This is a genomic window from Rhizobium sp. O111 (assembly GCF_055616315.1).
In genome coordinates this window covers 736,910-792,751 of the sequence record NZ_JBSHXL010000003.1, presented here as the reverse complement: position 1 = coordinate 792,751, position 55,842 = coordinate 736,910, and the positions used below count along the sequence as shown (strand labels likewise).

General features: G+C 58.8%; 58 protein-coding genes and 5 pseudogenes (2 of these 63 only partly in view). 19 read left to right on the top strand and 44 right to left on the bottom strand.

Annotated elements, in window-relative coordinates; genetic code table 11:
* A protein-coding gene (locus ACVTFQ_RS29590; protein WP_470424390.1) for an alpha/beta fold hydrolase crosses the window boundary here: on the bottom strand, window positions 1-49 show its beginning. 1,103 nt of this gene lie to the left of the window's left edge; the window shows 49 of its 1,152 coding nt (coding positions 1-49); the start codon lies at window positions 47-49; its stop codon lies beyond the left edge, outside the window.
* Window positions 50-157: 108 nt separating this feature from the next.
* Here ACVTFQ_RS29590 and ACVTFQ_RS29585 point away from each other — a divergent pair, with 108 nt between their 5' ends.
* Window positions 158-1,054, top strand: coding sequence for a LysR family transcriptional regulator (locus ACVTFQ_RS29585; RefSeq protein ID WP_112436318.1), 897 nt, complete (start codon window positions 158-160; stop codon window positions 1,052-1,054).
* 508 nt (window positions 1,055-1,562) lie between these two features.
* Here the strand turns inward: ACVTFQ_RS29585 and ACVTFQ_RS29580 are convergent.
* Together ACVTFQ_RS29580 and ACVTFQ_RS29575 are read right to left on the bottom strand one after the other, a co-directional pair.
* Window positions 1,563-1,925, bottom strand: a complete 363-nt coding sequence (locus ACVTFQ_RS29580) for a GGDEF domain-containing protein (protein ID WP_470424389.1) — start codon at window positions 1,923-1,925, stop codon at window positions 1,563-1,565.
* Window position 1,926: 1 nt separating this feature from the next.
* Complete coding sequence (locus ACVTFQ_RS29575; RefSeq protein WP_470424388.1) at window positions 1,927-2,442, bottom strand: GGDEF domain-containing protein; 516 nt, start codon at window positions 2,440-2,442, stop codon at window positions 1,927-1,929.
* A gap of 900 nt (window positions 2,443-3,342) precedes the next feature.
* On the opposite strand from ACVTFQ_RS29575, the pseudogene ACVTFQ_RS29570 reads away from it, so the two are divergent.
* Window positions 3,343-3,725, top strand: a pseudogene (locus ACVTFQ_RS29570) (response regulator).
* Window positions 3,726-3,998: 273 nt separating this feature from the next.
* Here ACVTFQ_RS29570 and ACVTFQ_RS29565 read toward each other — a convergent pair.
* The 11 genes and pseudogenes from ACVTFQ_RS29565 to ACVTFQ_RS29515 form a co-directional block, all read right to left on the bottom strand.
* Window positions 3,999-5,075: a sensor histidine kinase gene (locus tag ACVTFQ_RS29565; RefSeq protein ID WP_470424387.1), complete on the bottom strand. Its 1,077-nt coding sequence runs from the start codon at window positions 5,073-5,075 to the stop codon at window positions 3,999-4,001.
* A gap of 464 nt (window positions 5,076-5,539) precedes the next feature.
* Window positions 5,540-5,803 (bottom strand): HWE histidine kinase domain-containing protein, encoded by a 264-nt coding sequence (locus ACVTFQ_RS29560; protein ID WP_470424386.1) that lies wholly within the window; start codon window positions 5,801-5,803, stop codon window positions 5,540-5,542.
* Window positions 5,700-6,104 carry a PAS domain-containing protein gene (locus tag ACVTFQ_RS29555; protein ID WP_470424630.1) on the bottom strand — a complete coding sequence of 135 codons (405 nt, stop codon included), beginning with the start codon at window positions 6,102-6,104 and terminating at the stop codon, window positions 5,700-5,702. The genes ACVTFQ_RS29560 and ACVTFQ_RS29555 overlap by 104 nt, the downstream gene beginning before the upstream one ends.
* Before the next feature lie 199 nt (window positions 6,105-6,303).
* Window positions 6,304-6,579, bottom strand: coding sequence for a hypothetical protein (locus ACVTFQ_RS29550; protein WP_111565398.1), 276 nt, complete (start codon window positions 6,577-6,579; stop codon window positions 6,304-6,306).
* Between the two features lie 98 nt (window positions 6,580-6,677).
* Window positions 6,678-7,058: a DUF6481 family protein gene (locus tag ACVTFQ_RS29545; protein WP_111565399.1), complete on the bottom strand. Its 381-nt coding sequence runs from the start codon at window positions 7,056-7,058 to the stop codon at window positions 6,678-6,680.
* Between the two features lie 31 nt (window positions 7,059-7,089).
* The gene (locus ACVTFQ_RS29540) at window positions 7,090-7,314 is read right to left on the bottom strand and encodes a hypothetical protein (RefSeq protein WP_112436315.1); all 225 of its coding nucleotides are present in this window, start codon (window positions 7,312-7,314) and stop codon (window positions 7,090-7,092) included.
* A 122-nt stretch (window positions 7,315-7,436) separates the two neighbouring features.
* Window positions 7,437-7,646, bottom strand: a complete 210-nt coding sequence (locus ACVTFQ_RS29535) for a cold-shock protein (protein ID WP_470424385.1) — start codon at window positions 7,644-7,646, stop codon at window positions 7,437-7,439.
* A 208-nt stretch (window positions 7,647-7,854) separates the two neighbouring features.
* Window positions 7,855-8,013, bottom strand: a complete 159-nt coding sequence (locus tag ACVTFQ_RS29530; protein ID WP_162718129.1) for a hypothetical protein — start codon at window positions 8,011-8,013, stop codon at window positions 7,855-7,857.
* Window positions 8,014-8,022: 9 nt separating this feature from the next.
* Window positions 8,023-8,288: pseudogene (locus ACVTFQ_RS29525) on the bottom strand (DUF982 domain-containing protein).
* A 51-nt stretch (window positions 8,289-8,339) separates the two neighbouring features.
* On the bottom strand, window positions 8,340-8,705 hold the full coding sequence (locus ACVTFQ_RS29520; RefSeq protein WP_470424384.1) for an aldo/keto reductase: 366 nt from the start codon (window positions 8,703-8,705) through the stop codon (window positions 8,340-8,342).
* Window positions 8,671-9,423 (bottom strand): aldo/keto reductase, encoded by a 753-nt coding sequence (locus ACVTFQ_RS29515; RefSeq protein ID WP_470424383.1) that lies wholly within the window; start codon window positions 9,421-9,423, stop codon window positions 8,671-8,673. The genes ACVTFQ_RS29520 and ACVTFQ_RS29515 overlap by 35 nt, the downstream gene beginning before the upstream one ends.
* Before the next feature lie 136 nt (window positions 9,424-9,559).
* Here ACVTFQ_RS29515 and ACVTFQ_RS29510 point away from each other — a divergent pair, with 136 nt between their 5' ends.
* A complete protein-coding gene (locus ACVTFQ_RS29510; RefSeq protein ID WP_470424382.1) occupies window positions 9,560-10,450 on the top strand; it encodes an AraC family transcriptional regulator in 891 nt (296 codons plus the stop codon).
* Window positions 10,451-10,676: 226 nt separating this feature from the next.
* Here the strand turns inward: ACVTFQ_RS29510 and ACVTFQ_RS29505 are convergent, their stop codons facing one another.
* From ACVTFQ_RS29505 to ACVTFQ_RS29450, 12 genes and pseudogenes are all read right to left on the bottom strand, one after another.
* Window positions 10,677-12,110, bottom strand: a complete 1,434-nt coding sequence (locus ACVTFQ_RS29505) for an aldehyde dehydrogenase family protein (protein ID WP_470424381.1) — start codon at window positions 12,108-12,110, stop codon at window positions 10,677-10,679.
* 98 nt (window positions 12,111-12,208) lie between these two features.
* A complete protein-coding gene (locus ACVTFQ_RS29500) occupies window positions 12,209-13,837 on the bottom strand; it encodes an ABC transporter ATP-binding protein (protein WP_112436312.1) in 1,629 nt (542 codons plus the stop codon).
* A complete protein-coding gene (locus tag ACVTFQ_RS29495) occupies window positions 13,834-14,751 on the bottom strand; it encodes an ABC transporter permease (RefSeq protein WP_111565405.1) in 918 nt (305 codons plus the stop codon). Before ACVTFQ_RS29495 ends, ACVTFQ_RS29500 begins: the two co-directional genes overlap by 4 nt.
* Before the next feature lie 12 nt (window positions 14,752-14,763).
* On the bottom strand, window positions 14,764-15,678 hold the full coding sequence (locus ACVTFQ_RS29490; RefSeq protein WP_413397052.1) for an ABC transporter permease: 915 nt from the start codon (window positions 15,676-15,678) through the stop codon (window positions 14,764-14,766).
* Between the two features lie 78 nt (window positions 15,679-15,756).
* Window positions 15,757-17,265, bottom strand: coding sequence for an ABC transporter substrate-binding protein (locus ACVTFQ_RS29485; RefSeq protein WP_111565407.1), 1,509 nt, complete (start codon window positions 17,263-17,265; stop codon window positions 15,757-15,759).
* An 88-nt stretch (window positions 17,266-17,353) separates the two neighbouring features.
* Complete coding sequence (gene kdgD, locus ACVTFQ_RS29480; RefSeq protein WP_111565408.1) at window positions 17,354-18,259, bottom strand: 5-dehydro-4-deoxyglucarate dehydratase; 906 nt, start codon at window positions 18,257-18,259, stop codon at window positions 17,354-17,356.
* A 65-nt stretch (window positions 18,260-18,324) separates the two neighbouring features.
* On the bottom strand, window positions 18,325-19,077 hold the full coding sequence (locus tag ACVTFQ_RS29475) for a FadR/GntR family transcriptional regulator (RefSeq protein WP_111565409.1): 753 nt from the start codon (window positions 19,075-19,077) through the stop codon (window positions 18,325-18,327).
* Window positions 19,078-19,453: 376 nt separating this feature from the next.
* Window positions 19,454-20,680: an IS701 family transposase gene (locus ACVTFQ_RS29470; protein ID WP_113201027.1), complete on the bottom strand. Its 1,227-nt coding sequence runs from the start codon at window positions 20,678-20,680 to the stop codon at window positions 19,454-19,456.
* Between the two features lie 81 nt (window positions 20,681-20,761).
* A pseudogene (locus tag ACVTFQ_RS29465) lies at window positions 20,762-21,525 on the bottom strand (IS5 family transposase).
* A 191-nt stretch (window positions 21,526-21,716) separates the two neighbouring features.
* Complete coding sequence (gene mprF / locus ACVTFQ_RS29460; protein ID WP_470424380.1) at window positions 21,717-24,320, bottom strand: bifunctional lysylphosphatidylglycerol flippase/synthetase MprF; 2,604 nt, start codon at window positions 24,318-24,320, stop codon at window positions 21,717-21,719.
* Window positions 24,321-24,395: 75 nt separating this feature from the next.
* Window positions 24,396-24,686, bottom strand: coding sequence for a hypothetical protein (locus ACVTFQ_RS29455; RefSeq protein ID WP_111565411.1), 291 nt, complete (start codon window positions 24,684-24,686; stop codon window positions 24,396-24,398).
* Window positions 24,687-24,777: 91 nt separating this feature from the next.
* Entirely contained in the window at window positions 24,778-25,050 is a 273-nt protein-coding gene (locus tag ACVTFQ_RS29450; protein ID WP_111565412.1) for an usg protein, read from the bottom strand.
* Between the two features lie 275 nt (window positions 25,051-25,325).
* Here ACVTFQ_RS29450 and groES point away from each other — a divergent pair, with 275 nt between their 5' ends.
* The 3 genes and pseudogenes from groES to ACVTFQ_RS29435 all read left to right on the top strand — a co-directional run.
* Window positions 25,326-25,640 carry a co-chaperone GroES gene (groES, locus tag ACVTFQ_RS29445; RefSeq protein WP_112437467.1) on the top strand — a complete coding sequence of 105 codons (315 nt, stop codon included), beginning with the start codon at window positions 25,326-25,328 and terminating at the stop codon, window positions 25,638-25,640.
* A 60-nt stretch (window positions 25,641-25,700) separates the two neighbouring features.
* Window positions 25,701-27,329: a chaperonin GroEL gene (gene groL, locus ACVTFQ_RS29440; protein WP_112949882.1), complete on the top strand. Its 1,629-nt coding sequence runs from the start codon at window positions 25,701-25,703 to the stop codon at window positions 27,327-27,329.
* Window positions 27,330-28,144: 815 nt separating this feature from the next.
* Window positions 28,145-28,321 (top strand): annotated as a pseudogene (locus tag ACVTFQ_RS29435) (IS21 family transposase); the annotation flags it as partial.
* A gap of 14 nt (window positions 28,322-28,335) precedes the next feature.
* Here the strand turns inward: ACVTFQ_RS29435 and ACVTFQ_RS29430 are convergent.
* The 11 genes from ACVTFQ_RS29430 to ACVTFQ_RS29380 all read right to left on the bottom strand — a co-directional run bounded on the left by ACVTFQ_RS29430 (window position 28,336) and on the right by ACVTFQ_RS29380 (window position 36,616).
* A complete protein-coding gene (locus ACVTFQ_RS29430; protein ID WP_112437290.1) occupies window positions 28,336-29,379 on the bottom strand; it encodes an L-idonate 5-dehydrogenase in 1,044 nt (347 codons plus the stop codon).
* 10 nt (window positions 29,380-29,389) lie between these two features.
* A complete protein-coding gene (locus tag ACVTFQ_RS29425) occupies window positions 29,390-30,337 on the bottom strand; it encodes a 2-hydroxyacid dehydrogenase (protein ID WP_111565255.1) in 948 nt (315 codons plus the stop codon).
* Between the two features lie 29 nt (window positions 30,338-30,366).
* Window positions 30,367-30,912 carry a gluconokinase gene (locus ACVTFQ_RS29420; protein ID WP_181459372.1) on the bottom strand — a complete coding sequence of 182 codons (546 nt, stop codon included), beginning with the start codon at window positions 30,910-30,912 and terminating at the stop codon, window positions 30,367-30,369.
* On the bottom strand, window positions 30,881-31,648 hold the full coding sequence (locus ACVTFQ_RS29415; RefSeq protein ID WP_470424379.1) for an SDR family oxidoreductase: 768 nt from the start codon (window positions 31,646-31,648) through the stop codon (window positions 30,881-30,883). Before ACVTFQ_RS29415 ends, ACVTFQ_RS29420 begins: the two co-directional genes overlap by 32 nt.
* Before the next feature lie 5 nt (window positions 31,649-31,653).
* Entirely contained in the window at window positions 31,654-31,995 is a 342-nt protein-coding gene (locus ACVTFQ_RS29410; RefSeq protein WP_111565229.1) for a hypothetical protein, read from the bottom strand.
* A gap of 14 nt (window positions 31,996-32,009) precedes the next feature.
* Window positions 32,010-32,891 (bottom strand): NAD(P)-dependent oxidoreductase, encoded by an 882-nt coding sequence (locus ACVTFQ_RS29405; protein ID WP_112437289.1) that lies wholly within the window; start codon window positions 32,889-32,891, stop codon window positions 32,010-32,012.
* 61 nt (window positions 32,892-32,952) lie between these two features.
* Complete coding sequence (locus ACVTFQ_RS29400) at window positions 32,953-33,684, bottom strand: amino acid ABC transporter ATP-binding protein (protein ID WP_112437288.1); 732 nt, start codon at window positions 33,682-33,684, stop codon at window positions 32,953-32,955.
* A gap of 61 nt (window positions 33,685-33,745) precedes the next feature.
* Window positions 33,746-34,531 carry a transporter substrate-binding domain-containing protein gene (locus ACVTFQ_RS29395; RefSeq protein ID WP_470424378.1) on the bottom strand — a complete coding sequence of 262 codons (786 nt, stop codon included), beginning with the start codon at window positions 34,529-34,531 and terminating at the stop codon, window positions 33,746-33,748.
* Window positions 34,532-34,602: 71 nt separating this feature from the next.
* Window positions 34,603-35,259, bottom strand: coding sequence for an amino acid ABC transporter permease (locus ACVTFQ_RS29390; RefSeq protein ID WP_111565233.1), 657 nt, complete (start codon window positions 35,257-35,259; stop codon window positions 34,603-34,605).
* A 1-nt stretch (window position 35,260) separates the two neighbouring features.
* Entirely contained in the window at window positions 35,261-35,947 is a 687-nt protein-coding gene (locus ACVTFQ_RS29385; RefSeq protein ID WP_111565234.1) for an amino acid ABC transporter permease, read from the bottom strand.
* 36 nt (window positions 35,948-35,983) lie between these two features.
* Window positions 35,984-36,616, bottom strand: coding sequence for an HD domain-containing protein (locus tag ACVTFQ_RS29380; RefSeq protein WP_052821381.1), 633 nt, complete (start codon window positions 36,614-36,616; stop codon window positions 35,984-35,986).
* 108 nt (window positions 36,617-36,724) lie between these two features.
* On the opposite strand from ACVTFQ_RS29380, the gene ACVTFQ_RS29375 reads away from it, so the two are divergent.
* Window positions 36,725-37,624 carry a LysR family transcriptional regulator gene (locus ACVTFQ_RS29375; protein WP_111565235.1) on the top strand — a complete coding sequence of 300 codons (900 nt, stop codon included), beginning with the start codon at window positions 36,725-36,727 and terminating at the stop codon, window positions 37,622-37,624.
* Between the two features lie 17 nt (window positions 37,625-37,641).
* Here the strand turns inward: ACVTFQ_RS29375 and cynR are convergent, their stop codons facing one another.
* Window positions 37,642-38,544 (bottom strand): transcriptional regulator CynR, encoded by a 903-nt coding sequence (cynR, locus tag ACVTFQ_RS29370; protein WP_470424629.1) that lies wholly within the window; start codon window positions 38,542-38,544, stop codon window positions 37,642-37,644.
* Between the two features lie 108 nt (window positions 38,545-38,652).
* On the opposite strand from cynR, the gene ACVTFQ_RS29365 reads away from it, so the two are divergent.
* The 3 genes and pseudogenes from ACVTFQ_RS29365 to ACVTFQ_RS29355 all read left to right on the top strand — a co-directional run bounded on the left by ACVTFQ_RS29365 (window position 38,653) and on the right by ACVTFQ_RS29355 (window position 40,638).
* Complete coding sequence (locus ACVTFQ_RS29365) at window positions 38,653-39,312, top strand: carbonic anhydrase (protein ID WP_111565236.1); 660 nt, start codon at window positions 38,653-38,655, stop codon at window positions 39,310-39,312.
* A 45-nt stretch (window positions 39,313-39,357) separates the two neighbouring features.
* On the top strand, window positions 39,358-39,828 hold the full coding sequence (gene cynS / locus ACVTFQ_RS29360; RefSeq protein WP_111565237.1) for a cyanase: 471 nt from the start codon (window positions 39,358-39,360) through the stop codon (window positions 39,826-39,828).
* A gap of 346 nt (window positions 39,829-40,174) precedes the next feature.
* Window positions 40,175-40,638, top strand: a pseudogene (locus ACVTFQ_RS29355) (nuclear transport factor 2 family protein).
* A 276-nt stretch (window positions 40,639-40,914) separates the two neighbouring features.
* Here the strand turns inward: ACVTFQ_RS29355 and ACVTFQ_RS29350 are convergent.
* A complete protein-coding gene (locus ACVTFQ_RS29350) occupies window positions 40,915-41,913 on the bottom strand; it encodes a GlxA family transcriptional regulator (RefSeq protein ID WP_111565238.1) in 999 nt (332 codons plus the stop codon).
* Between the two features lie 229 nt (window positions 41,914-42,142).
* Between ACVTFQ_RS29350 and ACVTFQ_RS29345 the strand changes: the two genes are divergently transcribed.
* The 8 genes from ACVTFQ_RS29345 (at window position 42,143) to ACVTFQ_RS29310 (ending at window position 49,692) form a co-directional block, all read left to right on the top strand.
* Window positions 42,143-42,979 (top strand): alpha/beta fold hydrolase, encoded by an 837-nt coding sequence (locus tag ACVTFQ_RS29345; RefSeq protein WP_111565257.1) that lies wholly within the window; start codon window positions 42,143-42,145, stop codon window positions 42,977-42,979.
* A gap of 178 nt (window positions 42,980-43,157) precedes the next feature.
* On the top strand, window positions 43,158-43,676 hold the full coding sequence (locus ACVTFQ_RS29340; protein ID WP_111565239.1) for a Dps family protein: 519 nt from the start codon (window positions 43,158-43,160) through the stop codon (window positions 43,674-43,676).
* A 635-nt stretch (window positions 43,677-44,311) separates the two neighbouring features.
* Window positions 44,312-44,776 carry a nuclear transport factor 2 family protein gene (locus tag ACVTFQ_RS29335; protein WP_112437041.1) on the top strand — a complete coding sequence of 155 codons (465 nt, stop codon included), beginning with the start codon at window positions 44,312-44,314 and terminating at the stop codon, window positions 44,774-44,776.
* A 2-nt stretch (window positions 44,777-44,778) separates the two neighbouring features.
* Window positions 44,779-45,375, top strand: coding sequence for a TetR/AcrR family transcriptional regulator (locus ACVTFQ_RS29330; RefSeq protein WP_111565240.1), 597 nt, complete (start codon window positions 44,779-44,781; stop codon window positions 45,373-45,375).
* Between the two features lie 824 nt (window positions 45,376-46,199).
* Window positions 46,200-47,711 carry an ATP-binding protein gene (locus ACVTFQ_RS29325; protein ID WP_111565241.1) on the top strand — a complete coding sequence of 504 codons (1,512 nt, stop codon included), beginning with the start codon at window positions 46,200-46,202 and terminating at the stop codon, window positions 47,709-47,711.
* Entirely contained in the window at window positions 47,708-48,289 is a 582-nt protein-coding gene (locus ACVTFQ_RS29320; RefSeq protein ID WP_111565242.1) for a response regulator transcription factor, read from the top strand. Before ACVTFQ_RS29325 ends, ACVTFQ_RS29320 begins: the two co-directional genes overlap by 4 nt.
* Window positions 48,290-48,382: 93 nt before the next feature.
* Window positions 48,383-48,871, top strand: coding sequence for a GlcG/HbpS family heme-binding protein (locus ACVTFQ_RS29315; protein WP_111565243.1), 489 nt, complete (start codon window positions 48,383-48,385; stop codon window positions 48,869-48,871).
* A gap of 263 nt (window positions 48,872-49,134) precedes the next feature.
* On the top strand, window positions 49,135-49,692 hold the full coding sequence (locus tag ACVTFQ_RS29310) for a pyridoxamine 5'-phosphate oxidase family protein (protein WP_111565244.1): 558 nt from the start codon (window positions 49,135-49,137) through the stop codon (window positions 49,690-49,692).
* A 129-nt stretch (window positions 49,693-49,821) separates the two neighbouring features.
* Here the strand turns inward: ACVTFQ_RS29310 and moaA are convergent, their stop codons facing one another.
* Both moaA and ACVTFQ_RS29300 read right to left on the bottom strand, forming a co-directional pair.
* Window positions 49,822-50,808 carry a GTP 3',8-cyclase MoaA gene (gene moaA, locus ACVTFQ_RS29305; protein WP_413396738.1) on the bottom strand — a complete coding sequence of 329 codons (987 nt, stop codon included), beginning with the start codon at window positions 50,806-50,808 and terminating at the stop codon, window positions 49,822-49,824.
* Between the two features lie 743 nt (window positions 50,809-51,551).
* The gene (locus ACVTFQ_RS29300; protein WP_111565246.1) at window positions 51,552-51,974 is read right to left on the bottom strand and encodes a winged helix-turn-helix transcriptional regulator; all 423 of its coding nucleotides are present in this window, start codon (window positions 51,972-51,974) and stop codon (window positions 51,552-51,554) included.
* 96 nt (window positions 51,975-52,070) lie between these two features.
* Here ACVTFQ_RS29300 and ACVTFQ_RS29295 point away from each other — a divergent pair, with 96 nt between their 5' ends.
* On the top strand, window positions 52,071-52,799 hold the full coding sequence (locus ACVTFQ_RS29295) for an SDR family NAD(P)-dependent oxidoreductase (RefSeq protein WP_470424377.1): 729 nt from the start codon (window positions 52,071-52,073) through the stop codon (window positions 52,797-52,799).
* Window positions 52,800-53,122: 323 nt separating this feature from the next.
* Here the strand turns inward: ACVTFQ_RS29295 and ACVTFQ_RS29290 are convergent, their stop codons facing one another.
* The 3 genes from ACVTFQ_RS29290 to ACVTFQ_RS29280 form a co-directional block, all read right to left on the bottom strand.
* Window positions 53,123-53,536 (bottom strand): OsmC family protein, encoded by a 414-nt coding sequence (locus tag ACVTFQ_RS29290; RefSeq protein ID WP_112950255.1) that lies wholly within the window; start codon window positions 53,534-53,536, stop codon window positions 53,123-53,125.
* 1,096 nt (window positions 53,537-54,632) lie between these two features.
* Entirely contained in the window at window positions 54,633-55,145 is a 513-nt protein-coding gene (locus ACVTFQ_RS29285; RefSeq protein WP_470424628.1) for a fasciclin domain-containing protein, read from the bottom strand.
* Between the two features lie 189 nt (window positions 55,146-55,334).
* Window positions 55,335-55,842: the 3' portion of a ChrR family anti-sigma-E factor gene (locus tag ACVTFQ_RS29280; protein WP_112436993.1), read on the bottom strand. 146 nt of this gene lie beyond the right edge of the window; only the last 508 of its 654 coding nucleotides appear in the window; its start codon lies beyond the right edge, outside the window — the gene reads right to left on this strand; its stop codon occupies window positions 55,335-55,337.

Here is a 55,842-nt window from a genome sequence, read left to right as displayed (position 1 = left end):
CCCCATGATCCTCGAAATGGAGGTTGATGCCATTTGCTTTGATTTCCATCGATCGTTTCTTTCAGTAGTGATTTCGATATCGTCTAAATATGACGTTCCCATGCGAGCGATAATCCACTATTCATTTAATGCACTCGATAACCACAGGATCGAATTGATGGACCGCTTTGTCGGACTTTCGGTTTTTGTCGCCGCCGTCGACAACGGCAGTCTGGCCGCTGCAGCACGAGCGCACGGCATTACTCCCGCGATGGCCGGGAAGCATGTGGCCGCGATAGAAGCCGAGCTCGGGGTCCGGCTTTTGCAGCGAACGACGCGAAAGCTGCACCTGACCGACATCGGTCTGGATTACTATCGGCGGAGTATCCTCATCCTCGACGCTCTGGACGAGGCGGACCGCAGCGCCTCACAGCAGCAGGACCAACCGCATGGCACGCTAAGGGTTTCAGCGCCGACCACGTTCGGCGCTCTTTATCTGGGCCAGCCAGTTGCTGAATACACAACGCGCTACCCGAACGTCTTCGTCGAAATGAGCCTGGAGGATCGTTACGTTGATCTCATCGAAGGAGGATTCGATATGGCGATACGTATCGGCACCCTACCCGATTCGAGTCTGATCTCCCGCAAGTTCGGCGAAAGCGGAATGGCAGCCTGTGCGGCTCCCTCCTACCTCGACAAGCATGGGCGGCCGAACGATCCGGCGGACCTTCGGCGCTATGACCGCCTCGCCTTCAGTAAGGCGACGTCGGCAGGTGACTGGAGTTTCACCGATCGAAAAGGCAAGACGGTGACAGTTTCTGGACCGTCACGCCTGAAGGCTGACAACATGCAGATGTTGCTGGCGGCCGCCCTGGACGGCGGCGGCATCGTGTATGGGCCAACATTCCTGCTTCGGGAGCATATCACGAGTGGCCGATTGGAACAGGTTTTGCCCGATTTCGCCACTGAAAGTTTGGGCATTCATGCCGTTTACCCAAGTTCTCGCATGTTGGGTACGAAGGTGCGCTGCTTCATAGACATACTTGAAAGAAGACTTGGTAAAGCACCCCTCTGAGCAAAATCGTCTCGAATTTCTTGTCTGCTAGTAAAGTACGCGAGTGTTTGGTTTGAAAGGATCTTAAACCTCCGACCCGCTAACTCGACCAGCTAAATTGATGATTACATTAGCTTCAGAATAACGAGTAAACCCGTTCGTAAGCTTCCGTCTTGCATTCAAGTGGCCTCTGGATGCAGGGCCCTGACCGCATCGAGACTTGTGAATTTCCCACCTTTAGCACGAATCGAAACTACCACCTCTATAGTGGTGCCAGTGTCGTTATCTGCGAGCCTTTGATGCCCGAATGACCTGACAGGGTGCTCAGCCAAAGCTTGCTGTCGGAGAGCCTTATTGCGCGCTGCCCGTTAATCGACCTAAGGCGTGCGTCCTGAATGTTACGCTGGCTTGAGCAGCCGAGCTTGACTCAGGCGCCGGTTTTACAAAAGGGACAAGGTTTCTGCTCTTCGTCTCCGCTGGGCGTTCCGAAGCCTCGGTTCGAAGAGAACCTGCTCGCGTGAGGTACCATCTACAACTGCACTTTACCTTTGCCGGCATTCTTCGCCGCGTACATGAGCTTATCACCCGCGATAATCAACTGCTCCGCGGAGCGGTCGTCGCTTATGTCGACGAAAAGTCCGCCCACGCTGCAACCTACCCGATAACCGGTCAAAGACAGCGCTTCCGTCAATCGAATATGAAGATCTTGCGCCTTTCTAATCGCTTCGCCGTGGTCCGCGACGAGTATGGCGATCGCAAACTCGTCGCCCCCTAGACGTCCCGCAATCTGTCCCTCCAACATGAAGCTGTTTACAGACGCTGCAAATGCAGTCAGCACCTGATCGCCTGCAGTATGGCCATGCTGGTCGTTGACGCCCTTGAACCCGTCCAAATCAATGTAGGCAAGGAGGGAGTGGTCGTCGTGCTACGATCTTACTGGTCAGCCACAGTTTCAGCTCGTCCTCGAATGCTTTGCGATTATAAACGCCGGTCAGCGGATCATGTGTTGCCAGGTAGGCTACTCGATCATGTGACCTTTTCAAACCCATCACGACCGCCGCATTGACGCCAAACGAAATCAATCGCCCGAGGTTGTTGTTGAGACCGGTCCAGAAGTCAGGGTCGGGATTGAACATCGGGTATCGTAGCCCGGTGACGATTGCGACAGCTATTGTGAATAGTACGGCCTGTCGGGTGCTCAACGTCCAGCAGGCGATGGTCACTGCGAAGAGATAGAGGCCTGCCATCGACGACCGTTGCTGGTAGGTGCCGACGTCAAGCAGCAGGGCAGCCAAAGTGACGGCGAGCAGGATCGCCCAACGCTGGCCAGCCGGCCGTTCTTGCAGCCAGCCGACCAGTTGCTCCACGAGGCTTTCCTTTTTGGCGTCTGCGTCAGCCTTGGTCGTCAATCTGATTATCCCGTAGGTGGCGATGGGTTGCCGCCGAGCCCGGAGATCTCAGGTTCGACAAAGTGTAGCGATCCACGCATGATTTTCGAAGGGAAAGGTACGTTCAATGAGCGCGAGGGCAGGTTTCAGGCGGTATCGACCGGTAGCGTTGATCAGAGCGAGAAACGCGTGGCGGTAAGACGAGGGTGGCAAAGAACAGTTTCAAGCGGAAGGCCCTTACGATTTCGCCGAGGAAATGCTCTGGCTCAAGGCGGGTTCCGCAGACATTGTTCCCACGGGGATCAAGGTAATTTATTCGTTATGAAACGTACTCGGTTTTAGCGTTAACCGGCCGGCGTGCGAGACAGGGATCGAGGCCGCAACAGAACTGGAAGCGATAGTTGGCGGTCAGGTGTGGAAACTCGCTGTCAGGAGCCCCATTTAGGAAGCGTGTTGTCTAACCGCTTCGCGGTCGGCACGGTCAATTTCCCAGGAGATCAAAAAAGACCAACGAAAAAGGTGCTGGCGCGCCTTTAAGCGCCGTTTCAGTTGCCAAGAAATATCGGATTGCTTTGGAAGACGCGAAGGCAATCGTGGTAGAGCATGGCAACGATGCCAATCCATTCACAAAGCCGCTCGTGGGATAGCGGCCTAGAGCCGAAGCAAGATGTGCATTGGTGACGGCTGCCCATCGTCCTCTTCATACGGGATAGAGGCGCACACCGAACGGCTAATCGCCGGTATTTGTATTATGAGGCTGCACACTCCGGCTCAGCCATGTCCAACCCTGCACATAATTACGGTAGGCTCGACCGTTATCCATCCCGTCGAACATGTGTCGCGCCGGAACATTCATTGGCGTCGCGGTGTTTCGAGCCAGGCTCCGATATTGGCTCAGCGTTTTTGTTCATGAGTGGGCTCATGGGCAGAGAGCCCGTGCGAAGCAAAGGCCTTGTGCTCGTCGTCGAGGATGAGCCACTGGTGCGGATGTTCGCGGTCGCTTTCGTGGAGGATGTCGGCTTTAATGTCCTTGAAGCGGCCGATGCAAATCAGGCAGTCGCATACTGGAGACTCGCACCGATATCAGCATCGTATTTACGGATATCGACATGCCGGGCAGCATAGACGGGATGAAGCTTACACGCGCTGTTCGAAACCGCTGGCCACTCATCGAAATCATTATCGTGTCCGGCCAAAGGCATCCCGTCGATAGCGACCTCCCTGCCCGCGCAGTGTTTTGCCCAAGACCATACTATGTTGACGCCGTAACAGCTGAACTCGATCGAATGGCTGCATCGTTTTGATAGCGAAAGAGAGGGCTGTGTACGAAGCGACGGCAGAGTTTTATGCAAGCGACCAACGGAGACAAGTGGTTACTGGAGGCAAAGCAGCTTGGTCAGTGGACGACTCTATCAGGATCGCTGATGATCACCACCAGGGTGCTGCACTTCGCAACATCCTTGCCAAACCCGGGGGCCTTGAAAAGGCAGGAAATCCCTCCCCCGCAGGGAACTGGACAAAGCGCCGGCCGAATACCCCTGGAGTATCCATTTTTGCTCGACGCGATCCATGCCGCTCTAAGCCCGATTTGCTTCCCGCTTTTCAAAAACGATCGTGACCTTCATGCCGATCCCTGGCAGGGACTCCACCTGGACGTCCGCCCTGGCGTTCTGTTTGATCGATTGCACGATCATAGAGCTGAGCTTACCGCGCCGCGGCCAGTCGGATGGATTGCTGAGACCAATGCCATTGTCTGCAACCGAGATTCGGCAGCCCGCATCATCCACGACGCAGCGCAGGACAATTTCACCACCCTCACGATCCTTGAATGCGTGTTTGAGCGCGTTCGTCATAAGTTCGTTGACGACCAAGCCGACGGGCATCGCAATGTTGACGGAAACGGGCCACGTATCGACCTTCATGTCAAACCGAATACCCTGGACCGCATGTGCGGCCATGATCGCCGAGGCGATCTGGCTCACATACGTGCCGAGATCCACAGTCTCGTCAGCGTTTGCATCGGACAGAGAACGGTAGAGGATCGTCAGCGCGTCCACACGGCCTGCCAGTCGGTTGAACCGCGCGCTTTCATCCGGATGTTGCGCGTTCCGGGCTTCGATGCGGATAAGCGCTGTGATCATCTGAAGATTGTTTTTGACCCTGTGCTGCAACTCCTGAAGAAGCACGTCCTTTTCCGTCAACGTGGTGGCCAGGTGAGCGCCGGTTTGTCCACTGTTGGCGGGCGCGATAGCGACGAGACGAAAGAGAGGGGTTCCTGCGTCATTGACGATCGTATTCGACCAGGCGTCAATGAACGACTGGGGCCCCGTCCCGGAAGATGGCGCAAATGTTCCCAAATACTCCTCGCCAGCCACAATGGCATTCGCGAGATCCTGGTCTCCACTCACCGAGTACACCAATGGGAGTGATGACCATGGCTTGCCCTGCAGGTCCTCAGGCGAAATGCCTATCAAACGCTCGAATTCAAGATTGGCGTATATAAGCACCTCGTCTGACGCGAGTTCTGCCACCGCCACTCCGAACGGAACGTGGTCGAGGAATTGTCGGAAGCGGTCATCGTCCAACGCCTCCCCAAGATGAGGAAGGTCGGCTACCGTTTCCGGGCTTATCGGCGATTCTTCAGTTTCTGCCATTTGCAACTCACAACCACATTCGTTCGGTGCTTATCACGCCGGATGGCGGGGAGCTAAAGAAATCCTGATTCTTGGAGTGCCATGCCGGTGAAGCGGTTTTACCGCGCTGGGTGGGATCGCTCGGCCGAAGATGATGCAGACATCTGGGCTGCTTGCCCACTGGGCCTACTTAGGTGAAGGCCGAAGACCCCAGCCCGATCTGAATGCGTGCCACCGGCACCTTCAGCTTCCAGACGATCAACCCCGTCCGTGAAACTCCAATTTTCTTGGCCGGCTAGAGCGGATGGCACAATCTTGCCGAGGACTAAGCCCCGAACCCCTCTTCCTGTGCTATTTAATCTGCATTTTCCTCCGCCGACTCCGACCAGACGAGCTCAAAAGCATCCCATTTTCGTTACTCGTCAGCCCCCAGCTAACGCATATTCGACCAGTATCCGTGGCCCCGAAGCGCATCGCGTTCGTAATCAGTTCGTGGAGGCCATGCCAAGATCAAGGACGGCATTAGCGTCGAGCATAATTTGCGGGCCGATAACATGAAGCGGGTGGAGAGCCTGGAACGGCTCAAGCTGATGCGCGACGAGATCTGCAAGGCTGACACCGGCCCAGTCGACCTGTGACAGAAGATCATGCGAATGGGATAGCGCCATGATCCTTTCGCGGACCCGCCTCTCGAATTCTTCGATCGAACGGGACCGTGTCGCCGTTTGCCTGATAACGGCTGGTACCACGGCATACTGATTTTTGACGCGATAATTGATTTCCGACGAGCTTGCCGGCCCGGCCTTTGATCGGAGAAATCGTGATCGAAACCGGGACCATCTGCCCGTCCAGGCGACGCCGCGTCCTCTCGAACGGTTCGATCCGCTCTCCCAGCTTCAACCGGCGCAGAATATCCGTTTCCTCATCCCGTTTGTGGTCGGGTATGATCAGATCGATCGGTTGTCCGACCGCTTCGCTTTCCGCATAGCCGAACATACGTTCGGCAGCCTTATTCGAGCTTACGATTGTGCCGGAAAGATCCTTGCTGATGATGGCGTCGAAGGAAGGCTCGACGATGCCTGCGAGGCTTCTGCGTTGTGTTCGCCATGCTCAACCGCTTGGCTTATTTCTGCTCAGTGGACATGATTTAGGCAAGCGCGTGAGAGATCAACCTCGTTGACCGGAAGAAAGTTCACGCAGGTGATCGCTTCACCTGAAGACGAGCGGCTCCCATGAGCGTCTATCGTCGTCAGGGCCGGTCGTAGGTGAAGGACGTCAGGAGGGTTGTGACGAAGTTGCTGGCCCGTTCCTTAACGAGCATCTCCGTCCACTCGCTGGTGCCGCGAAGCCTCAAGTCGGTCTGGATGCTGTCGACGGCCGCTTCTTCTATCCGTTTGATATGGGCGCTGAAGGCCGCTTCGCCAGCACCATGGTACATGTCCCGTATGACCATTCGCAGGATTTCCTGGATCGCAATCTGCCAGGCGGTATTGATTGCCTGCAGCTCGTTCGTGTCCGTTGCCATTAGAGGCTCCTTAGGAGTGAGTGAGTTCGAGCGCGGCTGTATATCGCGCCCTGATCTATTTCACGGCTGCATCCACTCTAAGGGTGGGTGCCTGCACGTTAAGCCTGCCGGGCCTTGCGGGCAGCATAGCGTCTGTCCCGCTCAGCCTTGCGGGCGGCCTCGTCTTTGACGACCCGCGATATCCGGGCGTTTTCGGCGGACTGTCGCGCTTCAATCTCGGCCGCGGCCGCTGCCTCGATGGCTGCCTGTTCTCGGGCTGCAAGAGTTTCGAGGCGGGTGCGCTCCTCAAGTTTCAGTCGCTCCCGTTCCGCACGGCGCGCCTCCCGGGCTTCAACAAGCGAGATGCGCTCCGCCTGTCTGGCGGCTTGTGTTGGCTCGGCGGCGGTCTTCGCGGTCCGGTATGCTGCGAGAAGAGCTGCCTTGGCGTCCGCAGCGGCGGAGCGTCGGTCGGTGAGTTCGTTGTTTCTGGCGTGTTTCAAATCTTTATCCTGATATTAGTGTTTGGGACGATCAGTTGGACTTCGATCGTTTGGCAAGGAGCGCGGATGTTGCCGACATCCGGACGGTTTGCTCCTTGGCGAGGCGCGCGTCGCGCAGCCTCAGGGTCTTGGCATCACGCGCCTGAACTAGCGATTCAAGCTCTTCGGCCGCATGGTTCTTGGCGAAGAACTCCGTCTGAAGATTGCCGAAGGCCGTCTCGGCACGCTGGCGAGATTTGCTATATGTTTCTGTCATTGAATTTCCTCGACGTGGCTTTGAAGCCAAACGAAAAAGGCCAGGCGAACTGCCTGGCCTCAAACTGATAATTGCTCCCGGCAGTGCCAGTACATCCGTGGTCAAAGGGAAGCAGATATCGATTAAGCGGACTGCAGATTGCAGGCCGACATCTTGCCCGACTTCATGTCGCGCTCGAGTTCGAAGCCGATCTTCTGGCCTTCAACGAGCTCGCGCATTCCGGCGCGCTCGACAGCCGAGATGTGAACGAAGGCGTCAGCACCGCCGACGTCAGGCTGGATGAAGCCAAAGCCCTTGGTGGAATTAAACCATTTTACTGTGCCGGTGGTCATGATGAACCCTTTCAAAGCATAGATTGAGGAACCGCGAAACAGGTGCTCCGCAGACGAAAACCGACTATTTTTGAAAGGGAAGTTCGCTTAGAGCACGGTGCCAATCGCGCGGTGAACAAAGCTCGGCAAGCAAAAGATCGATTAGCTATCAATAAGGCAATGACTGCCAGAGGTCAACGGTTAGTTTTGAATTTCTCGGTATCTTATCTTATGGTTGTAATTCCCTGAGCACAATCGGAGACTTACTATCTGCGGAGAGTGCGGCCGCTTTCACTACCTCAAGCGGCCGCTCGATCTCCATGCCCTGAAGGATCGTCGAACCCATCGCAGCGGCGCTGCTTGCGAGCTGCTGCAAAATCTCGCGCATGTCGGCCTCCTAGCGAACGTATGGATCTTTGTCGTGCCGGCGACGGGAGGCGGTGATGATATCAGTCTCCGGCGCCAGCAGATCGTGCTTCTCAGCGAAAGCTGCGAACAGCCCGCGCGCCGTCTCCGCTTCGATCTCGCCGCAAGTGCTGCGCCACAGGCTTTCAGCGCCACCGAATAAGCCGTGTCGCGCATCGATGCTGGCCATTCGACGAGATTCCGGTAGGCGTCCATAACCGTGCGGACCTCAGCCAAGGCCGACAAGGACGGTAGCAAAGCCGCGCCACCAGCCTTATGCTGGTAAGGCTAGTGGCAGTTGCCGAGTTCTCAATAGCGTGCAGCGCTGCTTTCAAGCATAGGCCAGATTGTCGTCTGGAACCCATTTATACTTGTTCCGCCATAGCCAAGCATCGGCGTGCCTGTCTCCAGCACATGCGCCGGAAAATTCAGGGTTGGCTTGGAAATGGCGGAGAGCCTCTCGATATGATCATCGGTGAGCGTTACGTCCAAGGCTGCAAGATTTGCGACGAGTTGTTCTTTGCGGCGGGCACCGAGCAGCAAGGAACGGACTGCAGGGCGCGTCCTGAGCCAGGCGAGCGCGACTGCAGCTGGGCTTGCACCGAGCTCCTCTGCAACTTGATGCAGTACCTCAATGACATCATAGTCGGATTGTGACGGAGCGCCTGTTATCACCGCGCGTGCCGCATCTGTCGGCGCGGCAGGCCGAGCGTCTGTACCTGCCGGACAGAAAGCCGTTCTTCAGCGGACTCCAAGGCATGATGGCCATGTCCATCGCCTCAGCCATCGGCACATGTTCGCCTTCGATCGTCCGCTCAAGCAACGAATATTCGAGCTGAAGGGCAATGATCGGCGTCCAGCCACGAAAATGCGACAGGACGGAGGCCTCGGCGGTTTTCCATGCAGGCAGATCCGAGAGGCCGATATATCGGACCTTGCCCGATCGCACAAAGTCATCGAGGGTCCGCAGCGTCTCTTCGATCGGCGCGAACCTGTCCCAATTATGAAGCCAGTAGATATCAACATAGTCGGTCTTCAGCCGGCGCAGCGATGCGTCCAACTGATCGATCATCGACTTGCGGCCAGCACCGCCCCCATTCGGATCACCCGGATGCAGGCTGCCAAAGAACTTTGTGCCTATGACGACCCGATCCCGTCTAGATCCCTGCCCGGCGAAATAGTCGCCTATGATCTTCTCTGAATGACCATTGGTATAGATGTTCGCCGTATCGATCGAGTTGCCGCCACGATCGAGATATTCGGCAAGGATGGCCGTGGAATGCTCGGCATCCGTACCCCAGCCCCAATCCTCGCCGAAGGTCATTGTACCGAGGGTGAGCGGGCTGACACGAAGTGCCGAGCGGCCGAGCGTGACAAATGAATCCGGCGACATAGCCGCCTCCTGTTGTTCGAATTCAGTCGCCCTTATCTATCGCTTTACGATGCGATGGGTGTAGACCATTGCTGCCAAGCTGTTGCACATTCCTGCCAAGCACGTGTCGGACTGGGTGCTAATACCGGGACTGCCTATGGAAAAGCTTTCACAATTTGCAGCGCTGATCGAACGGAATACCGGCACGGACTACATGACCAACGTGCTGCCAGGTATCCGCCTGTTGCGCTCGGCGCGAGAAACAGAGCCACTTTTTGGCTTGGCTGTACCGACATTCGCCGTTGTCGCACAAGGTGCCAAGCAGACCGCGATCGGCGATATGGTCTGCGATTACCGCGCGGGAGACTATCTCGTTGTCTCTCTGGATGTCCCCGTCAGCGCCCATGTTACGCTAGCGAGCGAAGGCGATCCGTTCCTCGGTTTCGAAATGGCGCTTGATCCTGCGGCGTTGGCTGCCCTTGCTGTCGAAACCGGCCTCCATCCGTTGGAGGTAGAAATCCAGACGACCGCGGCGACCAGCACCGTTTCGGACAACCTGCTCGATCCGCTTATCCGGCTCCTTGGCCTTCTTGAGGCGCCCGCAGACGCCAGAGCGCTGCGGCCGGCGATCGAGCGGGAAATCATGTGGCGTCTGCTGACTGGCGCGCACGCTTCGATCATCCGCCAGATCGGCCTGGCCGGCGGCACAATCTCGCGGGTGGTAACCGCCATCGAATGGCTCAAGCAGAATTATGCCACGCCGTTTCAAGTTGAAGATCTCGCGTCCCGAGCCGGCATGAGCGTCACATCTTTTCTTCGGCATTTCCGCCGCGCCACATCAATGACGCCAATCCAGTACCAGAAACGCGTCCGCCTGATCCACGCTCGCACGAAGCTGCTCTCAGAGCATCGAAGCGTCGCCTCAATCGGCTTCGAAATTGGCTATGAAAGCGCCTCCCAGTTCAATCGAGAGTATCGGCGGGAATTCGGAGCGTCACCGGGCGTTGATGTCCAACGATTACGCCTTGCCGGCCAAGTCATGGAATAGTGCCTTGTTTCAAAGAGGCATGTAATGCTCTTGAACGGATCTGAACCCTTGACCCCTTAATTGACTGAATAGGCCCCGGATTTGTAGACGCCTTCTTTCCTAACACTCAGGCAAGAAGGCGTCCAATCCAGTGCCCTATACAAATGGTGCGTCGGGCGGTCGGGTACAGCCGATATTTTTATCACCTACCAAGTTGATCCAAAGAGCAGATTGCGCACGGATGTTCTCACGCCAGCGTGTACGCGGTCTTGAAGGTTGTAAAGAATTCGGCGGCGTACTTGCCCTGCTCGCGCGAACCGAACGACGATGCCTTGCGGCCGCCGAACGGAACGTGGAAGTCGACACCCGCCGTCGGCAGGTTGACCATCACCATGCCGGCTTCCGAATTGCGCTTGAAGTGCGTCGCATGCTTCAGGCTCGTCGTCGCGATACCGGCAGACAAGCCAAACGGCGTGTCGTTGGCAACGCCGAGCGCTTCGTCGTAATCCTTAACGCGGATGACGGAGGCGACCGGTCCGAAGATTTCTTCGCGGCTGATGCGCATCTGGTTGGTGGCCTCCGTAAACAGTGTCGGCTGCAGGTAGAAGCCCGGTTTTTCGCGCGAGATCGTCTCGCCGCCGAAAGCGAGCTTGGCGCCTTCTTGGCGGCCGATGGCGATGTAGTCGGTGTTGGTTGCCAGCTGACGCTCGTCAACGACCGGGCCGATATGGGTGCCGGCCTTCAGCGCATCGTCAACCACCAGCGTCTTCAGCTTTTCGGTGAGGGCCGCAACGAACTTGTCGTGGATGCCCTCGGTGACGATCAGGCGCGAGGATGCGGTGCAGCGCTGTCCGGTCGAGGAGAAGCCGGAGTTGGCGGCAGCTTCGACGGCAACAGTGAGATCAGCGTCATCGAGAACGACCATCGGGTTCTTGCCGCCCATTTCCAGCTGGAACTTGCGGTTATGTTCGATGGAGGCCGCAGCGACGCGCTTGCCGGTGCCGGTCGAGCCGGTAAAGGTGATGGCCGCGAGATCGGCGCTGGCGAGCATGGCCTGGCCAACGACCGAGCCCTTGCCCATGACGAGGTTTAGGACGCCCTTCGGCAAGCCGGCACGATGCAGGATATCGACGATGGCGTGGGCGCAACCCGGAACCAGTTCGGCCGGCTTGAAGACAATGGTGTTGCCGTAGCAAAGCGCCGGGGCGATCTTCCAGGCCGGGATGGCGATCGGAAAATTCCAGGGCGTAACGATGCCGACGACGCCGACGGCTTCGCGGGTGATCTCGACGCCGATGTTCGGGCGGACCGACGGCAGGACTTCGCCTGCAAGGCGCAGCGCCTCACCGGCGAAGAAATCAAAAATCTGGCCCGCGCGGATCGTTTCGCCTATGGCCTCCGGCAGCGTCTTGCCTTCTTCGCGGGCGAGCAGACGGCCAAGCTCGTCCTTGCGCGCAATGATCTCATCCGACGTCTTCTTAAGGATCGCGTGGCGTTCCAGAATACCCGAGCGCGACCAGGCCGGAAACGCAGCCTTAGCAGCGGCAATGGAAATCTCCACGTCGTCTGCCGATGCGTGAGCGTAAAGGCCGATAACTTCGTTTGTGTTCGACGGGTTGATGTTTTCAACGCCATCACTGCCGACCCATTCGCCGGCAATCAGATTCTGACGAAGTCTCATGGATATTCGCTTTCTCTAGCAGCTTGACTTCAGGCCGTAGCTAATCAGTTCGCCAGACACGCCCCGGCAACTGCGGCGACCATGCAGATAGATGACTTTCATGCCCATTTGGGCCGGGGCACGGAATTCAAGAGCGACTTTGTGTAGGGATGTTCCGGGTAATTGAAGAGGATTTCCGTATCGCTTTCCTCAACCACCTTGCCTTGTTGCATAACCAATATCCGGTCGGCGAACTCACGCACGATCGGCAGGTCATGCGTGATGAAAACGTAAGAGAGCCCTAGCCTGCTGCGCAGATCGGCCAAAAGCCCGATGACCTGCATCTGGATCGACACGTCAAGCGCTGAGACAGCTTCGTCGCACACGATCAGTTCAGGCTCACTGGCCAATGCCCGCGCAATCGCGATGCGTTGTCGTTGACCACCGGAAAACTGGTGAGGATGACGCTCGGCATGTTCAGCCTTGAGCCCGACAAGCTCCAGAAGCTCCACAACTCGGTCCTTCCAGCCTGCTTTTGGCATGATGTCGCGATGGATTGCCCAGGGCTCGGAAATGATCGAGCGCACATTCATCCGGGGGTTCATCGAGCCAAAGGGATCCTGGAACACCATCTGCACGCGCCGTCGGAATCCGTTCAGCGCTTTTCCTCCCAGCAAGAACACATCCTCCTCGCCAAAAATCGCCTTGCCTGATGTGGGTTCATCGAGCCTGAGCAACATGCGGGCGATGCTCGACTTACCGGAACCGGACTCACCCACGATACCGACCGTTTCGCCGCGACGGACAGTGAAGCTGACGTCATCGACGGCCCGGAATTCCCGTTTCGGCGAGAACGGACCGGCGCCGAGAACGTAGTGTTTACTGAGTTTCTCGACCTTCAACAGAACGTCGCCCTTGACCTCCGTCCGCGTTCGCTCCGACGCCTCACCGCCGTGAGGCATAGCTGACATCAGCCGACGGGTATAGGCATGGGCAGGGTTGGTGAAGACGTCCTGCGCCTTGCCGCTCTCGACCACCTTGCCGCCATTCATCACAATGATGCGGTCCGCCATCGCCGCGGCGACCTCAAGATCGTGCGTTATCATGATCAGTGCCATGCCGGTTTCACGTTGCAAGTCACTGAGCAGTTCCAGGATCTGCGATTGCACGCTGACATCAAGCGCCGTCGTCGGCTCGTCGGCGATGAGAATGTCCGGTTTCAGCGCGATTGCCATGGCGATCATGACACGCTGGCGCTGTCCGCCGGAGAACTGATGCGGATAATAGTCGATCCGCCTTCCGGCATCAGGAATGCCGACACGCTCCAGCAGTTTGACGACCCTGTCCCGCACCGAGCCCGCGTCACCATCACTATGAGCTTCAAAGACTTCTTCGATCTGCCGTCCAACAGTGTAGACCGGATTGAGATAGGCCAACGGGTCCTGGAATATCATCGCGATACGCCGCCCGTTCAACGCGCGGCGTCCCTCCTCATCAAGGCGCGACATATCCATGCCATCGAAAATTAGCGAGCCCGAGACGATATCGCCCGGCGGGCAGTCGATCAGGCCCATCACAGTTCCGGTGCTGACGCTCTTGCCAGATCCACTTTCGCCCAGAATAACCAGCGTCTCGCCGGGGCAGACGTTGAACGATACGTTGTCGACGGCACGGACCGGATCACCCTCGGACAGAAAGTCGACCGTCAGGTTCTTGATCGTGAGGATGGCTTTGTCCGAATCTGTCATCGTGGGGCCTTTCGCAGCGATTGCAGGCGCCAGCGCTGCAGCGGATCGGCAACGGTCCGTGCCCAGCTGGCGAGAATGTTCAGGGAAAGGGTCGTCAGCAGGATTGCCAAGCCCGGCCAGAAGGCAATCCACCAGGCGGATGCGAGATAACCACGTCCATTGGCTACCATCGCGCCCCAGGTGAAATCGGGAGGCTGGATACCGAGGCCGAGGAAACTCAGCGAGGATTCCGCCAGGATCACGGTCGCGAAATCGATTGCTGCGATGGTTCCCAGCGTTGGCAAAACCAGTGGCGCAATGTGCCGGAACAGGATGCGGCCGGAACTCGCGCCCATCGAGCGGGCGGCGCTGACGAACATTCGCTCGCGCAATTCCAGAACCTCGGCGCGCGCGGTGCGGATAAAGATCGGCATGCGGGTGATCGCCAGGACGATCACAAGATTCATCATGCTGGGGCCGAGCGTGTAGAGCACGATCAACGCCAGAAGCAATGATGGAAAACTCATGATCACGTCAGCGAGACGCAGGATGACATGACTGTACCAGCGCTCGGAATAGCCGGCGATCAAGCCAAGCATGCCGCCAGTAGCCGTGGAGACGAAAACGGCGGCGGCGGCAATGCCGAGGGTGTTTTGTGCACCAACAATCAGCCGGGCCAGAATCGGGCGTCCCAACGTATCGGCGCCGAGGATGTACAGGAAACCCTGCTCTGTGGAAAAGGGCGCCAGATTGCGCTGTCTGAGCCCGAGCTTGCCGGCAAGGTCGCCCACCAGCAGCGGGCCAAAGAGGACACAGGCAAGGAGCAGGACAAGGAAGAGCGCGGCGCAGAGCGCCAGCTTGTCACGAGCGAGGTAGATCGCCAGTTGCCGCGCGTTTCCGGGCGATTTCGCGGACGCGATTGTCACGTCGGCCATGGTCGTCCTCCCTCAGTAGCGGATGCGCGGATCGAGCGTGACATAAAGCAGATCGATCGCGATGTTGACGATGAAGATGGCGATGGCCGTTATAAGGATCGCCGACTGCACAACGGCGAAATCCCGCTGGATGATGGAATCGATCATCAGCTTGCCGATGCCTGGCCAACCGAAAATTGTCTCAACAACAACGGCGCCGTTGATCAATCCCGTAGCCAGATCCCCCGCGACTGTAATGACCGGAAGCAGCGAATTCCTCAAGGCGTGACCGAAGATGATCTTGCGGCGCACCATGCCCTTCGCATGAGCCATCTTGATATAGGGCGAGGCAAGCGCTGAGATCATCGTTCCGCGCACCACCTGCACTAGAAGACCAAAGGGGCGCAGCATGAGTACCGCGATTGGCATGATCCAATGCCAACCGGTTCCGGTGCCAGATGTTGGCAGAAGCCCAAGCCCTACCGCAAAGACGAGAATGCCGACGATTGCAACCCAGAAATCGGGTGTGCTAGCACCGGATAGCGATACAAGTCCGGCGATACGATCAAACACGCTGCGGGGCCGTGCGGCGGCCAAAGCGCCGACGATGATCGCAAGCACAGTTGCCAATGTCATTGCGACGAAGGCAAGTTTCAACGTGGCCGGAAAGGCTTCGAGCGCCACGTCGATGGCGGACCGGTTCTGGCGCAGCGATTGACCAAAATCCAGCGACAGCAAATTCTGCAGGTATTGCAGGAACTGAACGTGAATGGGCTGATCGAGACCGTTCAGTCGCGCAAACGCTTCTCGCGCCTCAAGGCTGGAATCGAGTGGTAGATAAAGCGCCGAGGGGTCGCCCGTCAGGCGTGTCAGGAAGAAGACGAGTGTCAGCAGACCGACCAGCGATATTATGCTGTGATACGCCCGCCGGCCGATATAGCCGAGCATCATCTGGAACCTCTGGTTTCACTTGGAGTTCAGGCGAGCGCGGAAGATCTTCTCCACGCCCGCCCGGTCTGTTGTGGCTTAATTCTTGAGGCCGATATTCGCGAGTGGAATCTCGCTGTTGGTGGTGATGTCGGGCTTCCAGTCGAGACGCTTGCCAACGCGGGTGTAGCCGATCATGTGGAACATCGGAATGTCCAAAGCCAGTTCGTCATGTACCTTGTTGAAGACCGCCTTGAACCGGGTTGTGCGATCCTCTCCGGTGGCTGCTAGAGCATCGGCGATTTCCTTATCCAGCGCAGGGTCGCTGACGGTGGAATAGCTACCCGCCGAGGTGTAGAAGATTGGAATGGTGAAGGCGGCATCACCCTTGTTGTTGTCGTGCATCATCTGCAGCAAGTTGGGACCGCGGCCTTCCGGGAACGGTTTCTGGAGATATCGCAGCCAATCGTTCACATCCAGCATGGTGAGCTTCACGTTGAGGCCGACATCCTGCCACATGGCCATCATGGCCTCCATGGCTTCCGTACCGTTCGGATAGATGCCGTTGCGGCCGATCAGTTCGATCTCCGTATCGACAGGGACGCCCGCTGCCTTTGCCTCGGCAATCAACGCGCGCGCCTGCTCAGCGTCGAACGTCCAGGGCGCCAGCTTGTCGTCGTGGCCATTGATACCGACGACGACCATTTGTGATGCGCGCTTGGTATCGTCTCCGAAAAGCTGCGCAAGGCCTTCCCAGTCAATCGCAAGGTTAAGAGCCTTGCGAATACGAACATCGTCTAGCGGCGCAAACCCGGCATCAATGCGCAGCGCTGTCGTTTCCGAATTAAGATAGGCGAAATCCGTTTCGGGATTGACAGCGTCCTGGATCGCGATGGACGGCGTCAGGTCTGCTTCACCGGTCTCCACCATGGCAGCGCGGATCGAGGATTCCGGACGCCAGACGTAGCTGGCCTTGGTGATGGCGGGCTTTTTGCCCCAATAGCCGTCAAAGCCTTCTAATACGACCGTCTGCGGCGTAAAGCTTGCAAGCTTGAAAGGACCGGTACCGATAGGATCATTGACCGCCTTGTCGATCGGTGTGTTCGGAGAGACCACCATGACCACGCTGAGCAATGTCGGCAGGATCGGTTGCGGTGTATCCGACGTGATCTCGACCGTCAGGTCATCGACAGCCGTCACCGCGAGCTTGGCGGCGCCGAACTTGGCAATATTGCTGCAGGTCACCTTCCCGCCGGTCATGCGCTCGATCGAGAATTTGACGGCTTCTGCATTGAAAATGGCACCATCCTGGAACTTCACACCTTCGCGCAGTTTCAGCCGCCAGGTGTTCGGATCTGTCTGGGTCCACTCGGTAGCAAGGCCCGGTGTTGCCTGACCGTTCGTGGGATCGATGACCGTCAGCGGTTCGACGACATTGCGGCCAAGAATCTGCCCGACATTGGTGATGATGGTGCCGCAAGGCTCGAGGTTTGCCGGCTGCTCCGGCAGAACAATATTGATTTCAGACGAACTCTGCGCTGTTGCATGGCCGGCGAAACTTGCCACGACCATCGCGCCCGCGATGAAACGAATAGACTTTATAGGCATTTGCACTCCTCCCAAAAGTGAAACGATGAAGTTTTAATATTGCGTCGTCGACGGGCGCTGCTCTCTCAGCGCCTGCCGACGGCTTTGCTTAACCCTGGGCTCCCTTTATCAGGTCATGCAGGATTTCCCGCTCCTCACCCGTCAGATCAACCAGCGGGGGACGAACCGGACCTGGGGTATAGCCGACCAGATCAACACCTGCCTTGATGATGGAGACCGGGTAGCCCGCCTTGCGATCGCGAAGCGCGGCAAAGGGGAAGAAGAATTTATGAAGAATAGTCTCCATTGTCGTACGATCACCCGCTCGCATGGCGCGATAGAAGCGCTGCGCCAGTTCGGGCACAAAGTTGAAGACGGCCGAAGAATAGGTGGTAACCCCTACACCGTTGAAACCTTCGGCGAAAAGTTCATGAGTCGGCATGCCGCCGATATAGCAGAGCCGGTCGCCCAGCTTGGCCGTCACATGGCGCACGAGATCCACCCTGCCCGTGCCGTCCTTGAAACCGATAAGGTTGGTGCAGGCTTCCGCCAAACGCGCGACTGTATCGGCGTTGGCAACGGAATTGGCTCGATTATAGAGAATCACACCCAGGCTCGTGGAATCGCAGACGGCTTTAACATGAGCGAAAATGCCGTCTTGCGGCGCTTCCGTGAGATAGTGCGGCAGCAGGAGAATCCCATCTGCCCCAGCCTTCTCCGCGATCGACGCGGTCTCAAAGGCGAGAGAGGCACCATAGCCGCATCCCGCGATGATCGGTACGTTACCGGAGACATCCTTGGCGGCTCTCGTCACTTCCCCCACCTCGGACGGTGACAGGGAAAAGAACTCTCCCGTCCCGCCGGCAGAAAACAGAGCAGCCGCCTCAAAACCCGACAGCCACTCTACGTGACGGCGATAGCTATCGAGATTGAGCTTGTAGTCCGACGTAAAGTGCGTGACTGGAAAGGACAGGAGCCCTGAGCCCACACGCGATTTGATTTCTTCAGGCGACAACGAATTTCCTCCCACACTGAAAACCTTCCGGTGGGATAATTCATATTATGACTTTTTAAGATGAGTCAACCATTTTCATCTTTTTTATGAGATTGCCCCCATGATGTCAGAGAGCGGTAACGCTTGATACCCGTCACAAGATGTCGCCGCATAGCCTCGCGCGCCCGGTCGGGATCGCGGGCTAAAATCGCCTCGGCGATATCTCGATGCTCGTCGAGTATCGGGGCGTCCCTACTCGGCAGCGGGTCGACACCGCCCATGACCGTGCGAAACTTCACACGTGGAATCATCCGCCTCCCCACATGTTCGAGGAACGTTTTGAAACGGGCGTTGTTGGTCGCCGTTGCGATAGCCATGTGGAACTGGAAGTCAGCCTCGTCGGTGGGATTTCCAATCGCAACGAGATTTGAGAATCGCTCGACCTGAGCTTGGATTTCGGCTTCCTGAGCCGGTGAACTTCTCATGGCTGCAAGACCTGCCGCCTCCACCTCGATGCCAATACGCAATTCCAATTCTTCAATGATATCGGATATCTTGTCAGTCTCGCCTGTAAACAGCCCAAGACCCGTATCGGACTGCCGCGGACCGATCACAAAGACGCCGGAGCCCTGCTTCGATTCGACAAGCCCGTCTGCCCTCAGAGCAGCGATCGCCTCGCGAACGACGGTGCGACTGACCCCGAACTTGTCGGTCAACGCGGGTTCGGTAGGCAACTTGTCTCCGATTGCGTAATAGCCTGCATCGATCTGCGCTCGAAGTGCGTCTTCGACTCCCGCAGATAAGGATCTGTGGCCGCGCGAGCGTTTCAGTTCTGACATTATCCCCCCAAATTCATCCGAAATTCATTACATTATCATAGCATGCATCATGACTATTTGCGATCACTTTGGGAGCAGTTTTGCAGCTTTTGTTGAGAGATGCGCTATGCCCCTTCGGCAATATGCGGATGTGCCTCAGCATTAGCGAGATTGCCGCTTCAATGTCAGATGAACTTTGAGACCTCAGGTTTGGCGCCTTGAGTAGATTCGAACCATCGACTAGGCCATTTCTCTCGACCGTTCACGGAACTAGCACTACTTTGGCAGAATTAAAATTTCGCTTTGAAGATGCCGTTGGCAGTGCGGACATCGGATTTGTACTGTCGGTATAGCAAGCGCATTTATCACGGCCCGGCGGATGGCAGGCAAGGTCGGCTCAGGTGGTCCACGACGAACTCGCCGCTTCTTTTTTTTCCCGCTTTGCAGTCTGCAATCTTTGGTGCTGGAGGAAGGCATAGGCGATCATCGTCATCAGAGCGTGTCGGTGCAGTCCTTGCCATGATCGGCCTTCGAAGTGATCGAGACCAAGCTCCTCTTTCATCTGCTGGTGCGCCTGCTCGCAAACCCATCTCGCCTTGATGGCGGACGCCAGCACTTTCAAAGTCGCATCGGCTGGTAAGTTGGAGAGGTAGTATTTGCGCTCGTCGTTTGATCGCCACTCGCCAACCAGCCAGGCTTCCTCACCCGGCATGTGCTGTTGTCCCTTGTCGAGAATACGTTGCGGCGTACCGTCGGCGATCCGGATGCGCAATGCCGCAAAACGTGCTGTCAGGCGACCTTTTGTACCATGCCTCCAACTAACCTTTTTCCAGCGTGCAGAAGTCAGCATCGTTTCTGCGGCAACCGACAGGGTGTCGGGGATCGAATGCTTGCGAGGACGGCCATGACCGGCGACGGGAAAGATCAATCCGACATCATAGGGATAGACCTTCTGATGCTTGGGGATGCCGACCGCCCAGGTGAGGCCGCGGCCACTCAATCCCTTTCGGAAGGCCGCCGACAGGCCGTAGCCTGCGTCAGCCAGAACTGTGCCGAACCGGACACCCGCCACGATCAACCGATCGATCTCGGCAAGAGCGATCTCCGGCTTCGTACGAGACGTTCGCATGCTGTCTGGAACACCGGCCCTTGCCATGCGCTGCTGATCACCGATCCAGCTTTCAGGCAGGAACAAACGCAAGCCCACCGGGACCGGCACCTCGTCTCGCGCAAGCGTCACTGACACCAATGTCTGGCAATTTGCTCTCTTGCCCAGCATTGAAGCATATTGCGGAGCGACACCGACCGAGTGGTCGCCCTTCTTCGGCAAACCGGTGTCATCGATCACCAGAAACGCATCGGATGCACCCACGATCCTGTCCGCCTGTCGCGCGAGTTCAGTCTCAAGAGGCGCTGAATCCCAAAGGCCATCAGAAATGAAATGGTGGAGGCGGTCGTACTGGCCTGGAGCAAACCGCTCGGCCATCGGCTCGATGCTCTTGCGGTCACCGGGACCGATCAGCCCAGACACATAAAGTGGACACATCTGTCGTCGTTTCTTGTGTCCAAGCTTCTCCAGAAACGGCTGCAAAAATGCCGAAAGATCCGAATCCCAATCCGTCATGTCCCGCCCTCGATAAAGAGAGCCACAATCATCTCAAACGTGCCTTGCCCGAATCTGCCAAAGTAGTGCTAGGGCGTAGACTCATAACGACCTGATCCAGATGCGGGTGGCGAGTAGTTTTACGGCTGCTAGGAAGTTTTGAGGGTCCTTGTCATATCGAGTGGCAATCCCTCTGAACTGCTTGAGCTTGTTGAAGAATCGCTCGACGAGGTTTCGCTGCCTATAGACCCATGAGCTGAACGGAAAGCTCTCCTTGCGGTTTCGCTTTGCTGGAATATTGGCCCACGCCCGTTTTGTTTTTGCCAAGGTTCGAAGGGCGTTTGTATCATAAGCCCTGTCTGCCAAAAGTATGGCACCCTTTCCGATATCCTTCAGCATTGGCTCGGCGGCCCTGCTGTCGTGCACTTGTCCTGGGGTCAGGTCGATGCCAATTGGACGGCCATCTGCATCGACAAGAGCATGGATTTTCGTCGTCAAGCCGCCGCGGGAACGTCCCATGCAGCCATCGTCTTGATCCCCCTTTTTCCCGTGGCCGCATGTTGATGAACGCGGATACAGGAACTGTCGATCATGACAATATCGCCGTCGAAGGCCCTTGAGACCTCCTCCAGAACATGGTCCCAGACACCAGCCTTTCTCCAACGGACAAAACGATTGTAGCAGGTTGTGTAGGGGCCATAGCGCTCAGGAACATCCGCCCAGGGCGAGCCGGTCCGAAATCGCCACAAGATGCCGTTGATTACGCGCCGGTCGTCAACTCGCGGGACGCCGCGAGGCTTGTTAGGAAGAAGCGGTTGGATAATGCTCCATTCGAAATCAGTCAGGTCGAACCGGCGACGGGTCATCTGAGGCCTCCAAATCAAAGCCTCATTGAATCAAAGCCATGCCCGCGTGTGAACCCCGTTTATGAGTGTAGGGCCTAAAAAGTTGTGCCGAAGTGCGGCGTCGTCGCTCGCAAAAATAGACTGGCTCGGCAGCTCCAGCAGATGAGCCGGCCGTCGCGCTGCGATTACCGCGCTAAGCTCGCCGGCTACGATCATTTCCTAACAACTCCCTTCAGTCCGCCCCCGATGAGAAAGGTCACATCCATCAACGCTATCATCGGGTTGCCCGCGCCTGAAACCGCAAGATAGCGCGGTTGCCAGTGCGGGAGGAACTTCGATTTGAATGCCCGAAGGCCTTTGAAATTGTAGAAGCGCTCTCCGTGCTCGAAGACATTGCGGCCGATGCGGTCCCAGACAGGGGCCGTTTCGCGCTTCGACATCCCTGAAAGCGGCGCCATACCGAGGTTGAAGTACTTGTAGCCCTCCGCTTTCAGATGCTCCATGATCTGCACGAAGAGGAAGTCCATGGCGCCTTTTGGCGCATCTGGCGAGAAGCGCATCAGGTCGATCGTGGCTTCGAACTTGGTTTCGGTGACGAGGATATTGGCAAAGGCAACAATTCGGCCGTCCTTCCTCAACACGCCGACTGGCTGCGACATGACGTAATCTGGCTTGAAGGCGCCGAGGGAGAAGCCTTTCTCCCTGGTATTGTGGTCTTCTAGCCAGGCGCTCGAAACTGCGGACAAGTCGTCGAAAATGGACGTTACCCCTTCCGCCAAGATGACTTCGAAACTCAAACCCTCGCGCTGGGCGCGGCTTGCCGTCTGGCGCAGGTTCGCCCATTTGCCACCTTTCATCTCGAAGGTGCGCAGATCCGCCACCGCCAGTTCGCCCAGCTTGAAGGCACGCAAGCCCGCATCGGCACAATGGGACAGCAGCGACGGCGAGATCTGGTAGAAGACCGCCCGGCAGCCAGCGGCACGTGCGGCCTCCACAAAGCGCCAGACCAGCTCCTGCACGGCGTGATGATCGCCGATAGGATCGAACAGCGCGATCCATGAGCGACCCTGCCGGCCGTACATGATGAAGGCGTCGCCCTTTTCGGAGAACATGATGGACTTGTCGCCCATGCGCACCAGGTTGGCGTCCGCACTATCCTGCTTGTCGACGATGTCCACTGCACGGCGAACGGCGTCTTCATCCGCCGGCTCAGGCTTGAAAGTCGCCGGCCGCAACAGGCTGAAGATGGAGATCGCCAGGGAAATGATGGTGATGCCGAGCAACGCTCGCAGACCGCGCGGCGCTTCCGCGGCAAATTCGAACTGCCACCAGAGCTCATTGCTGTATTCCACGTCACGATAGACGAAAAGCAGGATAACGACAGCGCCGACGACGATCACCGAGATGGCCATCAGCCAGGATGCCGTCATCGCCTGATTGAGCAGCGAGGCATGTCGGGTAAACAGCCGGCGACTGACGAACAGCCCAACGATCAGGAAGGCCAGGAGGGCCGCTTCGACAAGCGCGACGGCCTTCAGCAGCGAAAGTGTCAGTGCGGCAAGCGCAGACAAAACCGCCACCCACCAGGCACCATCGAGCCGCTGGCCAAGGCCACGGGCGGCGACAACCAGCGCGAGGCCGAACAGGCTGGACAGGAAATGCGCGCCTTCTACAATCGGCAGCGGCAGATAGTCGGAGAGCAGTTCAAGGTTCTGATCGGGCGTCGGCGTCACGCTCGAAAAGATCAGCATGCCGCCCAGAAGCAGCGCCAGCGCCGACAGAAGCTGCGGCATCAGCCGACCGCCTATGCGCCTGAGGCTAGAGGCGGTGGGATGGTCGACGAAGCGGCGAAGCTCGGTCGCCGATACCGCGAGAATAGCGATCAGGAGCGGCAGAACATGATAGATCAGGCGATAGAGGACCAGCGAGCCCAGAACGGCGTCGATATTCACCGCGCTGCCGAGCGAAGCGATGATGACGGTCTCGAAGACGCCGAGACCAGCCGGAACGTGGCTGAGCACTCCGAGCCCGATGGCAATCGCATAAACGGCCAGGAAAACCGGCCAGCCGATCGCCGTCTGCGGTAAGAGCACGTAGAGCACCGAGGCGGAGGCGGCGATATCGAAAGCCGTGACAAGGAACTGGCGCGACCACGTGCGCGAGTCCGGCAGACGTAATGTGGCCGGGCCGATCTCGATGATCCGACCATCGCGGCCAAGCACGACCAGAATGCCAAGGATCGCGAGGATCGTCCCCGCAATCACGCGAAGCCAGAAACTGCTGAAACTGATCAGCGACGCTATCTCACCAGCGATGACAAGCAAAGAGATCGCGGCGACGGCGGCGAGACCGAGGCCGAAGGACAACGTCACGAAGGCGATGACGCGGCCGATATCCTCGGGCGAAAGACCCAGTCGTGTATAGGCACGGTACCGGATCGCGCCACCTGACAGCGCACCGAAACCTGCGGTATTGCCCACCGCATATGCGCTGAAAGCCGTAAGCGCGACATACGGAAAAGGCAGGCGCTTGCCGATATAATCAATCGCATTGATATCGTAGAAGACGAGCGCCAGGAAGCTCAGTGCAGTAAAGAACATAGCTAACAGGATCGAGCTCAGGCTCATTTCCGCTAGCGCCTCGACTACATCATCGTAGCGAACCTCGTCCGTCAGCTGCATGATGGCATAACCGACGAGGCAGAACAGCGTCACCGTCGCAATTGCAACGAGTGGGGTGCGATAACGACGGAGAAGGTCCCGAAATCCGCCGACATCTTCGCGTTGCATTTCTTCCAAATCGTTCGGACCCGCCATGTTACCACCAAGGATTGCTACCTACCGCAGCGCCGGCATGAGCTTAGCTTTCATGGATTCGCCACCCCATCCCTATCAATGGACAGATCGACTGATGACGCGATGGGGATAGGCGGCCTTGAACTGCGCCATCATCGCGCTGGCCTCCTGCAGCACACGTTCGGCCTTTTCAGGATCATCGCGAGCAAGTTCGTCAGCATTGACGCGCATTGCTTCTGCCATGCTGGCGGACATCATCGCGAACTTCCCTTCTCCATAGACCAGCGCCTCGTTTGCAGCGGTCTCAAGCCATCTGGCAAAGTCCACAATGATCTCTTCGCGTTCATCGACGCCAACACTCTTGATGATGCTGATGTTCTCTTCCATGCAGGTATCACTCCATACACAATCAACGCACACCGAGTTCAACTCTCGGGCGGTCGATCAGCTAGGAAGACGAAAAATCAAAATCAAGAGTTCAATGGAGCTTGAACTCGCCCTCGACACGGCGCCATTCGTGTGGCCCGATCAGCCGCTGGTGGGAATAGCGGACAGAGTGGAGAGGCCCGTCGAGGTTCGCCTGCCAGAAGCCGAGGAACTTGTGCATCTCCGGAAAATCAGGTGCGAGATCATAGTCCTGCCAGACGTAGGTTTGCAGGACGGATTCGAAGTCGGGAATGCGGTAGAGGATATGCGCGGTGGTCAGCCCGTAGCCGTTGAGCTGACGCTCCAGATCCGACGAGAATTGCATGCTTCATCTCCGTTTCATGACGCTGCGAAGGTGACTTAAAATCTTGCACTCATCAATGGTTTTTTGAATTCGGCGATGCTGTTTATTGTTCCTTTCCAGCATGTTAGCAGCCAACGACGCCGAGTGCTAATTTTTCTTATCGACCCTCTTGAAATCGAAAAATCTCGAAAATAAATTTTGCCCGCCAACGCTCGTTTGAGGTTCGCACCCGCCCGGACTGGTCATCCGGTTCGGTAGGGTTTCAACGTCATCATTTTTGCTCAATGGAGGAAAACATGTCGTTCCGACCACTTCACGATCGCATTCTCGTCCGCCGGGTCGAATCCCAGGAAAAGACCAAGGGCGGCATCATCATCCCCGATACCGCAAAGGAGAAGCCGTCAGAAGGCGAGGTCGTCGCTGTCGGCACTGGCGCGCGTAACGAGGCCGGCCAGATCCAGGCGCTCGACGTCAAGGCTGGCGATCGCATCCTATTCGGCAAATGGTCCGGCACCGAGATCAAGATTAACGGTGAGGACCTGCTGATCATGAAGGAAAGTGATGTCCTAGGCATCATTGACGTTCAAGCCGAGCAGAAGAAGGCGGCCTGACGGGCTGTTTCGTATACCCACCACTATCAGTCAGTAGCTGCCTATTGAGGAGTTAGACAAATGGCTGCGAAAGAAGTCAAATTCCACACCGATGCCCGTGAACGCATGCTGCGTGGGGTCGATGTGCTTGCCAATGCGGTCAAGGTGACCCTCGGCCCAAAGGGGCGCAACGTCGTGATCGACAAGTCCTTTGGCGCACCGCGCATCACCAAGGACGGCGTATCCGTTGCCAAGGAAATCGAGCTCGAAGACAAATTCGAGAACATGGGCGCCCAGATGCTGCGAGAAGTGGCATCAAAGACCAATGATCTTGCCGGCGACGGCACCACGACCGCGACCGTGCTCGCCCAGGCGATCGTCAAGGAAGGCGCCAAGGCTGTCGCTTCGGGCATGAACCCGATGGACCTCAAGCGCGGCATCGACATCGCCGTCGACGCCGTCGTTAGGGAACTGAAGACCAACGCCCGCAAGATCACCAGCAATTCCGAGATCGCCCAGGTCGGCACGATCTCGGCGAACGGCGATGAAGAGATCGGCCGTTACCTCGCCGAGGCGATGGAAAAAGTCGGCAATGAGGGTGTGATCACCGTCGAGGAGGCCAAGACGGCGGAGACGGAGCTCGAGGTTGTCGAAGGTATGCAGTTCGATCGCGGCTACCTCAGCCCCTACTTCGTCACCAACCAGGACAAGATGCGGGTCGAACTCGAGGATCCCTACATCCTGATCCACGAGAAGAAGCTTTCGAACCTACAGGCCATGCTTCCGGTCCTGGAAGCAGTGGTGAAGTCAGGCAAGCCACTTCTGATCATCGCGGAAGACGTCGAAGGCGAAGCCCTAGCGACCCTGGTCGTCAACAAGCTGCGCGGCGGGCTTAAGATCGCCGCCGTCAAGGCGCCGGGCTTCGGCGACCGCCGCAAGGCGATGCTGGAAGACATCGCCGTCCTGACTGGCGGCACTGTTATATCCGAGGATGTCGGCATCAAGCTCGAAAACGTCACGCTGAACATGCTGGGCCGTGCCAAGAAGGTGGCAATCGAAAAGGAAAACACCACCATCATCGATGGCGTCGGCTCCAAGGCCGAAATTGATGGTCGCGTCGCGCAGATCCGGGCGCAGATCGAGGAGACCAGCTCCGATTACGACCGCGAGAAGCTGCAGGAACGCCTTGCCAAGCTAGCCGGTGGCGTTGCTGTCATCCGGGTCGGCGGTTCGACGGAAGTTGAAGTGAAGGAGAAGAAGGACCGAGTCGACGACGCCCTGCATGCAACCCGGGCCGCCGTCGAGGAAGGCATCCTTCCGGGCGGCGGTGTTGCATTGCTTCGCGCGGTGAATGCACTCCACGGTCTGCCGACCGCCAACGACGATCAGCGCGTCGGGATTGACATCGTCCGAAGGGCGATCGAGGCTCCCATCAGGCAGATCGCGGAAAACGCCGGCGCCGAGGGATCGATCGTGGTTGGAAAGCTGCGGGAAAAGAGCGAGCTGTCATATGGCTGGAATGCGCAGACCGGTGAGTATGGCGATCTCTACGCGCAGGGCGTCATTGATCCGGCAAAGGTCGTGCGCACCGCGCTCCAAGACGCCGCATCCGTTGCCGGCCTGCTGGTGACGACGGAAGCGATGATCGCTGAAAAGCCTAGGAAGGATACCGCTCCTGCTCTGCCGGCCGCCGCTGGCATGGATTTCTAGGCAACCAAGCAGGCCCGCCCCGCTCGGGGCGGGCTAGACCAAGGGGACAAGAATGATAGCGCCAGTTTCGAAGGAAGATTCACGTCTATGCGCCGGTGTGGTAAGGGAGGTCGCGCGTGCGAAAGGTGTCGACGCGGACCCGGCCGCGATCGGGGCCCTGATGGTGAAAGTCGCGAGGCTTTTCAATAAAGGACTACGCGAACGCGACAAGCTATTGTCAGCGGCCATGGACGAAGAAACAGCTGCCTGAATTGACTTTCGTGCTGGCGGTTTGTCTGCCAGCACGGATCCCGAACCCGCGAACCATATATTTGCACACTCGTGGCCCGCTCAGGCGCTTGTGTCGCCGCCGACGGGATCGCGCGTGCGATAACGTCGCTAGCTTCCCACCTAGCGAGGTAATTAACTGCTTCCGCGACGGTCGCCCGCTGTGCGCGCCTAACAAGTTGACGGTCTCCGCCAGTTTTCCAATCGCCTCGGCAAGCCGTCGCGCCTGACGCGGATTGACCTTGGAAACGACGGGCCACCGGTGGCCATGAAGCGTTCGAATGCCCCGTGATTGGCACCGGCCGGCTCACAGACGACACGCGCTAGAGGACGTCGGTATCACTTGCCGTGTTGCCCGCGCCCGGCCTGTCGCCAAGCAGGAAGCGCACCCGCAATCGCGCCAAAACTCGCCCCACCACTGATCATCGCAAGGAACGGGACCAAGCTGCTAAGCAAAATTACACCGGGGATCGATCCATGTGCAGCCGTAAAGAGCGGATAGGCAACCAGGAGCAGCACGATGCGAGAGGAACAAATGACGCGACGGTAGCCGCGTCTTCATTATTCGGGCCTATCTCCTTCAGACGCATGAGATGCTGTTCGATGCCCACAATCATGCATTTCGCGTGTTTGACGACATTCCCGGCCGCGGTATCTACGACAACATGCGCACGGCGATCGACAAGGTCGGCCGCGGCAAGGAGCGAGACGTCAATGTGCGGTTCCCGCTACCTGGATGTCAGAAGGACAGCTGAACTTTCATCGACTTGTTTCGGTCGCCGGCGGTTTCGAATGCGGCAATTGCATCCTCCAGCGGGAAGGTTCCGGTCAGAAGCGGCCTCAGGTCGACACGGCGCTTGTTGATCAGCGCGACGGCCAGCCCGAATTCCTCATGAAAGCGGAACGTTCCCTTCATCTCTATTTCCTTTGAGACGACCATGTTCTGCGGAATGGAAACATCGCCGCCAAGGCCGAGTTGGACGAGAGTGGAACGCGGCCGAAGTGCTTCGAGGCCTGAGCGTACCGCGCGCTCATTACCCGACGCTTCGAACTGCACGTCGAAATAGCCCTTGTTGGCCGAATAGGCCGACAGTTCGTCCGGATTGTCAGCGACGTTGATCACGCGGTCGGCACCGATCTCCAGCGCCTTGTTGAGAACCGTGTCCATCACGTCTGTGGCGACGATTTCGCGGGCGCCGTGGGCGCGCGCCGCGATGATCGCGAGCGCACCGATCGGCCCGCAGCCTGTCACCAGAACCCGCTTGTCGGTCAAGGGACCGGCACGGTTGACGCCATGCAGAGTGACCGCGAAGGGCTCGGCCATCGCCGCCTCGTTGATCGAGACGCCCTCGGCCACCTTGTGGCACTGATAGGCTTCGGCCACCAGACGTTGCCGGAACGCGCCCTGGATGTGCGGCATTGGCATGGCCGAGCCATAGAAACGCATGTTCAGGCAATGGTTCTGCTGGCCCTTGAGGCAATAGTCGCAGGCATTGCAGGGCCGAGATGGCGACACGGCGACACGGTCGCCGACAGCAAGACCGGAGACGCCTTCGCCCGACGCCTTGCCAAGAGAGACGATCGTCCCGGCCACTTCATGGCCAAGGATCATAGGCTCGCGTACGCGCACCGTGCCGAAGCCACCATGGTTGTAATAATGCAGGTCGGAACCGCAGATGCCGCCGGCCTCGATGGCGACCTCGACCTGTCCTGGCTGAAGCGCTTCGGCTTCGCGTTCCTCGATCCGAAGATCCTTGGCGGCGTGGATGACGACGGCTTTCATCGGGATCTCCTTACAACACCGGGGTCGGCAGGGTCTGGCCGGCAAAGTGGCAGGCGAGATTGTCGCGCACCAGCTTGCCCATTGCCCTGCGGGTTTCGATCGTGCCCGATGCATGATGCGGCTGCACCAGAACATTACCGAGCGTCAGAAAACGCGGGTTGAGCTTCGGCTCGCCTTCGAACACGTCGAGTGCGGCCGAGCCAAGCTTGCCGCTTTCGAGCGCGTCGAGAAGCGCATCCTCATCGATATTCGACGCCCTCGAGATATTGATCAACATGCCTTCCGGACCAAGTGCCTCGATCACCGGCTTCGACACGATATGGCGTGTCACGGCGGAGGCGGCGAGCGTTACGAACAGGAAGTCGGAGCGGTCTGCCAGTTCGACCGGATCAGCGATGAAGGTCATGTCCTTGGCGAAATCCTTGGCCGACACGTCGCTATAGGCGATGTCCATGTCGAAGCCCTTGAGACGCTTGGCGACTTCGCAGCCAATGCGGCCGAGGCCGAGAACACCGGCCTTGCGGCCCCAGACGCGACGCTTCAGCGGATAGAGTCCCTTGGCCGTCCAGCTGCCGTCCTTGACCCAGGTTTCCGCGCCGATCATGCCACGCGACTGCACCAGCATCATGCCAATGCCGAGATCGGCGACATCGTTCGTCAGGACATCTGGCGTGTTGGTGACGCGGATACCCCGGGCGCGAGCCGCATCCAGATTGACCGCATCGTAACCGACACCATAGACCGAGATTATTTCCAGCTTCGGCAACTGGCCGATGAGATCGGCCGAGGCGCCAAGCTCGCCGCGCGTGGCGATGCCGCGGATATCGGCGCCACGCTGCGCCAGAAACGCCTCGCGATCGGGGGCTTCATAAAGCTTGTGTACTTCAAACTGCGCTTCCAATTCGACCATATCCCATTCCGGATAGGGTCCGATCATCAGGATGTTCGGCTTGCTCATGGTTTCCTCCATTTGTTTTGTATCCGGTCTCAAGGACAGTTTGGCGACGCCAGATATTCGAGCGCCAAGCAGACGATCGCCTCCAGCGGTTGATTGATCTCGATCGCAACGACCCGGTCCTCTGCGCGAGGAGGCTCAAGCGTCGCGAGCTGGCTGTCGAGCAGCGATAGCGGCATGTAATCGTGACTGCGGGCCGCCATTCGCGCGGCCAGGACGTCGCGGTCGCCATGCAGATAGATGAAGACCACAGGCCTGCCGGCCAGCGCCCGAAGCCGATCGCGATATGACCGCTTCAGCGCCGAACAGGAGACGACGACATTGCCGTCGGCACCCAGCGCCCGACCGAGCGCATCGAGCCAGGGCCAGCGATCGGCATCATGCAGTGGTGAGCCTTTCCGCATCTTTTCGACATTCGCCGCGGGATGAAGACTGTCACCTTCGATGAAATCGGCGCCGATGCGGCGGGCAAGGCCGTCCCCCACCGAGGTTTTACCGCAGCCCGAGACGCCCATGACCACAACAGGCCCGACCAATGCCACCGGATCAAAGGCTGATTGTGATACCGCCGTCGACATAAAGCGTGTGTCCATTCACAAAAGATGATGCTCGGGACGACAGGAAAACGGCTGCGCCTGCCAGTTCCTCGACATTGCCCCAGCGACCGGCTGGCGTGCGTTTCTCCAACCACGCCGTGAACTCGGGATTGTCGACCAGCGCCTGATTAAGCGGCGTGCTGAAATAGCCGGGCGCCAATGCGTTGATTTGCAGACCGTATTTTGCCCAATCCGTCGCCATGCCACGGGTCAGATTTTTCACAGCGCCCTTGGTTGCCGTATAGGGCGCGATCCCGGGGCGAGCGAGTTCGCTCTGTACCGAGGCGATGTTGACGATTTTGCCGCGGCCGCGGCCAATCATGTGCCGGGCAACCGCCTGCCCGACGTAGAAGGCACTGGAGATATTGGTCTTCAACAACCCCTCCCAGCGATCCACCGGGAACTCCTCCAATGGACCGCGAAACTGCATGCCGGCATTGTTGATCAAAATATCGATCGGGCCGGTGCTGCCTTCGATCGCGTCGACGCCGCGCTTGACCGCGTCGGCATCCGTCACATCGAAATCGCTGGCCGAAACCCGGACGCCGATGTCTGCCAGTTCGCGGACTGCGACATCAAGCTTGCGCTGATTCCGACCGTTGAGCACGACCTCGGCGCCGTGCTCGGCAAGCCCGCGCGCAAGCGCGAACCCGATCCCCTGCGACGAGCCCGTGACGAGCGCTCGCAGACCGGCAAGGTCGAAAAGCGGGAACGTCATTGCGCTTACCCCTGTGCCGAGAGATCGTGGATCGCGGCACTCGTGACGCGGTGATAGACCTTGCCGTCGAACATGGTCAGCAGGTGCCGTGTCTGTTCGCGCGACTGGAAGCGTGCGTCGCAGGCCATGGCGCGCTCAAGCGCTGCGTGGTCCGGATAGGTGATGGCAACAATGAGAGGCGTGGAGGGCGCACCCTCGTCGCGTTCGAGCTCGCGGCAGACGGAAACGCTCACCGCACCGTCAAATTTTGTCCATAGTGGCGTCAGCGTATTCTCCACGAAACTGTGGAATTCGTCCTCCTTGCCAGCCTTGATCGTTCCAACGAATTCTGCGTAGCGGATCAGCATGTCATTCCTCCTCGTCAGGCCTTCGGGCCATCGTAAAACTTCATCAGGGCGGCATTGTCCGCCGCACCGAGGCCCGCTGAGACCATCAGCCGATGGATCTCCATGCAGAGCGATGTCATGGGCATTGCCGTGCCGGTGTGGATGGCTAGTGACTGCGCGGCGGAGAGATCCTTGACCATGTTGTCGATGCGGCCGGTCGGCGAGTAGTCGTTGCGCGCCATCTTGCCCATGAACTCCTGCAGGATCGCGCTGTCGGCGCGGCCACCACTCAGCGCCGCGGGGATCCGCTGCGCATCGACACCGGAATCGATTGCCAGCTTGGTCGCTTCCGCCACGGCGACGAAATTGAGCGCGCACAGGACCTGATTGATAAGCTTGGTCGTCTGCCCAGCCCCGCTCGGGCCCATCAGGGTCAGGTTCTGGCACAGGTCATCAAGGATCAGCTTCGCCTCGGTAAAGTCGGTGGGGCTACCACCGGCCATCACCGTGAGCTTGCCTTCGTAAGCTTTTGGCGCCCCGCCGGAGAGCGGGCAATCAAGCCACCTTAGGCCGAGCACCGCGGCGTCTGCATTGAATTGCCTGGTCAGGATCGGGTCGATCGATGACATGTCGATTACCACGGTCCCGGCCGCGGCACCTTTGACGACGCCGGTGGAACCGAACACCGCTTCGCGGACGATCGTTGCGGAGTTGAGGCTGAGAACGACGGCGTCGGACCGCGACGCGGCGTCGGATGCGGTAGATGCTGCCTCCGCGCCCTGGGCGGTCATCTGCTCCACCTTGACCGAATCCACGTCAAAGGCAACGACGGTATGGCCGGTTTTCAGGAGACGTGAGCCGATTGCGTGACCCATGACGCCGCAACCGATCAGTGCGATTTTTCGTTTTTTCGACAAAGCTTTTCCTCTCCTCCCGACCGGGGGCTCAATGTGATAGCCAAAACGAGTTACGTGGCGGTCAGCCGATCTCTGATCTGAGAAAGGCTTGCAGCTCGGGCGTTCTGGGACTTGTGAAAAATTCGGCGGACGGCCCCTCTTCGTGGATGATGCCGTCCTTCATGAAAATTGTCCGGTTTGCGACCCGGCGCGCGAAACCCATTTCGTGGGTCACGAGCAGCATGGTCATGCCCTGGCGAGCGAGATCCTCGATGACGGCAAGCACCTCACCGGTCAGCTCCGGATCGAGAGCCGAAGTCACCTCGTCGAACAGCAGGACCTTGGGGCGCATGGCAAGAGAGCGGGCAATTGCAACGCGCTGCTGCTGGCCGCCCGAAAGCATGTCCGGATAGGCATCGAAGCGATCGCCGAGCCCGACCATGGACAGGCAACGCTGCGCTTCGTCTCGGGCGGCGGCCTTGGCCTCGCCTTTCACCTGCACGGGGGCGAGCATGATGTTTTCGCCCGCTGTCAGATGCGGGAAGAGATTGTAGCTCTGGAAAACTATGCCGACGTCGCGCCGGAGCTCCCGCAAGGCCGCTGGCTTGCGCGACATGGCGTGACCAGCGATCTGGATATGGCCGCTATCGACCGTTTCCAATCCGTTGAGACAACGCAGGAACGTGCTCTTCCCCGAGCCGCTCCGCCCGATCAGTGCAATAACCTCACCTGCCTCGACTTTCAAGGACACGCCCTTGAGCACTTCGAGCGGGCCAAAGCTCTTGCGGATATCATTTGCGATTACGACAGACATGTTCACCTCACGATGGGAATGCCGGGGCAGCGACCTATGCTGCCCCCTGCGACCATTAGGCTTAGAAGGATGGCAGTTCGGGCATCGGCGTCTTCATCCACTTTTCGTAGATTTGGCCGAGCTCGCCGCTATGCTTGTGGACGAAGAGAACCGTGTTCAGCCAGTGGAGGAGATCCGGATCGCCACGGCGCAGACCCACACCATAGAAGCTCTGCAGATAGGTCGTCTTTTCCTCGAACTTGTCGGGATAGCGCTGCTGAAGCTGCGCGCCGATATAGTTCACGGTCCCGATGGCATCCACCTGACCGGCGACCAGCGCGTTCAGCGTCGTGCTGTCATCGTCAAAGCGGACCAGCTCCATTCCGGGAATGTTCGCCGCCGATAGCACCTTCTCATGCGCGGTTCCGCGCGGCACGCCAACTTTCTTGCCTTTCAGGTCCTCCAGGCTTTTGATCTCGGTGCCCTTCGGCGCGATGATGACCGACTTGTGGCCGCCATAGGGGTTCGAGAAAGCGACCGACAGCGCGCGCTCGGTATAGATGCCGAAGCTCGCGACGACAAAGTCGACCTTGCCTGTCTGGAGCGACGGGATGCGGCTCTGGCCGGTGACCGGCACGAGTTCCAGCTGGACGCCGAGATCCTTGGCGAGCAGCTTGGCGACATCGACGTCGAGACCATCAGGCTGCATTTCGGCGTTCGTGATGCCGAAGGGCGGGACCGAGAGATCAACGCCGATCAGGACTTTCTTGCGGGCGATGATTTCGTCAAGAGAGGCGGCGGAGGCCGCAGTGGCGCCCAGAGCGATGGCGAGACCGATCAGGGGCATGAATAGGGATTTCAGGCGCATGTTGTATCCTCTCAGTTTTGGGTTCCGGCTATGATCAGCGACCTTCTTCGTGTCGTTGATGATGATATTGCCTAGGCACGAGCTCCACGCTTTGCGGCGCGGCTCTCGAGCCAGAGGCTGAGCTGGGTGAGCGGGAAACACACAGCAAAATAAAAGGCGGCTACGGCCAGGAAGGACTTCAGTGGCTCGAATGTCGCATTGCTGACGAGCTGGCCGGCACGGGTAATCTCGACGAAGCCGATGATGGAGGCGATCGAGGTTTGTTTGATAATCTGCACCAGAAAGCCGACGGTCGAGGGCATTGCCAGCCGGATGGCCTGCGGTGCAATCACGTAGCGAAGGACCTTGTAGGGGTGCAGTGCCAAGGCATCCGCACTTTCCCACTGCGCCTTCGGAATGGCCCGAAGCGCGCTTTCCCATATGGCGCCGAGAAACGCGCTGGAATTGATGGTCAGTGCCACGGCGGCAGCTGCAATCGCGCTGACTTCGAGGCCGAACAGCGATGGGGCATAGTAGCAGATGAACATCAGGATCAGCAGCGGCAGCCCCTGGATGAACTGCATATAGGCGGAGGTCGCCACGCGCAGCGCTCTCGAAGACGAGATGCGCATCACGGCGAGCGCGATGCCGACCAGACCCCCGCCCACGAAAGCGATGACAGTCAGCGTCAACGTCCAGCGCAGCGCGTGAAATATGAAGAAGAATTCCGGCGAGCCAAAGGTACGCATGTCAGTTCCCCCGGAAAAGATTGCGGCGCGAGCGGCGGAAGATCAGCAACCCGGCAAGGTTCAAGATGGCGCGGAAGACGAAATTCATCATGACGTAGACAGCGGCGATAACGAGATAGACTTCCATCGTCCGGAAGGTCTCCGAACTGGCGATCATCGCAGCTCCGGTCAGGTCCTCGACGCCGATAGCCGACACGAGACTGGTAGACAGCATGAGCAGCACGCATTGCGACACGACGGGCGTGAACACCTTCTCGAGCGCCGGCGGCAGGATGACGAAGCGAAGCGTCTGGAAATAGGTCATCCCGAGGCTCTCGGCCGCCTCGACCTGGCTGCGATGCGTCGACTGGATGCCGCCGCGGACGATCTCCGCGATATAGCCGCCATTGTTGAGAACCAGCGCGATGAAGACCGACGTCAATGGTGACATCCGCACGCCGAGATTCGGAAGTCCGAAGAAGATCACGAAGATCTGCACCAGAAGCGGCGTGTTGCGCATCGCCTCCACGTAGCAACGGACGAGAAAACGCGGCAACCAGCCCGGTAAGGTGGAGGCGACGGCACAGCCGACGCCGAGCGCAATGCCCCCGAAAATTCCCACGAACGCCAGCAGCATCGTTAGCCAGAAGCCGCTGATGAACTGCGGTAGGTAGTTTGCTAGTGGGCCGAATTGGAAGGTGTAATCCATGCTAACCTCGGCTTTCGCGCCTTACAGTTACAGTCGTCATTCAGTCCCGAGCGGTCGCACGCGGATATTCTTGCCCGCTTGCGCGATCGTATCGGGATGGCAAAGATCGAGCGCTGCCGCGACCAGCCACCAGGTGTGGTCGGCCTGGCGGATGATGAAGCATTCGGTACTATGGCCGATCTGACCGAATTCCATTGCGTGGCCCATGCAGATATGGCCGATTTCGTCGGGAAGGCCGACGGACAAGCAGACATGTGCGCCATAGGCGGAATGACGGTAGGTCGGGTCGCCGTAGCGATCGCCGCGCTCGGCCGAGCGCTTCAGCTTGACCGGATCGAATTCCCAGGTCTTGCCGATGTCGTGGCAAAGGCCGCCGGCCAGAATGATGTCGCGATCGACCTTGGCCTCGGGATAGGTCGCCTTGAATTCTTCATAGATCGACAGAGCCAGACGGGTGACGCCGCGCAGATGTGCATCCTGCGTGCCGCGCTTCAGGGAGAAAATGTTAGGGCTGCCCTCACCTTGAATGTCGGTGACGCGATCGAAGGACGAGCGCTCGAGAGCGAACACCCAGGCGTCGATAACCTTCTCACGCAACTCGGCCGACTCGATATCCGCTATCTCTGGCAGATCTTCGAGGATATGCGCGCGGGAAATGGTTTTGTACATTTTTTGACCACCTAGCTGAGCTGCTTACTGAGTGAGCTTAGGAGTGATTGAATTCAAAATCCAATTAGGATATTGCCAGGTATCGATCGAATTTTTCTATAGGTTGACATGGCTCTCAGCTTTTCGGCGGTCGAGGCATTTTATTGGGCCTCGCAATTGCGCAGCTTCAATGCCGCGGCGGAGAAGCTGAGCATCACCCAGCCGACTGTGTCCTATCGTATCAAGGAGTTGGAGGAGCAACTCGGTGTGGCGCTGTTCATCCGGCAAAAGCGCCAGCTGCAATTGACCAGCGAGGGCGAGGCTCTCAAGCACTATGCCGAGGCGATGATCGGCATTGCCAGGGACATCGAATCCAATATCAAGACGCGCAACACCCGGCTGCCGACACTCAGAGTGGGCGTGATGGACAGTTTCGCGGTCGTGTGCCTTCCCGCATTGCTGGACGAACTCGACGGTCGCTTTGCCGAGACCCGCGTTGCAGCCACCGTCGACACCAGCCACAACCTCGCCCGACAGCTTTCCGAAGGGCTGCTCGATATCGCAGTCCTGTCGACACCACCCGAACACGACAACGTCGCGCTGGAATTGCTCGGCCGTCAAACGGTCGAATGGTTCGCCAGCCCCAAACTCGAGATGCCGCGCGAATTCGTCTCGGAAGCGATGCTTCTCCGACAGAGAATATTCTCAACCCCCGCGCCGTCCAATCTCCATACTTTGACGACCAATGCCCTGAGCGGCAACCGCGAGCTTGGCCTTCGCCTCAACGTCTGCAACAACCTTGGCGCCATCCTCAACTTGGTTGAGGCAGGCACGGGCATCAGCATCCTGCCAGGCAGATTGCTTCATACCCAACTGAAAGCGGGAACGGTACATTTGCTGAGGACCCACTCCCGCCTCCCCATGCAGGACGTGTTCATCGGCACCAACAAGGGCGCCGTCGTGCGGGCCTTACCGCAAGTGGCGCAGATGATCCGCAAGGTGAGTGTGGACGTCGCCTTCTGCGGCTGATCACCTGCGCGGTGGCCTCACGCAGCCTCAAACCCTTCCAACCCGGCCGCAACCTCCCTTGCCAGGGCAAGGAAGATCTTGGCCGCGGCGCTTCGGTAGGCGTCCCGGCGCTGCATCAACACGGCGGTGCGCTGCAGGCGCACCGGATCGAGGGCAATTGCCTTCAGGTCCTGATGGGCGAAGGCGATCGTTGCGGGTAGGAGTGTCGAGAGAGACGTCCTGCGAACAATTTCGATCACCGCGCTGATGGAGTTGGCCTCTATCCGGACCTGCGGTTGAATGCCGTGCTGACGGCAGAAACGATCGATCTGCTCGCGCGTGGCGAACTCCGCGCTGAGCAGCACCAAGGACGCCGCACTCAGGGCCTCAAGTCCCACTGATGCTTCACCCGCCAGAGGATGTCCGGTTCTGACGACCAGGGCCAGGGTTTCCACCAGCAGGGGCTCAAGATCGAGGTCGGCTGTCGGCGTTCCGGAAAACGCGATCCCCAGATCGATCTCGTCAGACAGAAGCAGATCCTCCATGTGCTCTTGCGAAATTTCCCGCAGGTTGAGGGAGATATTCGGGTACCGACTGTGGAACGCCTCGACGAGGGGGCCGACCAGATAGGTCGTGAACGTTGGCGTCACTGCCACCCGCAGCCCTCCACGGCTGAGGTCGTTCACATCGTGGAGCGCGCGCTTGGCTTCCCGGAACTCCTGCGAAGCACGACGCACGTATTGGAGATAAACCTCTCCGGAATCCGTCAATCGTGTCATGCGCCCTGATCTGTCGAACAACTGCACGCCAAGGCTTTCCTCCATCAGCCTGACCTGCTGCGAAAGCGCCGGCTGCGAGACATGCATGGCCTCCGCGGCCCGCGTGAAGCTCTGGTGCTCCGCCACTGCAAGGAAATAGCGAACCTGTCGAGAAAGCATCATCAAACCTATAAGATTATCTAATCCATCGCATAATAAACGAGACTTTTACATTATGCCATGCGGCCCTTAGCTTTCATCTCAACAGATCGCGAAACGGAGATCGCAGCGATGAAAGACATTATTGACGGCTTTCTGAAGTTCCAGAAGGAGGCCTTTCCTGAGCGGGTTAAGCTCTTCAAGGATTTGGCAAATCAGCAGAACCCCCGGGCTCTGTTCATTTCCTGCTCGGACAGCCGCCTGGTGCCTGAACTGGTCACCCAACGCGAACCGGGCGACCTCTTCGTTATCCGCAACGCCGGCAACATCGTCCCGTCCTACGGCCCCGAGCCGGGCGGCGTTTCCGCCTCGGTCGAATACGCGGTCGCGGCTCTGCAGGTCTCTGACATTGTGATCTGCGGCCACTCTGATTGCGGCGCGATGACCGCCATCGCCTCCTGTAAGTGCCTGGACCACATGCCTGCCGTGGGCAGCTGGCTGCGTTACGCCGACTCCGCCCGTGTGGTGAACGAGGCCCGCGAGCACAAGGACGAGCCCGCCAAGGTCGCATCCATGGTGCGTGAAAATGTCATCGCACAGCTCGCCAATATCCAGACCCACCCATCGGTACGCCTGGCTCTCGAGGAGGGCCGCGTCGCCCTGCATGGCTGGATCTACGACATCGCGAGCGGAAACATCGAAGCTTTCGATGGCAGCAGGGGCGCCTTCGTTTCGCTTGCCGACAATCCCGAGGTCCAGGCCATCAGATATCAAGCAAGACGCGTTGCCTGACCCCTCAAGACCAACATCCCAATCCCAACAAGAGAAAGCACCCAAATGTTACAGTCTCAAGCCACACAGAACAGCCGTCAGGACCTGACCGATATCATTCTGGCATCGAAGCTCAAGAAGGACCTGAGCTATGCCCAGATCACCCAAGGCACCGGCCTGTCCGAGGCCTTCGTCACCGCCGCCTTGCTCGGCCAGCATCCGCTTCCGGCTGACGCCGCCAAGACCGTGGGCAAGGCGCTTGACCTCGATGACGACGCCGTTGCACTTCTGCAGACCGTTCCGGTCCGCGGCAGCCTCGGAAATGGTGTACCGACCGATCCGACTATCTATCGCTTCTACGAAATCGTGCAGGTCTACGGTACCACGCTGAAGGCTCTGGTCCACGAGAAGTTCGGCGACGGCATTATCAGCGCGATCAACTTCACGTTGAAAGTCGAAAAGGTTGAAGATCCGGAAGGCGGCTCCCGTGCCGTTATCACGCTCGACGGCAAATACCTTCCGACCAAGCCGTTTTGACGGCGCCGATGGGCAGCGCGGCGCTTTGGGCGCTCGGGCTGCCTCTTCTAGGCCGCGACGCGACGCATTGCGGGTTGTCTGGCCTTCAGCACGCGCCCCACCGCGCTTGACCCCGCCCGATTCGAGTTGATGTGCAGAACTCGGATCCCCGGGTGGCTTGCGGCGATAGCGCGGTCGATCGTCCAGGCGAGGCTTTCATCGCCTCCCCTCCCCGCGAAACGTTACAGCCCCCATTTCTTGACAGGTGAATCTTATGAACCGCCGCCCTTTTATTGCTGCACCGCCCGCTGCGGCCCTCGCTGGGTCGGCGCTTGCCGAAACCGCTCAGATCACGAAGGCAACGCCAGTGACGCGCCCCCCTTTCCCCTCCTTAACGCGGGAAACCGCCATCGAAAAGGTTCGACTGCCGAAGACGGCTGGAACTCGCGTGATTCAGCCAAGGTTACACTGGCCTACACCCTCGACACCCGCTGGCGCAACCGCGTGGAACTCGCCACCAATCGGCAGGAGGCTCAGGCCTTTCTGGCGCGCAAGTGGAAGAAGGAATGCGAGTATAGGCTCATCAAGGAGCTATGGGCATTTAAGGACAACCGGATAGCCGCGCGCCATGCTTACGAATATTGCGACGACAGCGGACAGTGGTTTCGCGCCTATGGCAACGAAAACTGGCTCTTTGCAGCAGACGGCTTGATGTCGCATCGCCACTCCAGCATCAACGAGATGCCGATCGCCGAAGCGGATCGCAAGTTCCTTTGGCCGCTCGGCCGGCGCCCGGACGACTACCCGTCCTTGAGCGATTTTGGCTTCTGACCAACACGCCCGTTCTGATCGACCGCGCCAGTGCCCGCCCGCACTGGCGCGGTTTGTTGTCGGGAGAGCCGGGCACCCGGCGAGGCTTTCCAGGTGCGGGTTCACAATCGGCTATGCTGGTGAGCCGCGGCAGACCGAAACGTCGGTAACTTCCGATAACCGGGTGGGTGCGCTTATAGAGTTTGATATCGAACCGACATCACCGCTCACCTCGCGGACGCAAGCGGCAATTTCCGGCGGGCCGACGATCAGCGGTCGGCTACATCTTTGACACGATCAAAGCCGCGCGTCGCCGCGATAGACGTTTGGCTTCGCGCCCGTCAACCTGCCGAAGATTTTTCGAAATGCCGCCGGATCGGTATAGCCAACCGCCCAGGCAATGCTCTCGACGGAGCCGTTCGTTGTTTCCAGCAACTGCCGCGCCTTCATGATGCGGACGTTCTGCAGATATTCGGTCAGCTTCAGCCGTGTCGCGCGGTGAAAGCGGCGCTGTAAGGTTCGCTCCGAAAGACGCACACTATCGGCAAGCTCGCCAATCGACTTTTGCAGCTCTGGTGTCGCATGAAACTGGTGCTGGACCTGCAGAACCTCCTTGTCGCCATGGTCGAACCGCGGGAGAAAAGCCTTGTACTGGCTCTGACTGCGACGCGGCGGATCGACGACGAGAAAGCGAGCTGTCTCCAGCATCACCGCCTGCCCCAACAGCTTCTCGACAAGCAGCAGTCCAAGATCCGCCCAGGCGAGAATACCGCCCGCGGTGATGACGTCACCGTCGTCAATGATCATATTGTCCGGCGAGACGTCGATATTGGGAAACTGTTCGGCAAGCCTTTCGGCAAAAGCCCAGTGAGTCGTGGCGCGCCGGCCGTCGATGAGCCCGGTCTCGGCAAGGACAAACGCTCCGGCACAGATTGAGCAGACGGTTACACCACGCGCATGTTGGGACGCGAGCCATTGCGATGCGGGGCTCATGCTTTGCATCTTCTCCGGCATGATGATGCTCGGTGGCGCGATAACGTAGCTCAGCAAATGCGGAGCTCCGGGTCGTGAATCCCATGTGCAGGACACATCTCCTCCCTCCATCTTCCAGTAGCTGACGCGGATTTTCCGAAGGCTGGTCGGCACTTGCAGATCCGTCGACCAGTCGCTGGCGACGCGAAACAGATCGGTCAGTCCGTAGACAGCGGCCAACTGACAATCCGGGTAGATCAGCAACCCCACCTCTATGAAATCAGGTTCCTTGCGTTTTGCCACTTTTGCCTCGGATAAAGTCATTTCCGCCACGTGTTTCCGCCAGAAGATGGCGATACCTTCTATTTGTCAAATACGGAATTCGCAAACACGGCGCGACAGGAGAAATACAATGGCATCCGATGCAGATCGGTTTTTCGTGTCGAGACGCAGCGTACTGATCGGAAGCATCGCACTTGCCAGCGTGAGCATTCCGGCGCTCGCCTTCTCACACAACTCTTCCACAAACAATTCAGTACAAGGAGATATCGACATGGGCCTCGTAACAACCAAGGACGGCACTGAAATCTTTTACAAGGACTGGGGTCCGAAGGACGCACAGCCAATCGTCTTCCACCACGGCTGGCCGCTGTCGTCGGATGACTGGGATGCGCAGATGCTGTTCTTCCTGTCGAAGGGTTACCGCGTCGTTGCCCATGATCGCCGCGGTCACGGCCGCTCCGCCCAGGTCGCCGACGGTCATGACATGGACCATTATGCCGCTGACGCTTTTGCCGTCGTCGAAGCGCTGGATTTGAAGAACGCCGTGCACATCGGCCATTCCACGGGTGGTGGTGAGGTTGCCCGCTACGTTGCAAAGTTCGGCCAGCCCGCCGGCCGCGTGGCCAAGGCCGTTCTGGTATCGGCCGTTCCGCCGCTGATGGTCAAGACCGCCGCCAACCCCGAGGGCCTGCCGATCGAAGTGTTCGATGGCTTCCGTGCCGCGCTTGCCGCGAACCGCGCGCAGTTCTTCCGTGACGTTCCGGCGGGCCCGTTCTACGGTTTCAACCGTGACGGCGCCAAGGTTCAGGAAGGCGTGATCCAGAATTGGTGGCGCCAGGGCATGATGGGCGGCGCCAAGGCGCACTATGACGGCATCAAGGCCTTCTCCGAAACGGACCAGACGGAAGACCTGAAGGCGATCACCGTTCCGACGCTCGTCCTGCATGGCGAAGACGACCAGATCGTACCGATCGCCGATGCTGCAAGGAAGTCGATCAAGCTTCTGAAGAACGGCCAGATCAAGACCTATCCCGGCTTCTCGCACGGCATGCTCACCGTCAATGCCGACGTGCTGAACAAGGACCTGCTGGCCTTTATCAAGGGCTGACCCCGGTCCGGTGTGGATGACCCGCGCCGTGGCCGTCTCGGCCGATAAAAACGAAGAGGGGCTTTTGTCCCTCTTCGAAAGCCGCGAGCCACCGGATTACGCCGCACCGCCCGCTCAGGCGATGCCCGGCGCCTCAGGGGCGGCATAATCAATTCGTTTCCAAGAACGGAATAGGGTCATGGACCAACAGATTAGGTCGCGTGGCGCCGCCACGCTGAAAACTCCGGCAGGATTGGGCAGCGACGCGGTCAGGGATATCTCCGCTGGCGCGACGGCCTTGCTGGCGGATGTGTTCGCGCTCTATCTCAAGACCAAGAATTTCCATTGGCACATGTCGGGATCGCACTTCCGTGACTACCATCTCCTGCTCGACGAGCACGGCGACGAGTTGTTCGCGATGACCGATCCGTTGGCTGAACGGGTACGGAAGGTCGGCGGCAGCACCCTGCGGTCGATTGGAGATATCTCGCGCAGGCAGCGCATCGCCGACAATGACGCGGAGTTCGTTCATCCGCATGAGATGCTTGCGGAATTGCGCGACGACAACGGTTCGCTCGTGGCCAGCATGCGCTCGCTACATGACCTCTGCGTTGAGTATGGCGACGTCGCGACCGCCAGTCTGCTGGAAAACTGGATCGACGAGACCGAGAAGCGTGTCTGGTTCCTGTTCGAGATCCTCCGCGACACCAACAACTGATCGCCGGACGGGCGGCCTCCAGATTGGGCGCCGCCTCTTTTTCCATAATGGCTCGGACGCCCCGCCCATAGGCCGACAAGGCGCGCTTTCCGCCATTTCTTACCTTCGCCCGTCAACCCCGTCGGCCATTGTTCCATGGGGTTTCCCATCGTTCAGCAACGCGATGGGCGTCCGGGCTAGAGCGCCCAACGCCGATTTGCCGCTCGCCTCGCAAGGAGGCGTGACATCCCTTTTTGATTGCGACGCCATTCCAGCCCGCGCGCGGCACCAAAGTCCGCCAAAACGCATGTCTCTCATTGCCAGGTCGCCAACATGGCGGGGCAGTCTTGCAGCGTCGCTGCGCTGATCCATCCGTTCGCCGCCTCAGGCCGTCGGTTTGCTACCCGAAAGATCGATGCGGAAGCACCGCTTGATTTGCCGTCGGCGCGCCCGGGTCCATGGTCGCGCGGTTGATCAGCCTTCGCGTGGCGTTCTGACCGCCAGGCCTCTCGGTTCGCGATCGGAAAATTCCGTCGGAAGAAACGTCACGACGCCTCAAAAAATCGTTGACACCCAAAATCACCATGACTACTGTACCAATCAGTCAAGCGTTGACCAATCAGTACACGAAAAGCGATTTACAGAGGAAAATCAACATGTCACGTCCTCCTCTCCCCCCGTTCGATCACGAAACCGCGGTCGAAAAAGTTCGTCTGGCCGAAGATGGCTGGAACAGCCGCGACGCCGCCAAGGTCGCCCTCGCTTACACCGTCGATACCCGCTGGCGGAACCGCGTTGAATTCGCCACCAACCGCGAAGAAGCCCAGGCATTTCTGGAGCGTAAGTGGAACAAGGAGCATGAATACCGCCTCATCAAGGAACTATGGGCGTTCACCGGCAACCGCATCGCTGTGCGTTACGCCTACGAATATCGCGATGACAGTGGCCATTGGTTCCGTGCCTATGGTAACGAGAACTGGGAATTCGCAGAGGACGGCCTGATGGCGCACCGCCACGCATGCATTAACGAAATGCCGATTGCTGAAGGCGATCGCCTGTTCCATTGGCCGCTCGGCCGTCGTCCGGACGACCATCCCAGCCTCAGCGATCTGGGCCTCTAATCATGGCCCGCATGGTCGCTGAAAGATCTGATGCCATCGCCTCCCTGGCCGAAGTTTTTCGCGAGCATGGATACGAAGGTGCGAGCCTTGCCTTGATCGGCAAGGCCACCGGCCTGGGCAAGGGCAGCCTGTACCACTTCTTCCCGAATGGGAAGGAGGAGATGGTCCGGGCCGTGCTCGCCGAGATAGAGCAATGGTTTGAAGATTCCGTCTATTCTCCCCTGCGAGACGGGGACGATGCCAATGCCGCGATAGCGACAATGCTCAATGAAACCGCGACATACTTCAGGTCGGGCAGGCGGGTCTGTCTCGTCGGTGCCCTGGCTGTTGCCAACACCCGGGACCTCTTCGCGCAGGCCATCCGGCGTTACTTCGTCGCTTGGGTGGACGCTTTGCAAGCAGCGCTCGTCCGGCAAGGCCGTGACGCTGAGCAGGCACGCCTCCTCTCGGAAGATGCCGTTCTCGCCATCCAGGGCGCGATCGTCCTCTCCCGGGCACTCGATGATCCCGCCGTCTTCCAACGCGCGATCGATCAACTCCATGCTCGATTGGCGTTCAATGAAGGCCACGGCGGCGGTGCCAGCGGCAGCACGCTCTGACAACTTAGCAAAGCCCAAACGAATGCGACGACGGGCCTTTCACCTCGCCACCCCCTCGGGCGAGGCAGGCGCCCGGTGGCGCGTGATCGGAGCCGCGGTCCCAAAGTGCATCCCGCTTTCCTCTCGGGCCACCATGGGCCGTGGTCGAGATCGCCAATGTCTCGCGGCGCTCACGACCGTGAGCGCCGGGGCATGGCGCTAATGACCGGGATAATCGTGCTATGGATTTCGCCTTGCGAGCTGCAAACGACATGACAGTTCGTCGGGTGTCGGTTTCACTATTTCGCTAAGGATCGAAGATGCAATCACTCTGCTTATGCTTGGCGGTAGGCTTCAGCTGGATCGGCTTCATGTCAACCTTTTCCGCCGACGCGAGCACATCACGGGGCAGTTGGCAATGACGTGCCTGGCGACGACCATCTGCCTCTGTGCGATCGGGCTGGCAGTCTCAGCCGGTGTCGCTCACGGCGGCGCGATTGTAATGGTCGGGATGTTGGTCGCTTACAAATTCGGTGACATCCTGGGACCGCTTCCGTCTCGCGGCGTGTCCGCTGCGGGATTTGCCGCTTATCTCAACGCATCCATCCTTTAGCCATATCGCTAAAGATGATGCGGATCTCAGCGGCCCGCGGTGGCAACCCTATCCCTTTGTGGTCCCGCCTCCTCCGATTTGGCACCGTTATCGCGCCGTCTATCTGGCCCGTCCCTGTGGATCCGGCAGTTCTGTTCCAGTAGGATTACCGATTGCCGCGTCCCCCCGATAAGTGTTGATTTGACCATAAACCACCCAACGACGGAGCGGATGCCCTGCGGCGTCTTATGTCATGCATAGCTTTCTAAACCAGCGCACTCATCTTGCTAAGGCCGTCCTCGCATGGGTCACGGCCAGCTCGCTGTCGATTCTTGCCCTCACGGCGGTCGAATATCGGTCGGGTCGGCAGGAGTTGTTGGACAGGGCTGGTGCCACAGAAACGCTTCTCGCCGAGAAGCTGGCGCAGCACGATGCACACCTTAGCGCGCTGGGCGCGATCGTACGAATGTCGCCGGAGGAGCCGTCGCCGAGTATTCAGGGCCTCTCGCAAAACATTCTGGTCCGCTACCCTCGCATCGTCGAAATTGCCACGTTCCGTCTCGATGAGGGTGCGGCGCGAATTTTCCGCTACGGCCATGCCGGCGGGGCTCGGGAGGAAGGCGGGCGCACCCTCGACGATCTGCCAAAGCTCTCCAATGTCGGCGAAATCACAACGCGCGCCCTGCCCGGCATCCACGCCTACGATCTTTTCAAGCTTGTCGAGCCCGGTCGGATCTTGCGTCTGCGCATCGACGCGAATGCCTTGCTGGCTGGTGAGGAGCCGCCCCAGAACTATTCCACAAGGCTGACGTTGAACGATGAGACCTTGGCATTACATGGTGCCATCGATGCAGGGCTCCTTTCCACGACGACCGGGATCGTGATGACGAGCCATACCCAGCCACTCCAGCTGGAGATCGGCCGGAATTTTGGCATCATTGAACTGGTCCCGCTCCGGTTGGCCATTCCGCTTATCGTCGGCTGGGCGGCGGTCATCTGGTTGTCCGTGTCGTACCTGCAAACCCAAGCTGAACGCCGTGGTCACGAGACACGAGCAGCACTTCTAAAACAGGAAGCGACACTTGCCCATGCCGGGCGCGTGAATGCCCTAGGCGAAATGGCCTCCGGCATTGCCCATGAACTGGCCCAGCCGGTAGCGGCAATGCTCAGCCAGAGCCAGGCCGCAAGACGAGCATTGGCCATGGGCCGTCAGGATATCCTCGAAAAGGCACTCGAGGCGAATATTCGCGAGGCCAAGCGTGCGGGAGATATCCTTGGGCGCATGCGGGCATATATTTCAGGTGCGCCGGCCGATATCAAAATGGTCCCTCTCCATGAGGCGATCATTGAAGCCATGCGACTCGTTGAAGCGGACATCGACGCGCGGGCAATCACCCTCAACATGAACGTTCCCTCGGACCTACCCGCCGTCCCGATCGATGTGGTTTCGTTTCAGCAGGTTATTCACAACCTCGTTCGGAACGCCGCCGATGCGCTCGGTGGGCGCCCCTCTCCGCGCATTACATTGGAGGCTCGATGCGAGGGCGACGGCGTCGCGATCATTGTCGCGGACAATGGGCCAGGCGTCGAGACGGGTTCGCTCCACAGGATCTTTGACCCGTTCTTCACCACCAAGGCTGACGGATTGGGTCTTGGCCTGCCTTTGTCCTCACGGCTGATCGAACGGATGGATGGCAGTCTGGAAGCACGCAATGACGGCGGCGCCAGTTTCATCATCCGCCTGCCACTGGGAGAGCCCACGTGATCTACCTCGTCGACGACGACCTTGCGGTGCGGGAGGCGATGACGCTTCTGCTCGCGACCTATGGAAAAGAAGTTGCGGCCTTCCCTGACGCGGCCCACCTCCTCGCTCATGTGGAGAAGGCAAAGCCCGGAATCATGCTGCTTGATCTCAGAATGCCCGCGATCAGCGGCCTGCAGCTTCTGAAGAGGCTCGAGGATCTCGGGATCCGCTGGCCTGCCATCATGATTACAGGACACGGCGACGTCGAGGCATGTCGCCGTGCGTTCAAGGCCGGCGTCCTCGATTTCCTCGCAAAGCCAGTCGATGAGCACGTGCTGATGGAAACAATCGCAACCTGCGAGGCCGCGCTCGACGATCTACTCGTCCGCGACGAGAACAGTCGGTTGCTCGACCATCTTACATCCCGAGAACTGGAGGTGATCGAGCTGGTGTCAAAGGGTTTTGGAAGCAAGGACATCGCGGTCGCGCTCGATGTGTCGGTCCGAACCGTCGACAGTCATCGGGCTAGCATTGCAACTAAACTCGGAACGCCGGCAGTCGCCGAGCAAACCCGCATCTGGCTCATGGGACATCGGTAATCGTACCGATCCCACTCGGTGACACAGCGAATATACTCCAAGCTAGCTCCCTTTAAGCTGGAAGCCATCAACAATGGAAAGAAAGCGGACAAAATGAAAACCCTTATGCTCGCCCTTACTGCCAGCGCGCTTGTAGCCGCCCCGGCTTTTGCGCAGGATACCGTGAAGCAGACCAGTATTGCGACCACGCTCGCGGTTGATATCGCCCAGGCGGCCGTTTCGGCATGCACGGCCGACGGATATAACGTGTCAGCAGCCGTGACCGACCGGTCTGGGGTCCTTCTTGCGCTGGTTCGCTCCGAGAACGCGGGCGCCCACACCGCCGATGCGTCCACGCAGAAGGCTTTCACTTCGGCCTCGTCGCGCAACCCCACCAGCGCCATCGCCGAAAATGTGTCCAAGAACCCGGTCGCGGCCGGTATGTCGGATATTCCAGGCTTCCTCGTTCTAGCCGGCGGCGTCCCGATCAAGGTCGGCAAGGATACGATCGGCGCGATTGGCGTTGCAGGCGCACCGGGCGGCAACCTGGACGAAGCGTGCGCGAACAAAGCAATCGAAAAGGTCAGCGCCCGCATCAAGTGAAGCGAATACCGCCAACGGCTCCCGATCATACGGTTGGGAGCCGTTCAGCAGCTCTATCGTGGCTGCAGTAGTCATCCCGGGCGGAGTGCCGCGCTCTATTCACAGGGCGAGGTCGCCATACTGGTGAAACGGCTCCGGCGTCACTCGTCGCCGCGGGGAACCCAACGTCAAAGGTGATCCTGCGCGGTGGTCTGCTGCTTGATTTCCAATTAGGCTCGTGGCTATTTGCACCCATCTTCATGAAAACACGAGGCGCATGAGCCGTGGCAAAGCAGTTCGAGAGTATCGACGCTCGTCTTAAAGACTTCATTGATCGGCAGCACATTTTCTTCACGGCCTCGGCCACCGGCGATTCCCGGGTGAATATTTCGCCTCGGGAGACGGGCTCACTGCGTGTGATCGACGCGAACAAGATTGTATACCTGGACAGGACCGGCAGTGGAAACGAGACTTCCGCGCATTTGCGCGCGGATGGTCGCCTGACGATCATGTTTTGCGCCGTCCAAGGGCCGCCGATGATCTTGCGTCTTTACGGCCGCGGGCGAACCATACGCCGTGACAGTTCCGAATACGGCAACATCCTGCTCACTCATTTTGGAGGCTCGGAACCTTCCGGAGCCCGTCAATTCATCTTGCTGGAAATCGATCTGGTACAAACGTCCTGCGGCTTCGGCGTTCCGCTGTTCGACTACAAGGCCGAGCGGTCGAGCCTGGACCAATGGACGGACGCAAAGGGCCCGGACGGTATCGAGATCTATCGCCGCGAGAAGAACAGCTACAGCATTGACGGGCTTCCGACTGGGATGTTCGACGACGCTTAGTCGGATTGAAAAATGGCCGATTCTCGTCGTAGCGCCGTGACACCTTGCCTTTGAAACAGTCCCTTGCCGCGCGCGGGTGGTTGTCGACCGTTGAAGTTCAGGAACTTCCCCCAGGGAGAGCCGGTTGGATCACCCGCCGGTGACGCTCATGTGGCGGCTGACGGCGGGGCGGTTGTGGGTGCGGTCGATGATGAAGTCGTGACCCTTGGGCTTGCGGGAGATCGCCTCGTCGATCGCGGCGTAGAGCAAGCCGTCGTCTTCGGTGGCGCGCACGGCCGAGCGCAGATCGGCGGCGTCGTTCTGGCCGAGACACATGTAGAGCGTGCCGGTGCAGGTGAGGCGCACGCGGTTGCAGCTCTCGCGGAAATTATGGGTCATCGGGGTGATGAAGCCCATGCGGCCGCCGGTTTCCTCGACGGTGACGTAGCGGGCAGGGCCACCCGTGCGGTAGCCGATTTCGCTCATCGTGAACTGCTTTTCGAGATCGGCGCGCAACTTGGAGAGCGGCAGATAGCGATCGGTGCGGTCTTCCTCGATCTCGCCCATCGGCATGGTTTCGATGACGGTCAGATCCATGCCGCGACCATGGGCGAAGCGGATCATCTCGGGCATCTCGACGTCGTTGAAATCCTTCAAGGCGACGGCGTTGAGCTTGATGTGCAGGCCCGCTTTCTGGGCGGCATCAATCCCTTCCATGACCTTGTGGAAGTCGCCCCAGCGGGTAATCTCGCGAAACTTGTCGGGATTGAGCGTATCCAGCGACACGTTGATGCGGCGAACACCGCAATCATAGAGCTCGTCGGCATAACGCGCGAGTTGCGAGCCGTTGGTGGTCAGCGTCAGCTCGTCGAGACCGGAGCCGATCTGCTGGCCGAGTTGGCGCACGAGATGCATGATGTTCTTGCGCACCAGCGGCTCGCCGCCGGTCAGTCTCAGCTTGCGAACGCCCTTGGCGATAAAGGCGGAACAGAGCCTGTTCAGCTCCTCCAGCGTCAGAAGATCCTTCCTCGGCAGGAAGTTCATGTTCTCGGCCATGCAATAGGTGCGGCGGAAATCGCAGCGATCGGTCGCCGAGACACGCAGATAGGTGACGGCCCGCTGAAACGGGTCGATCATCGGGTCTTCTCCGACTACCGACCGTGGCGTGGAACTGCTTAAAGCTAAGGGTTGATCCGCATATGCCAAAGTTATCGCATTGCGTGCCACCTTCAAAAGACCCTTCAGCATAGATCAGGAGCGGGAAAGTCGCTCCTGAGCCGCGAAGTTCTGATTGGCCGCCCCGCATGGTGGCAGGTCCTCGCCGGTCAGTCGCTCCTCCATCAAAGCCCGCAGCATCGCAAACCTGAGTTCAAGGGCAGTAAGCTCGATCGAGCGGGGTAACTTGGACAGCTCGTTCGCGAAATCCTCCATATGATCCGCAAGCGTCCTAGCAGCTGTCTGAAAAGATATTGAAGGCTGGTCTATCTCATAAGTCGGCATGGTCCAAGTCCGCCAAAAATTTTCGGTTGCGCGGCGATCGATCAAGCGCGGGTAACGCTACCGCGAATGTTGGCAAAAACGTGACACTAGCAAACGATGGACGCAATCCGTGTTGCCTGCTCTGCCTTAGTCACTCAGCTCCCAAGGCCTCTCGACGGCCCGGGTCGCCTGGAACGATTAATTTCGGGCATGGTCTTGCATGAACTTAAAGGAAGCCGCGGCTTGGATCGCTGACGCCCGGCTGAAGTACCGGGGACACATGATCGAGGCCTCGAAAATGCCCCTGCCGCATTCATGGGTCTTCTCGAGGGGCGCGATTTTGGCAAGTTGGTGGTCCGCGCGTCAGGCGGACAGTAGCACGCATTACGATCGCCAGAGAACTAGTCTCGCTGGCGATCGTATTCCACTTGCGCCCGCTCAAGCTCAGGACCGAAGGTCATGGACCACGCGTATAGCGCCTCGAACGGCTGCTGAAGGGAACGGCCGAGCTGCGTGATGGTATATTCAACGCCTACAGGCGTCGTGGTCGTGAGCACTTCACGGCGTATGAGCCCATTGCGCTCTAGCCGTTTCAATGCGTCGGCGAGCGCTTTGTGCGTGATCCCGTCAAGACGCCGCATAATCTCGTTGAACCGTGACGGCCTGCTGCACAAGACCGTCAGGATCAGGACCGACCATTTGTTGGCGATCTGCTCTAGCACCGGTCGTGCCTTCTCGACATCCACCAACGCCTCCTTGGAGACGGGCTTTGCCCGACGAGACAAGCTGTCTTTGGGTGAAAGAACAGCCTCCACTTCCGACATGGGTATACTCCTCGATATCTGCTTTATATGTAGTGCGTAATTGACCGTAGGTATAGCTCATATATCAAATCCTCGGTCATTATAAATGGAGTTCACATGAGCAGCTTAGCAAACAAGATCGCCCTCGTGATCGGCGGCGTGGGCGGGATTGGCGGAGCCATTTCGCAGAGATTCGCCAGCGAAGGCGCGCACGTCTACGCGACCAGCCGGAAGGGTGGCGACAGCACATCAAAGGCAGGGACCACGGGCAGCATCAGGGTCATTCAAGCGGACGCCAGCGAAAATGCCGATCGTAAGCGCGTATTCGAGCATATCGCATCGGAACGAGGCCGGATCGATGTGCTCCTGATCAACGCGGGCCTGTCTGAATACGCGCCGCTGGAAAACATTGCCGAGGATCATTTCGATCGGACATTTGACTTGAATGTCCGGTCTCTCGTATTCGCGGCGCAAGGTGCGATAGATCTCATGCGACACGGTGGCACAATCGTGCTGATCGGGTCCATTGCGGGCGACATCGGCACCAAGGGCTATGGCGTCTATGGTGCGAGCAAGGCCGCGATCCGTTCGTTTGCACGCACCTTTGCCAACGAACTGGCTCCCAGGGGCATTCGCGTCAACGTCGTTAGCCCAGGACCAACCGATACAGCGATGATGGCGAGCGCCTCACGGGAGGTTCGGGACGCCTTGTCCAGCATGGTCCCTCTCGGACGCATGGCTAGACCTGATGAGGTGGCGGCGGCAGCACTATTCCTTGCCAGCGACGAGAGCAGCTTCACGACGGGTGCGGAACTGGCTGTGGATGGAGGCATGGCCCAGGTCTGACGCTGGAACGATAGGCCCGATAGCGCACGCACCGGGCCTATCGTTTCGACTTTACTTTACAAGGCAGCCAGCTGTCTATCGAAGTCACCGGGATCAAAATAATCCCGCCAGACGGTAATGAGCCCATTTTCGATAGTGAGTGTTTCCATGACCGCTAGCGTGATCGTGCCGCCGATACGCCAAAAGATTTGCCGGAAGTCTCGGCTAAGGCGAAGGGTCGCACCCTTCATCGACAGGTTCGGCGGCCAGCAAGGCAGGATATTGGAGGTTCTTAAAGCACGTCTGTCCGGAGGATACAAGGCTGGCCAGCATGGCCGGACGCGTCATGAGCCGTCAATCACCAATAATCTCGTGGGCACGCCTTCCCTCAGGGAATTTGCGACCGTGCAGGCCTTCCACGCGCGGTCGATCAAGGTCTGCGCATCGGGGCCGTGCAGCGTCGTACATCTCACGGAGAGGACGGCGTCGGTCACTACTAGGGGCGCCCCGTCGATTTCCAGTTTCACCGTTACCTCGATCTCTCCGATGGCCACGCCGAGATCGTGAGCGACATAGCGGAGGTCGTTGCAGTAACAACCTCCGATGGCCAGGGCCAGCAGCTGGCCGCCGTTGAAGCCGAGGCCCATGCCGCCAGCCTTACCATCTGGTCTGTCGACCACCACAGTGTGACCGCCAGCCCACCCGACTGCCGCTTCCGTGCCCGGGACGTTCCGCAGTTCCACGATCGACTGGACCATCTCCATCTCCGTTCCGAGTGCTGGATCGTCAGCTTCTGTCATCCACACGACATGTCAATGGCCACGGAAGATGTTGAGGGTAATGCGCTGCGTCTTGCAGTTTCGGAACTTCGGCCATTGGCCCGTTATTCATACACGACCATAGGGTCCTTCTTAAGCGTTTGGAGGCTTTTCCAATTAATGAGCTTCCGTCGACAGCACATCTTACCCATTCGCCGCATCCGCGTCAGCAAGGTCTTGGATGGAAGCAACATGACAAACCCGCGTCTGCTTCATAACCCGATGGTTCGAGAGACGCTCAACCGAGTGGATGTGCTGCCCTGACCGCGATGCTCGGAATTGAATCTCTAATTCGTGATCCGTCCGCCGTGGCGAACGGTTCCTTGCAGGGCGGTCGAAAGGCGCGGGAGGGCTGGACGATCGTCGACAACCGGTGCAAGCCCGCCAATTCTCTGCCCGGCCAACGGCTTCCTCTCGGATACGATCATCAATGGAGCAATGCGTCGAAGGAAATTGTCGGCCGGATTGCGCAGGTCGTCGAGCGAGGGGCTAGCTTCCTTCCGCCGCCTGACAGCTAGGCTTCCTACCAGCGGCCGCCCCGTAACCTTCTGGAACCTTGGATGAGAGCCGCGGCTTGGGTGGGTCGCGGAGCCCTGACAATAGATAGGCGACGACATTTTGATCACAGTGCTGCTTCCGCGGCCACATCCACGAACCGTGCAATGATTGCTGGCTCGCGATCCTCCGGACGCATGGCTGCATCACATGATTCTTTTTTGATCCAGTGCTCGAGTACTCCGTAACAAAATCGTCCCATGCGAGCTACTTACTCGCTGGACCCGGCTCCACGCCCCAGGAGCTGGCGCGGATCGTCATTGGCTCCGCGGGGGGCCGGCGGCTCGGTCGCCGGCCCATTCTGGAAGGAGGTTAATCGATAAACGTGGAAGACCGCATGTGCCTGCCACGAGCCGGTCTCAAATACCCTCTTTGTTGTTTTTGAAGGAGAACCATGTTCCTGAAGGCACCTTTTGAAAGTGCCAGTGGTGGCTTTGCTGTTCCTGAAAATCCATGCACCAAACTAGCCCGGCGCTGGAAGTTACATCTTGGGAAGAAGTACCTTGTCGATCACGTGGATCACGCCGTTCGACTTCTTCACATCAGCGATCGTCACCGTCGCGGTTCCGCCTGCCTCGTCAGTGAGCGTGATCTTGCCCATGTGGTCCTTCGCCCTTAATACACAGCCGCCGACGGTCTTGATGTCATGCTCGCCGCCATCGTCCTTGATCATCTTCGCCACGGTGCTGGCCATCGCGTCCGCGGCGACGACATGACAGGTCAGAATTTTCGTGAGCTTGTCCTTATTCTCGGGCTTGAGCAGCGTCTCGACGGTGCCTTTGGGAAGCGCGTCGAAGGCTTCATTGGTTGGAGCGAAGACGGTGAACGGCCCCTTTCCCTCGAGTGTGGAGACAAGCCCCGCGGCCTTGATGGCAGCGACGAGCGTCGTGTGATCTTTTGAATTCGCGGCGTTTTCAACGATGTTCTTGTTCTCGAACATCGCGGCTCCACCAACCTTCGGGTTCGCGGCATACGCAATCATGCTCCCTGCCATGACGCTTGCCAACGCTACGCAAGAAACCACCAGAAACTTCTTCATGATCATCTCCTCTCAATACCGGCTCCTTGGCTCGGTAGAGCTTGCACGGATAACGGCGGCCTCGGTTCAGACATTGGATAAATAGCTGGTGAAATTTCCAAGCAAGCGAGCTGACTTGCGACGTCACAAGGATGATGCCCCGCCTCAGATGCCCAGCATTGGCTGTATCAGCCGCAATAACCGGCTCTTGAAGCGGAGCGGCGCCTCGGTCACGGCAAGACAGATACAGTCCTTGCCGGCATCGGCCTTGGGCTGATGCATCAGGCTGTCATCCGCCATTTCGATGTCGCCTCGAGCGAACGTGGAAACTTCGTCGCTGAAGCTCCCATCAAGCACCAGGGTCAATTCAACGCCCCGATGGGAATGCTCCGGGACTGGCTGACCGGCTGGAATCTTGAGCAATCGCAACGTCGCCGTTTCGTCGCCGGTCGGTATGATCATCTGGGCGGCGCCGCGCCCAAGCGTTCGCCACCGCAGACCACCGGCTGCGTCGATATAGGTCCTCAGAGGCTCTGGGTATGTCCGGTCGGTATCAGAACGCTTCTTAATAGGCACAACCTTGTCAATCTTGCCTGCATCGATTTCCGCCTTCAAGCACTCCCAGTCTCGCGAAACATTGGTGTCATTGGCAATTTCACTATCGATAAAATAT

Bases quoted from the DNA above. Each gene is read 5' to 3' on its own strand.
- ACVTFQ_RS29585 (WP_112436318.1), top strand. From the start codon at position 158: ATGGACCGCTTTGTCGGACTTTCGGTTTTTGTCGCCGCCGTCGACAAC.
- ACVTFQ_RS29565 (WP_470424387.1), bottom strand. From the start codon at position 5,075: ATGGCAGAAACTGAAGAATCGCCGATAAGCCCGGAAACGGTAGCCGAC.
- ACVTFQ_RS29550 (WP_111565398.1), bottom strand. From the start codon at position 6,579: ATGGCAACGGACACGAACGAGCTGCAGGCAATCAATACCGCCTGGCAG.
- ACVTFQ_RS29540 (WP_112436315.1), bottom strand. From the start codon at position 7,314: ATGACAGAAACATATAGCAAATCTCGCCAGCGTGCCGAGACGGCCTTC.
- ACVTFQ_RS29535 (WP_470424385.1), bottom strand. From the start codon at position 7,646: ATGACCACCGGCACAGTAAAATGGTTTAATTCCACCAAGGGCTTTGGC.
- ACVTFQ_RS29530 (WP_162718129.1), bottom strand. From the start codon at position 8,013: ATGCGCGAGATTTTGCAGCAGCTCGCAAGCAGCGCCGCTGCGATGGGT.
- ACVTFQ_RS29515 (WP_470424383.1), bottom strand. From the start codon at position 9,423: ATGTCGCCGGATTCATTTGTCACGCTCGGCCGCTCGGCACTTCGTGTC.
- ACVTFQ_RS29510 (WP_470424382.1), top strand. From the start codon at position 9,560: ATGGAAAAGCTTTCACAATTTGCAGCGCTGATCGAACGGAATACCGGC.
- ACVTFQ_RS29505 (WP_470424381.1), bottom strand. From the start codon at position 12,110: ATGAGACTTCGTCAGAATCTGATTGCCGGCGAATGGGTCGGCAGTGAT.
- ACVTFQ_RS29500 (WP_112436312.1), bottom strand. From the start codon at position 13,837: ATGACAGATTCGGACAAAGCCATCCTCACGATCAAGAACCTGACGGTC.
- ACVTFQ_RS29495 (WP_111565405.1), bottom strand. From the start codon at position 14,751: ATGGCCGACGTGACAATCGCGTCCGCGAAATCGCCCGGAAACGCGCGG.
- ACVTFQ_RS29490 (WP_413397052.1), bottom strand. From the start codon at position 15,678: ATGCTCGGCTATATCGGCCGGCGGGCGTATCACAGCATAATATCGCTG.
- ACVTFQ_RS29485 (WP_111565407.1), bottom strand. From the start codon at position 17,265: ATGCCTATAAAGTCTATTCGTTTCATCGCGGGCGCGATGGTCGTGGCA.
- ACVTFQ_RS29475 (WP_111565409.1), bottom strand. From the start codon at position 19,077: ATGTCAGAACTGAAACGCTCGCGCGGCCACAGATCCTTATCTGCGGGA.
- ACVTFQ_RS29470 (WP_113201027.1), bottom strand. From the start codon at position 20,680: ATGACGGATTGGGATTCGGATCTTTCGGCATTTTTGCAGCCGTTTCTG.
- mprF (WP_470424380.1), bottom strand. From the start codon at position 24,320: ATGGCGGGTCCGAACGATTTGGAAGAAATGCAACGCGAAGATGTCGGC.
- ACVTFQ_RS29455 (WP_111565411.1), bottom strand. From the start codon at position 24,686: ATGGAAGAGAACATCAGCATCATCAAGAGTGTTGGCGTCGATGAACGC.
- ACVTFQ_RS29450 (WP_111565412.1), bottom strand. From the start codon at position 25,050: ATGCAATTCTCGTCGGATCTGGAGCGTCAGCTCAACGGCTACGGGCTG.
- groES (WP_112437467.1), top strand. From the start codon at position 25,326: ATGTCGTTCCGACCACTTCACGATCGCATTCTCGTCCGCCGGGTCGAA.
- groL (WP_112949882.1), top strand. From the start codon at position 25,701: ATGGCTGCGAAAGAAGTCAAATTCCACACCGATGCCCGTGAACGCATG.
- ACVTFQ_RS29430 (WP_112437290.1), bottom strand. From the start codon at position 29,379: ATGAAAGCCGTCGTCATCCACGCCGCCAAGGATCTTCGGATCGAGGAA.
- ACVTFQ_RS29425 (WP_111565255.1), bottom strand. From the start codon at position 30,337: ATGAGCAAGCCGAACATCCTGATGATCGGACCCTATCCGGAATGGGAT.
- ACVTFQ_RS29420 (WP_181459372.1), bottom strand. From the start codon at position 30,912: ATGTCGACGGCGGTATCACAATCAGCCTTTGATCCGGTGGCATTGGTC.
- ACVTFQ_RS29415 (WP_470424379.1), bottom strand. From the start codon at position 31,648: ATGACGTTCCCGCTTTTCGACCTTGCCGGTCTGCGAGCGCTCGTCACG.
- ACVTFQ_RS29410 (WP_111565229.1), bottom strand. From the start codon at position 31,995: ATGCTGATCCGCTACGCAGAATTCGTTGGAACGATCAAGGCTGGCAAG.
- ACVTFQ_RS29400 (WP_112437288.1), bottom strand. From the start codon at position 33,684: ATGTCTGTCGTAATCGCAAATGATATCCGCAAGAGCTTTGGCCCGCTC.
- ACVTFQ_RS29395 (WP_470424378.1), bottom strand. From the start codon at position 34,531: ATGCGCCTGAAATCCCTATTCATGCCCCTGATCGGTCTCGCCATCGCT.
- ACVTFQ_RS29390 (WP_111565233.1), bottom strand. From the start codon at position 35,259: ATGCGTACCTTTGGCTCGCCGGAATTCTTCTTCATATTTCACGCGCTG.
- ACVTFQ_RS29385 (WP_111565234.1), bottom strand. From the start codon at position 35,947: ATGGATTACACCTTCCAATTCGGCCCACTAGCAAACTACCTACCGCAG.
- ACVTFQ_RS29380 (WP_052821381.1), bottom strand. From the start codon at position 36,616: ATGTACAAAACCATTTCCCGCGCGCATATCCTCGAAGATCTGCCAGAG.
- ACVTFQ_RS29375 (WP_111565235.1), top strand. From the start codon at position 36,725: ATGGCTCTCAGCTTTTCGGCGGTCGAGGCATTTTATTGGGCCTCGCAA.
- cynR (WP_470424629.1), bottom strand. From the start codon at position 38,544: ATGATGCTTTCTCGACAGGTTCGCTATTTCCTTGCAGTGGCGGAGCAC.
- ACVTFQ_RS29365 (WP_111565236.1), top strand. From the start codon at position 38,653: ATGAAAGACATTATTGACGGCTTTCTGAAGTTCCAGAAGGAGGCCTTT.
- cynS (WP_111565237.1), top strand. From the start codon at position 39,358: ATGTTACAGTCTCAAGCCACACAGAACAGCCGTCAGGACCTGACCGAT.
- ACVTFQ_RS29350 (WP_111565238.1), bottom strand. From the start codon at position 41,913: ATGACTTTATCCGAGGCAAAAGTGGCAAAACGCAAGGAACCTGATTTC.
- ACVTFQ_RS29345 (WP_111565257.1), top strand. From the start codon at position 42,143: ATGGGCCTCGTAACAACCAAGGACGGCACTGAAATCTTTTACAAGGAC.
- ACVTFQ_RS29340 (WP_111565239.1), top strand. From the start codon at position 43,158: ATGGACCAACAGATTAGGTCGCGTGGCGCCGCCACGCTGAAAACTCCG.
- ACVTFQ_RS29335 (WP_112437041.1), top strand. From the start codon at position 44,312: ATGTCACGTCCTCCTCTCCCCCCGTTCGATCACGAAACCGCGGTCGAA.
- ACVTFQ_RS29330 (WP_111565240.1), top strand. From the start codon at position 44,779: ATGGCCCGCATGGTCGCTGAAAGATCTGATGCCATCGCCTCCCTGGCC.
- ACVTFQ_RS29325 (WP_111565241.1), top strand. From the start codon at position 46,200: ATGCATAGCTTTCTAAACCAGCGCACTCATCTTGCTAAGGCCGTCCTC.
- ACVTFQ_RS29315 (WP_111565243.1), top strand. From the start codon at position 48,383: ATGAAAACCCTTATGCTCGCCCTTACTGCCAGCGCGCTTGTAGCCGCC.
- moaA (WP_413396738.1), bottom strand. From the start codon at position 50,808: ATGATCGACCCGTTTCAGCGGGCCGTCACCTATCTGCGTGTCTCGGCG.
- ACVTFQ_RS29300 (WP_111565246.1), bottom strand. From the start codon at position 51,974: ATGTCGGAAGTGGAGGCTGTTCTTTCACCCAAAGACAGCTTGTCTCGT.
- ACVTFQ_RS29295 (WP_470424377.1), top strand. From the start codon at position 52,071: ATGAGCAGCTTAGCAAACAAGATCGCCCTCGTGATCGGCGGCGTGGGC.
- ACVTFQ_RS29290 (WP_112950255.1), bottom strand. From the start codon at position 53,536: ATGGTCCAGTCGATCGTGGAACTGCGGAACGTCCCGGGCACGGAAGCG.
- ACVTFQ_RS29285 (WP_470424628.1), bottom strand. From the start codon at position 55,145: ATGGCAGGGAGCATGATTGCGTATGCCGCGAACCCGAAGGTTGGTGGA.